The following is a 54,896-nucleotide window of genomic DNA, read 5'->3' as shown; positions in this document are numbered from 1 at the left end:
GACTTCGCCGACGTCGGCCTCAAGCGCCAGGTGCGTCGCTTCCCCTTCGTTCCCAGCAACCCCGTGTCGCTGGACGAGGACTGCTACGAGGCGTTCAACATCCAGGTGGAGGCGCTACGCAAGCGCATCGTCGCGACCGGTGCCAAGCGGCTGGTGATCGGCGTGTCGGGCGGGCTCGATTCTACCCACGCGCTGATCGTCGCGGCCAAGGCGTTCGACCGGCTCGACAAGCCGCGCTCCGACATCCTGGGCTTCACCATGCCGGGCTTCGCCACCAGCGAGGGCACCAAGGCCAATGCCTGGACGCTGATGAACGCGCTCGGCATCACCGGCGCGGAAATCGACATCCGCCCGGCCGCGCGGCAGATGCTCACCGACATGGACCACCCGTTCGGGCGCGGCGAGCCGGTCTATGACATCGCGTTCGAGAATGTGCAGGCGGGGCTTCGCACCGACTATCTGTTCCGCCTCGCCAATCAGCGCGAGGGCTTCGTGCTCGGCACCGGCGATCTGTCGGAACTGGCGCTCGGCTGGTGCACCTATGGCGTCGGCGACCAGATGAGCCACTATGCCGTCAACGCCGGCGTGCCGAAGACGCTGATCCAGTACCTCATCCGCTGGGCGATCCAGACCGACCAGTTCGACGCGCCCACCAACGAAGTGCTCGACGCCATCCTAGCAACGGAAATCTCGCCCGAGCTCGTACCCGCTGGCGACGACGGCCAATTGCAGAGCACCGAGAGCAAGGTCGGCCCCTACGAGTTGCACGACTTCTTCCTGCATCACATCGTCCGGCAGGGGCTGTCCCCTTCCAAGGTCGCGTTCCTCGCCTGGCACGCGTGGAAGGACAGCGAAGGCGGCGCCTGGCCGATCGACTTCCCGCAGGCCAAGCGCAACGCCTACGACCTGGAGACGATCGCCCGCTGGCTCGAATCCTTCCTGTGGCGCTTCTTCCAGACCAGCCAGTTCAAGCGCTCGGCGATCCCCAACGGCCCGAAGGTGTCCGGCGGCGGCGCGCTCAGCCCCCGCGGCGACTGGCGCGCGCCTTCCGATGGCGTGGCGAAGCCGTGGGTCGAGGAACTACGCGCGGCGCTGCCGTAAGGCCCCTCCAACTTGTGCTCCCGCGAAGGCGGGAGCCCAGGGTTCCGAACGCCACCGATCGTTGTTCTGCCTGGCCCTGGATCCCTGCCTCCGCAGGGATACGGTGGGAGTTGGGGAAGCGAGGTCCCCCTACCCCCGCCGCGCCTGTGCCTCCGCATTGCGGCCGTTGAGCGCCCAGCGCAGCATCACCCCCACGCCGCGCGCGCCTGCCCGCACCAGCGGTCCCTCGGCGGGGCGCTCGCGCAGCTGGAGCATCGCGCGTGCCCAGGGCGGCAGCAGGTCGATCGCCGCCCGCATGGTGAGGTCCCCGAACGGCCGCATCGCCAGGTTCGGCGCCGGCTGCGACAGAAGCGCCTGCAGCACCGTGTGCGTGCGCTCGTCGAAGCGCAGCTGCGGCCGCACGTCCATCAGATAGCTGTCGATCTCGCGCCGGCTGGTCGGCACATCCTCGGCCCCCAGCCGCCGCGCGACCTCGGCGTACTCGGCGAAATACCGGTCCTGCTCGGCGGCCGACAGCGGAGCCCGGTAGCGCAGGTATCCGGACAGGAACATCCGCACCTCCGCGACATGGATCCAGGTCAGCAGTTCGGGATCGTTGGCGTCATAGGGCGTTCCGTCCGGCAGCGTACCGTGCACCCGGTCGTGGATAGCCCGCACCCGACCGATCAGCCGCTCCGCCTCGCCGGTCGCGCCATAGGTGGTGCCGGCGATGAACTGCGCCGTCCGCTTCAGCCGTCCCAGCATGTCGCGCTGGAAGTTCGAATGGTCCCACACGCCGGCCAGCGCCAGCGGGTGGAGCATCTGCAACATCAGGGCGGCCGTTCCCCCAATCATCATCGAGGTGAAGTCGCCGTGCACGCGCCAGCACACGGAAGCAGGCCCGAACAGCCCGTCATCCCCAGGCGGGCGGCTGAGGTCGATCGCCCCGTCCCCCGCGCCTGTCAGCGCCCGCACCTGCTTCGCGATCGTCTGGCGTACCGTGTCCATGTCTTTCCCAACGCGCCAGCCGGTGCCGCGTGCCCGTCTAGATAGGGTGTCCCGGGCAGTTCCGCAGCCCGGACCGGTTGCGCCGTCCCGCGGTTTCGCTATCCCCGCTCCATCCCCCGTTTCCAATCGCGAGAACCCCCATGAAGACACGCGCCGCCGTCGCTTTCGAAGCGAAGAAGCCGCTGGAGATCGTCGAGCTCGATCTCGAAGGCCCCAAGCCCGGTGAGGTGCTGGTCGAGATCATGGCCACCGGCATCTGCCACACCGACGCCTACACGCTCGACGGCTTCGACTCCGAGGGCATCTTCCCGAGCGTCCTCGGCCACGAAGGCGCCGGCATCGTGCGCGAGGTCGGCGCCGGCGTCACCAGCGTGAAGCCGGGCGACCATATCATCCCGCTCTACACGCCCGAATGCCGCCAGTGTAAGTCGTGCCTGTCGGGCAAGACCAACCTGTGCACCGCGATCCGCGCTACCCAGGGCAAGGGGCTGATGCCGGACGGCACCACGCGCTTTTCGTACAAAGGCCAGCCGATCTTCCATTACATGGGCTGCTCGACCTTTTCGAACTTCACCGTGCTGCCGGAGATCGCGGTCGCGAAGATCCGCGAGGACGCGCCCTTCCAGACCAGCTGCTACATCGGCTGCGGCGTGACCACCGGCGTCGGCGCGGTGGTCAACACCGCCAAGGTGCAGGTCGGCGACAACATCGTCGTGTTCGGCCTGGGCGGCATCGGCCTTAACGTGCTGCAGGGCGCCAAGCTCGCGGGCGCCAACAAGATCATCGGCGTCGATATCAACCCGGACCGCGAAGGCTGGGGCCGCCAGTTCGGCATGACCGACTTCATCAACGGCCGCGGTAAGTCGCGCGAGGAAGTGATCGCCGAGATCCTGGCGCTCACCGATGGCGGCGCCGACTATACCTTCGACTGCACCGGCAATACCGAGGTGATGCGCACCGCGCTGGAGGCGTGCCACCGCGGCTGGGGCACCTCGATCATCATCGGCGTGGCCGAGGCCGGCAAGGAAATCAGCACCCGTCCCTTCCAGCTGGTGACCGGCCGCAACTGGCGCGGCACCGCGTTCGGCGGCGCCAAGGGTCGCACCGACGTGCCCAAGATCGTCGATTGGTACATGGACGGCAAGATCGCGATCGACCCGATGATCACCCATGTGCTGACGCTGGAGGAGATCAACAAGGGCTTCGACCTGATGCATGCCGGCGAGAGCATCCGCAGCGTGGTGGTGTACTGATGTTCAGCCACGTCATGGTCGGCGCCGACGACATTGCTGCGTCCAAGGCGTTCTACGACGCCGCCCTCGGCGCCCTCGGCATCCCGGCCGGCGTGGTCGATGAATGGGGGCGCGTCGTCTATATGCATGGCGGCGGCCGCTTCCTGGTGACGCGGCCGATCAATGGCGAGCCTGCCAGTCCGGCCAACGGCAGCACGATCGGCTTTGCCGCCGCGTCGCCGGAGGCCGCGGACGCGTGGCACGCGGCCGGCCTGGCAAACGGCGGCACCGCGATCGAGAACCCGCCCGGCATCCGCCACGGGACCGCGGGCCGGACTCTCTACCTCGCCTATCTGCGCGACCCGGCCGGCAACAAGCTCTGCGCGTCGCACCGCATCGCGTGATCGAGAGGCGCACCATGGCTCTCGAAACCGTCTCCACCAGCACCTCGCACGGCGGCATCCAGGGCGTGTATCGCCACGTCTCCACCGCGACGGGCACGCCGATGACCTTCTCCGTGTTCGTGCCCGCGCACGACCCCGGCGAGCGGCTGCCGGTGCTCTGGTATCTGTCCGGCCTTACCTGCACCCACGCCAATGTGACGGAAAAGGGCGAGTTCCGCGCTGCCTGCGCCGAGCACCGCGTGATCTTCATCGCGCCGGACACCTCGCCGCGCGGCGAAGGCGTACCGGATGCGGAGGGCTATGACTTCGGCCAGGGCGCGGGCTTCTACCTCGACGCGACGCAGGCGCCCTGGTCGACGCACTTCCACATGCGCACCTACATCGAGGACGAGCTGCCCGCGTTGATCGCGGCCGAGTTCCCGATGGCGGACATGGCGCGCCAGTCGATCACCGGCCATTCGATGGGCGGCCACGGCGCGCTCACCATCGCCCTGCGCAATCCGGACCGCTTCCGCAGCGTCTCCGCCTTTGCGCCGATCGCGTCGGCGATGAATTCCTCCTGGGGTGAAAAGGCGCTCACCGGCTATCTCGGCAGCAACCTGGCCGCATGGCGCGCCCATGATGCGTGCGCGCTGATCGCCGACGGCGCGCGCCTGCCCGAGCTGCTGGTCGACCAGGGCGATGCCGACGGGTTCCTGGACCAGCTCAAGCCGGAGCTGCTGCGCGACGCGTGCGCCGCGGCCGGCATCCCGCTCACCCTGCGCATGCAGCCGGGCTACGACCACAGCTATTATTTCATCTCCACCTTCATGCCTGACCATGTCGCCTGGCACGCGAAGCGCCTGCACGGCTGATCGCCTCTCCCTCCCCCCGTGCTCCTGCGCAGGCAGGAGCACGAAGACGCCCGGCATCGCACCAAGCCGCTTTACTCGGCGGCTCCGCATCGCAACAATGCGGGCAGCGCCCCTCGTCCTTCGGGCGCCGCACCCAAGGAACTGCCGATGCGCCTGCGCCCTGCCCTGCTCGCCGCCCCGATGTTGTTCGCCGCCCTCACCGCGCAGGTGGCGCCGCCCGCCCCCAAGGACGTGGACACGCGGACGCAAGCCAGCACCGGCGACATTCCCGCCAACTTCACCATGCCCACCACCGCCTATAACTATGACCGGCGCGAGATCATGGTGCCGATGCGCGACGGGACGAAGCTGCACACCGTTATCATCGTGCCAAAGGGCGCGACCAACGCACCGATCCTGCTCACCCGCACGCCCTACAACGCCTCCGGCCGCGCCTCGCGCAGCGACAGCCCCAACATGCTGTCCGCACTGCCGCAGGGCGACGAGGTGTTCGTGAACGACGGCTATATCCGCGTCTTTCAGGACATCCGCGGCAAGTTCGGCTCGGAGGGCGACTATGTCGTCACCCGCCCGGTGATCGGCCCGCTCAACCGCACCAAGGTCGACCACGTCACCGACGCCTATGACACCATCGACTGGCTGGTGAACAAGGCGAACCTGCCCGAATCCAACGGCCGCGTCGGCATGCTCGGATCGTCCTATGAGGGCTTCACGGTGGTGATGGCGCTGCTCGGCCCGCACCCCGCGTTGAAGGTCGCAGCACCGCAGAGCCCGATGATCGACGGCTGGATGGGCGACGACTGGTTCCACTATGGCGCCTTCCGCCAGGCGAACATCGGCTGGATCGGATCGCAGAGCGGTTTCAAGGGCGCGGGCCAGCAGCCGCCCTCGACCGGCCTCGACGATTACGAGACCTTCCGCCGCATCGGCTCGGCCGGCGCCTGGGCCAAGCAGTCGGGCTTTGACCAGTTGCCTTTCTGGCGCCGCATGTCGGAGCACCCGGCCTATGACGCGGAGTGGCAGGGCCAGGCGCTCGACAAGATGGTCGCCGCCAACCCCTCCAACGTGCCGACGCTGTGGATCCAGGGCCTGTGGGACCAGGAGGACATGTACGGCGCGATCATGAGCTGGGAGGCGCTCAAGGCCGTGGGCAAGGCCGGCAACAACCACCTCGTCATGGGGCCGTGGCGGCACAGCCAGGTCAATTACGACGGTTCCTCGCTCGGCCCGCTCAAGTGGGACGGCGACACCGCGCTCCAGTTCCGCCGCGACGTGCTGCTGCCCTTCTTCAACCGCCATCTGCGCGACAACGCGCCTGCGTACGAAGCGCCGCCGGTGCTGATCTACAACACCGGTGCGAACCACTGGGACCGGCTCGCCACCTGGCCGCTCGCCTGTGAAAAGGACTGCGCGCGTCCGCTGACTCCCCTGTACCTCCAGGGCAATTATAGCCTGTCGTTCGGCAAGCCCGCGGGCGGGTCCGACAGCTATGTCTCCGATCCCGCCAAGCCCGTGCCCTATCTCGCACGGCCGGTGTCGTTCGCGGACTCCGCGCGCTGGAAAGAGTGGCTGGTGAGCGACCAGCGCTCGGTCGACGGCCGCCCGGACGTGCTGACCTATCAGACCGAGGTGCTGACCGCGCCGACGCGCGTTTCGGGCGCGCCGATCGCGGACCTGTTCGCCCGCACCACCGGCACCGACGGCGACTTCGTGGTGAAGCTGATCGACGTCTATCCGGACGAGGTCGCCTCCGATCCGAAGATGGGTGGCTACCAGCTGCCGATCGCGCTCGACATCTTCCGCGGCCGCTACCGCGACAGCTTCGAAAAGCCGACGCCGATCCCGGCCAACAAGGTCCAGCGCTATCGCTTCCGCCTGCCGACCGTGAACCACGTGTTCCAGCCGGGCCACCGGATCATGGTGCAGATCCAGTCGACGCTGTTCCCGCTCTACGACCGCAACCCGCAGAAGTATGTTCCCAACATCTTCTTCGCGAAGCCGGCGGACTATCAGAAGGCGACGGTGACGATCGAGCATACTACCGGCTCGCCCACCGCCGTGTGGCTGCCGGTGGTGCCGGTCGACCAGCCGCAGGTACAGGCGGCGCGCTGATCGGCCAGGGCGGCGCCGCGGTGCCGCCCCACCCGTTCCTTACGTTTTGTGTCTGCCGGATCGAAGCGCCCGCGCGGGCGTTGCGGTCGTGCACAAGTATAGGGTCGGGGGCGCGCCGCGTGCGGCGCCGTGAAAAGGGTAGCATGCGGCGCGCACGGCGGGGCAAGATCTTTGGCGCGACGGCAGCAACCCTGCTGATCGCGGGCTGCAATCGCCACCAGTCCGCCCTGGCGCCGTTCGGGGCCGAAGCCGAGCAGGTCCGCCACCTCACGCTGGTGCTGGTGATCGGGGCGCTCGTCATCCTGGTTGCCCTCGCCGGCCTGTGGCTGGCCGCGGTGCGCGCACCCGAAGGGCGCCTCAGCCACAAGGGCGGCATGCGCCTGGTGCTGGTGCTCGGCGCGCTGGTGCCGACACTCGTCCTGTTCGCTCTGCTGCTCTACGCCCTGCCGATGATGCGGCCGCGGCCGGTTGCCCCTGCCGACCTCCGCATCACCGTCACCGGGGAGCAGTTCTGGTGGCGGGTCGCCTACCAGCCTTCAGGGACTCCACCGGTGACCGCCGCCAACGAGGTGCGCATCCCGGTCGGCCGCACGGTCGCCTTCCAGCTGAAGGCGTCCGACGTGATCCACAGCTTCTGGATCCCCGGCCTCGCCGGCAAGATGGACATGATCCCCGGCCGCACTAACGAACTGGTGGTACGCGCCGATGCGCCGGGCCGCTACCGCGGCGCCTGTACCGAATTCTGCGGCCTCTCCCACGCCCGCATGGCGTTCGACGTCGTCGCGATGGAGCCGGCAGCCTTCGATCGCTGGCTCGCCCTCCAGCGCAGGCCCGCCACTCCTCCTGCGGACACACGCGGCCAGGCGCTGTTCGCCGACAATGGCTGCGCAGGCTGCCACGCCATCCGCGGTACCGGTGCCCTCGGCACGATCGGTCCCGATCTCACCCACTTCGGCAGCCGCCTGCGCGTCGCGGCCGGCACGCTGCCGATGGAGACCGAGGCGATCGCCCGCTTCATCCGCAAGCCCGACGAGGCAAAACCCGGCGCGCGCATGCCCGCCTTTCCCCACCTGCCGCCCGACGACGCCCGGCAGATCGCCACCTATCTGCAGGGCCTGCAATGACCGCCGACGCACAGAACGATCCCGCGGTCCGCCGCGCCCAGGAGGAACGGCTGCGCGCCGTCTGGGAGGCGCCCAAGGGCTGGTTCTTCCGCTGGACCGACTGCAACAACAATCGCGTCGGCAACTGGTACGTGCTCACCGCCTTCGCCTTCATGCTGTTCGCGGGCGTGCTGGCGCTCATCATGCGCACGCAGCTGGCGGCGCCCGAGAACGACCTGGTCTCCGCCTCGACCTTCAACCAGCTGTTCACGCTGCACGGGTCGATGATGATGTTCCTGTTCGCCGTGCCGATGTTCGAGGCGGTCTCGATCATCCTCTTGCCCAGCCTGCTCGGCGCACGCGACCTGCCGTTCCCACGGCTTTCGGCATTCGGCTATTGGAGCTTCCTGATCGGCGGCGTGTTCGTCAGCGGCTCGATCTTCTTCAACGCGGCACCCGACGGCGGCTGGTTCATGTACCCGCCGCTCACCACCCGCAAGGACCTGTCCGGCCTCGGCGCCGACATCTGGATGCTGGGCCTCTCGTTCATCGAGGTGTCGTCCGTCGCCGCCGCCGTCGAGCTGATCGTCGGCGTGCTGAAATGCCGCCCGCCCGGCATGCGGCTCAACCTGATGCCGCTCTACGCCTGGTACATCCTGGTCGTGGCGGTGATGATCCTGTTCGCCTTCCCGCCGCTCATCGCGGGCGACGTGCTGTTCGAGATGGAGCGGCTGCTCGACTGGCCGTTCTTCGATGCGGCCCGCGGCGGCGATCCGCTGCTCTGGCAGCACCTGTTCTGGATCTTCGGCCATCCGGAGGTCTACATCATCTTCCTGCCGTCGATTGCGCTGTTCGCGATGCTGGTGCCGACCTTCGCGCGCCGGCACCTGCTCGGCTATCCGTGGATCGTGCTGGCAGCGGTGGGCACCGCGTTCCTGAGCTTCGGCCTGTGGGTGCACCACATGTTCGCGACCGGGCTGCCCAAGATCAGCCTCGCCTTCTTCTCCGCCGCCTCGCAGGCCGTGGTGATCCCGACCGGCGTCCAGATCTTCTGCTTCCTGGCAACGCTGTGGGCCGGCCGCGTCGTGTGGTCGACGCCCCTGCTCTACGCCACCGGCAGCCTCGCCATCTTCGTGATCGGCGGCCTGACGGGTGTCATGGTCGCCGTGGTGCCGTTCGACTGGCAGGCGCACGACACCTATTTCGTGGTCGCCCACCTCCACTACGTGCTGATCGGGGGCACGCTGCTGCCGCTGTTCGCCGGGCTCTACTATTACTGGCCGCTGGTGACCGGAAAGAAGCTGTCGGACCGGCTCGGGCGCACCGCCTTCTGGATCATGTTCGTCGGCGCCAACCTCACCTTCTTCCCGATGCATTTCTCCGGCCTGATGGGCATGCCGCGCCGCGTGTTCACCTATCCCGCCGAGCTCGGTATCGGCGGCCTCAACCTCGCCTCCACCGCGGGCGCCTATCTGTTCGCCGCGGGGGTGGGCCTGGTGGTGATCGACCTTGCCCTCTCCCCCACCCGGCCCAAGGCACGCCGCAATCCGTGGGACGCCGGCACGCTCGAATGGCTGACGCTGCCCGACAGCGAGAACTGGGGTGTGCGCTCGATCCCGCTGATCGAAAGCCGCTACCCCATCTGGGACCAGCCGGGCTTCGTCCAGAAGGTCGACGAAGGCCGCTACTTCCTACCCGATGCGGAGGAAGGCCGGCGGGAGACGATCGTCACCACCGTTCTCGACGCGCGCCCGCTCCAGGTCGTCCGCCTCGGCACCCCCAGCGTCAAGCCGATGCTCACGGCAGTGGCGCTCGGTGGCGTGTTCATCCTCACCACCTACCATCTCTACTGGCTGGCGCTCCTCTCCGGCCTCGCGGCCCTGGCGCTGGTGCTCGCCTGGCTGTGGACCGGCACCGCGGAGATCCCGGAGAAGCCGTGCAAGCCCATCGGCCACGGTCTCGAGCTGCCGCTCTACATCTCCGGGCCCTCCTCCTCCGGCTGGTGGGCCATGTTCATCACCATGATGGCCGATGCGACTGCCTTCTCGGGGCTGGTGTTCGGCTACTACTTCTACTGGACCGTGCATCCGGAGTTCCCGCCGTCCGGCGCCGGCCTCGACGGCCCCGGCATCGCCTGGCCGATGGTGGCGCTGGGGCTGACGCTCGCCAGCTGGGCCGCGACCGTCGCCGCGCGCGAGGTCCATGCCCGCGGCCGGGTCGTCCTCGCCCGATGGTTGCTGGTCACCGCACCGCTCGCCTCGCTCGGCGGGCTGGCCGCAGGGCTAGCCGGTCCTTGGGTTACCGGCCTCGATCCGACGCTCCACGTCTACCCGGCGATCGTCTGGACGCTGACCATCTGGACCACGGCCCACAACGGCATCGGCGCGATCATGCAGGTCTACACGCTGGCGCGCAGCCTCGCGGGCAGGATGACGCCCACCCATAATGCGGACCTGCGCAACATCACCGTCTTCCAGCACTTTCTCGCGCTCACCGCGATCGTCACCTATCTGACGATCGGCTGGTTCCCGGAGGTCGCATGAAGCGGGGTCTGCGCGATCGCGTCCGGGCGCTGCGGGTCACGCTGTGGACGCTGATCATCCCGCCGACCCTGTGGGCGGCGCACTTCCTTTTCTCCTATCTCTGGGCGGCGGTGCGCTGCGCCAAGCTCGGCAGCTTCGCCGACTCGCCCGCCGCCTTTGCGATCGGCACCATCCTCGCGCTGGTGCTGATCGCACTGGCCGGCATCCTCGCCCACATCCAGTCCCGGATCCCCGGAGACCCGCCGCCGCATGAATCGGGGACCGACGTCGATCGCATCCGCTTCCTTGCCAAGGCGACCCTGCTGCTTTCCGGCCTGAGCTTTGCCGGCGTGGTGTTCACCGCCATGCCCGTGCTCTTTCTTCAGGATTGCCGGTGAAGCGCGGCAGCCTCCTCGCCGGTGTCGCGCTGCTGGCGCTCGGCTGGCTGGTGTCGGCGCTCGGGCTCGGCATGGTCGGGCACATGGCCGGACACATGATCGCCGTCGCGATCGCCGCGCCCCTGCTTGCCTGGGGCATGGTCGACACGCGCTATGATCTCGCCCTTCGCGCGCCGCGGCTGGTCCATCCGCTCGCCATGTCGCTGATCGAGCTGGCCGTCGTATGGGGCTGGCACCTGCCGGCGATGCGGGCGCTCGCGGACACGCAGCTGGCGTGGCTGGCGATCGAGCAGCTGAGCTTCCTCGCCGCCGGCGTCCTGCTATGGGCCGCGGTGCTCGGCGCCGGCGGCGATCGGCGCGTCGGCGGCATCGGGGCGCTGCTGCTCACCTCGATGCACATGACGCTGCTGGGCGCATTGATCGGCCTGGCGCCCCGCCCGCTCTACCCGATGATGGCGATGCATGGCGGCTTTGCCGGTCTCGGCCCGGTCGAGGACCAGCAGCTCGGCGGCGTCGTGATGCTGGTGATTGGCGGCGCCAGCTATCTGCTGGGCGCGCTGGCGATGCTCGGCGGACTGATTCGGCAGGAGGCACGGGCATGACCCTTCGCATCACCTGGCGCCGTGCGCTCGCGGCGCTCGTCGCCCTGGCGGCGGCCGGCCTGCTCTTCGCCTGGTCCGGCGCGTTCAACGTCGCCGCCTCCAGCGGCCATTGGGCGATCACCGACTGGTTCCTGCACTGGACCATGCGCAACTCGGTGCGCACCCACGCCGCGTTCGCCGCCGAAGAGGAGCCCCGGGACGACCTCGGCCTCGTCAGCGCCGCAGGGCACTTCAAAAACAGCTGCGCCGTCTGCCACGGGGCACCCGGCGTGCCGCCGTCGCCGGTGATGCGAGCGGCCACCCCCCATGCGCCCGACCTCTCGATCAACGCGCGCGAGTGGGACGATCGCCAGCTGTTCTGGATCATTCAGCACGGCGTGAAGTTCACGGGCATGCCGGCCTGGGCCGCCAAGGAGCGCCCGGACGAGATCCGCCGCATGGTCGCCTTCGTCCGCCGCCTGCCGCGGATGACGCCGGCACAATACCGGTCGCTGACGGACGAAGCGCCCGCCGCGCCGCTGGCCGGCGTCTCCGATGCGACGCTCCGCACCTGCACCGGCTGCCACGGCGCCGACGGGCGCGGGCGCGGCGCCGACGACGTTCCGGTCCTCGGCGGCCAGCAGCCCGGCTATCTGCTCGCGGCCCTGCGGGGCTATGCGAGCGGAGACCGCCAGAGTGCGGTGATGCGGGAGGTCGCAGTGATGCTCTCCGACGCGGAGATGCAGACGCTGGCACGCCACTTCGCCGCCATGCCGGGGCTGCGTCCCCTATCCGCCGGCGAAGGCACCGCCGCGGCGGCCCGCCTGGTTGCCCACGGGCTCCCTGAAGAGGAGCTTCCGGCCTGCCGTTCCTGTCACAAGCCAGGAGGACGCGCGCCGGTGATCGAGGGCCAGAAGGCGGGATATATCGCCGACCGCCTGCGCCACTGGCAGGGAGAGGAAGTCGAGGTCGACGCCCGCCAATCGCAGGCGACGATGCCGGTGATCGCGCGCCGCATCCCCAAGGAGATGATCGAGCCGCTCGCCGCGTATCTCGAGCACGGCGTGGCGCGGCAGACGGACTGACGCCCAGGCCTCCACAGTGCTCCTGCGAAAGCAGGAGCCCAGGGTTCCGCACGCCGACGCTTGTTGTTCTGCTTGGCCCTGGATTCCTGCCTGCGCAGGAATACGGATTCAGAAAAACAGACGGCGCGGCCCACCGGCCGCGCCGCCCAGCCGTTACGCCGCCTCGGCGAGATCCGCCGGGTTCAGGCGGATGAGATAGTCGAACGCCGACAGCGCCGCCTTCGACCCCTCGCCCATCGCGATCACGATCTGCTTGTAGGGCACCGTGGTCGCATCGCCCGCCGCGAAGATGCCTGCCTGCGTGGTTTCGCCGCGATGGTCGATCTCGATCTCGCCGCGCGGGGTCAGCCCCACCGCACCCTTCAGCCACTCGGTGTTCGGCACCAGACCGATCTGCACGAAGATGCCTTCCAGCGCGATCTCGTGGGTCGTGCCGTGGTTGCGGTCCTTGTACGTCAGGCCGACGACCTTCTCGCCGTCACCCTTCACTTCGGTCGTCAGGGCCGAGGTGATGATCTTCACGTTCGGCAGGCTGGCGAGCTTGCGCTGCAGCACCGCGTCGGCGCGAAGGTCCGAGTCATATTCGATCAGGGTCACGTGCGCGACGATGCCGGCGAGGTCGATCGCCGCCTCGACGCCGGAGTTGCCGCCGCCGATCACCGCCACGCGCTTGCCCTTGAACAGCGGGCCGTCGCAGTGCGGGCAATAGGCCACGCCCTTGTTCTTGTACGCGTCCTCGCCGGGCACGTTCATCTGGCGCCAGCGGGCACCGGTCGACAGGATCACGGTACGCGCCTTCAGCGACGCGCCATTCTCCAGCCGCACCTCGTGCAGGCCGCCCGGCTGGGCTGCCGGGATCAGCTTGTCGGCACGCTGCAGGTTCATGACGTCGACGTCATATTCCTTGACGTGCTGCTCCAGGTGCGCGGCGAGCTTCGGCCCCTCGGTATGCGGCACCGAGATGAAGTTCTCGATCGCCATGGTGTCGAGCACCTGGCCACCGAAGCGCTCGGCCAGCACGCCGGTGCGGATGCCCTTGCGCGCGGCGTAGATGGCCGCCGCCGCACCGGCCGGGCCACCGCCCACCACCAGAACGTCGAACGCATCCTTCGCCTTGATCTTCTCGGCCGCGCGCGCGGAGGCGCCGCTGTCGATCTTGGCGACGATCTGCTCCAGCTCCATGCGGCCCTGGCCGAACACTTCGCCGTTCAGGTAGACGGTTGGCACCGCCATCACCTTGCGCGCCTCGACCTCTTCCTTGAACAGCGATCCGTCGATCGAGACGTTGCTGATGCGCGGGTTGAGCACGCTCATCAGGTTCAGCGCCTGCACCACGTCCGGGCAGTTCTGGCACGACAGCGAGAAATAGGTTTCGAAGGCGAAGTCGCCGTCCAGGTTCTGGACCTGCTCGATCAGGTCCTGCGCGGCCTTGGACGGGTGGCCGCCGACCTGGAGCAGCGCCAGCACTAGCGAGGTGAACTCATGGCCCATCGGAATGCCGGCGAAGCGGACGCCGATGTCGGTGCCGGTGCGGCGGATCTGGAAGCTGGGCTTGCGCGCATCGTCACCGTCGACGACGGCGATCTTGTCGGAAAGGGCAGCGATTTCGTTCAGCAGCTCACCCAGCTCGCGCGACTTTGCGTCGGTGCCGAGCGAAGCGACGAGCTCGATCGGCTCGCGAATGTTGACCAGATAGGCCTTGAGCTGCTGCGTCAGATTGGCGTCGAGCATGGGGAAACTCCGGAAACTTGATACAAAACGGCCCGGGGCGAACGGATTCACCCCGGGCCGCCTGGTTACCCAAGGGGGCTGGGTGATTTAGATCTTGCCGACCAGGTCGAGCGACGGGGCGAGCGTGGTTTCACCCTCTTCCCACTTCGCCGGGCAGACTTCGCCCGGGTGCGCTGCGACATACTGCGCGGCCTTGATCTTGCGCAGAAGCTCGACAGCGTTGCGGCCGACGCCTTCCGAGGTGATCTCGACGAACTGGATCACACCCTCCGGATCGACCACGAAGGTCGCACGGTCGGCCAGGCCTGCACCGTCGCGCATCACGCCGAAGTTGTTGGTGATCACGCCGGCCGGGTCACCCAGCATGGTGAAGTCGATCTTGCCGATCGCCGGCGAGGTGTCGTGCCATGCCTTGTGGCTGAAGTGCGTGTCGGTCGAGACGCTGTAGATCTCGACGCCCAGCTTCTGGAACTCGGCATAGTTGTCGGCCAGGTCTTCCAGCTCGGTCGGGCACACAAAGGTGAAGTCGGCCGGATAGAAGAAGAACACCGCCCACTTGCCCGCTACGTCGCGGTCGCTGACCTCCAGGAACTTGCCCTGCTTGTAGGCCTGCGTCGTGAACGGCTTCAGCGAGCTACCAATGATTCCCATTCCAAAAACTCCATGCTGCGGATGCGAATGAAATAGGGAGCCACGGCGCACGAGGGAAGTGATGAAATCCTATGGAGTTGATCGATTTCGTCGATGACGCATGATCGGGTTACAGGGGAGTGCTCTCTCCCCCCGCGCTCACTGCTCCGCGTGATCCGCAGCGCCCGCACCAGCCATGCCATGGCCCTGCCGCGCCTCGCGCTGTGCGCGGTGCAGATAGCCCGGCGCGAACAGCGACGCTTCCTGAAGCGCGGCGAAGTTGGGGATGCGCAGCACGCGGCCCGACAGGCTGATCAGCCCCGATGCACGCAACTGCTGGAGCGTCCGGTTGATGTGGACCGAGGTCAATCCGGTCGCATCGGCGAGATCGGTCTGCGTCAGCGGCAGATCATAGCATTCGCCGTTCGACAGGCCGACGTCGCGCAGCCGCAGCGCCAGCTCGCACAACAGGCTGCCCAGGCGTTCCATGGCATTGCGCTGGCCCAACTTGGTGGTCCATTCGCGCTGCACCGAAAGATGGACTAGCATCTGCCACCACAGGGCCTTGCCGATGCGGGGATGGTCGCGCGTCAGGCGTTGGATCGCCTCGCCCGGGATCTCCACATAGCGGACGTCGGTCAGCGCGCCGATGGAGTGATCCATCCGCCTCAGCACCAGGTTGTTGAGATCGCAACTGTCACCCGGAAGCAGGAAGCCCACGATCTGTCGGCGCCCGTCCTCCAGCGTCTTGAACTGGCACGCCCAGCCCGAGACGATCAGGAACACCGCCCGCGGCACTGCCCCCTCGGCGATGATGTCCCGGCGGGCGTGTGCCAGTCGGATCGGCAGCGCGAGCATCTGCTGGAGTGCCGCTTCGTCTTCGGGCGTCAGGCGTGCATAGTTGCCGAGGCGGCGGATCAACATCATTCCACCGCTTTGATGTCCGTCGTGCACCCATGCTCCCCTTGCTACGGGGAAGCGGCTTACCGGCGGTCCGTGAAGCGGTAACTCATCTATGTTATTCGTCTTGGGAGTTGCGGAACCGCACGGCTCCGCTGCCACGCCCGCCGACCTGCGCCCCTGCTTGCGGGTGCTTCAGCCAGGCCTGCGGGGCTATCGGGCCTGATCCCCCAGAAGCCAGGCGAAGGCATGGCGGAGGTGCCGGGCGCCATGCCCCGCGAACACCGCGCCATGGGCAACGACCACCCGCTCCGGATCGAGGTCGATGAGCCCGCGTATCTTTGTCGCCGCCTCCTCCCCGTTCCAGCGGATCAGCACGCGCAGATAGCGTGCGGTGGTCCCGTCGGTCGCACCCGCTGCCGCCATCGCCGCGCGGGTGAAGGGCGGCAGCTTCTCCGGCTGGAGGTTCTCGATCAGGTCGACCAGCAACAGCGTGCGGCTGGCCTTGTGGAAGAAGTAGGCCTCGCGAAAACCCGCTGCGCCGGGAACGATCCCCTGCTCCAGCTCGGCGGACCACGGCTCCTCCGCCGCGTCCTGCAGGTCGCGGTCGATGCGCACCCCCGAACTGCGGACCTGGCGCCGATCCCGAAGCCCCGGCACGCCCCAGGTGGTCGCGTCCGGATAGGCATCCTGCCACGGCTTGAGGAACGTCCAGTGCGCGATGTTCGGCGCGACCAAGTGCCGGATCGGCCCGATCGCCTCCAGCGCCTTGGCGAGCGCCGGCGTGTAGCGGATCGGCGAGTGGAGCCAAAGCTCGCCGTTCCGCAGCCGCACCACCGTCATGCGCACCGGCAGGGTGATGCCCATCGGCGCGATCGGCGCGCCGTCGACGATCCAGATGTCCTCGGCGAGCGGCTTGGGCGTGTCGAGCGGCGGATAGGCGACTTCGCGATCCCCATGCTCGTGCGCCGAGAGGCGGCGATAGGCGAACCCGACGGCGGCAGCACCCAAAGCGACGCCCGCCCCGATCTTCCAGGCGCGTCCGGATCGGTGGGGCGCAGCGGCCCCGCTCGCATCGGCGGCGGCATGGGTAGTGCGTTCAGCGTTCATCTGCCTGTCTCCCGGCTCGTCGGCGGTTCAGCGCGACGGCGCCCGGGAAGTTCCGCCGCCGGCCGCAATGCAGCCAGCGGATGGTTCAGGCGGCGGCGGCCTCTTCCCCGACCCCTTCGATCAGCACCAGCACGTCATCGATCAGCTTGGCCATGGCGAGCCGCGCCCGGTCTGCTTCCCCCGCGACGATCGCTTCATAGACTGCGGCATGGTCCGCGATGCTGGCGGAACGGCCCGCGATCCGGTTGGTGAAGCGGATCGACGTCCGCAGCGCCGTCGCCACCACGTCGCGGAACTGGATGTAGAAGGGATTCTCGGAAGCCCGCAGCACCGCCACGTGGAAGGCGATGTCGGCGTCCAGCGTCTCGTCGCGTCCCTGTTCGGCAGCGCGCATCCGGTCGAGCCCCGCGAGAATCGCGGCATGCTGTTCCGGCCCCGCGCGCCGGGCCGCCAGCGCCGCCGCTGCCGGCTCGACCGCGACGCGCAGTTCGTTGAAGTGGCGCAGGAGGTTGATCGAGAGCTTGCGCTCCAGCAGCCAGCGCAGCACGTCCGTGTCGAACAGGTTCCAGGATTCCTGCGGCAGCACGAACGTGCCCTGCTTGGGGCGGGCGCCCAGCAGCCCCTTGGCCGCCAGCATCTTCACCGCCTCACGTGTCACCGAGCGGCTGACGCCATGCTCCCTGACGATATCCGCTTCATTCGGAAACGGCCGGTCGTTGTAGTAGCCGACGACGATCGCCCGTCCCAGCACCTCCTGAAGACCATAGGTAAGATTACGCCCTAACTCCTGCTGCACGTCGGCACACCCCTCCGGTGTTTGCAGGCGTTTTCCGCCTGCTTGCTTGTTGCGTACGCCTGCCCCTCGAACCCTTCAAGCCAATTATCGTACAATTGGCTTGCAGTGCCTCCCTCAGGCGCTACACATGTGGGGATGCCATTCGGAGAAGGTGGCCGCAAGATGAGGAGAGAGCGATGCGCCATGCGTGGATGTTGCTTGCGGCGGTGGCCGTGGCAGGCTTGACGGCCCATACAGCCCAGGCGGGCGAGGCCAAGCGCTCGACCTTCGGCCGCACCAGCGACGGCAAGCCGGTCCCGGCGGTCACACTCACCAACAGCCATGGCGTCTCGGCGACGGTGATCGCCTGGGGCGCCAGCCTCCAGTCGCTCAAGATGCCCGACCGCGACGGCCGCATCGAGGACGTCACGCTCGGCTATCCGGACATGGCCGGCTATCTCAAGCAACCCGAGTTCTTCGGTGCCACGGTCGGCCGCGTCGCCAATCGCATCGCGCAGGGCCGCTTCACGCTCGATGGAAAGACCTATCAGACGCCCGTCAACGACGGCCCCAATGCACTGCACGGCGGCACGCGCGGGTTCGACAAGGTCGTGTGGGACGTGGTCTCGGTGAAGTCGGGCAGCACGCCTTCGGTCACGCTGCGCTACGTCAGCCGCGACGGCGACCAAGGCTATCCCGGCACCCTCACCATCGACGCGACCTATTCGCTCGACGAGAACAACGCCCTCACCATCGACTATCGCGCCACCACGGATCGGCCGACCGTCGTGAACCTCTCCAACCACGCCTATTGGAACCTCTCGGGCGAGGGTTCGAGCGCGGGGGCGATGAACCACATCCTGGAGATCCCTGCCCAGCGCTTCACGCCGGTGGACGAGACGCTGATCCCGACCGGCGAGCTGCGCCCGGTCGCAGGCACCGTGTTCGACTTCCGCACGCCGCACCAGATCGGCGAGCGGGTGCGCGACGCCCGCGACATCCAGATGGTCTACGGCCGCGGCTACGATCATAATTGGGTGATCGGCGATCGCGTCACCCCGGACCAGCACCTGATGGCGCGCGTCCACGATCCCCTGTCGGGTCGCGGGTTCGAGCTCTGGTCCAACCAGCCCGGCCTGCAATTCTATTCCGGCAACTTCATCAACGGCACCGTCACGGGCAAGGCGCAGCGCATCTACCGCGGCGGCGACGCGCTCGTGCTGGAGCCGCAGCTGTTCCCGGACACGGTGAACCAGCCCGCCTTCGGGTCTGCGCGGCTCGATCCCGGCCAGACCTATCGCAACACCATGACCTATCGCTTCTCCACGGGGCAGGTCACCCCTCCCCAGCAGCGCTAATCCCAGGAGCCCCGAACATGACTCGTTTCCTGCTGCTCGCCGGCGCCGCCTTTGCCACGATCACCACCTCGCTTCCGGCCGACGCACGCGACCTGTGGACCCCGACCCAGGCCAAGAGCTGGTACGGCAAGCAGCCGTGGATGGTGGGCGCCAACTACACCAACCGCGGCGCGATCAACCAGTTCGAGATGTGGCAGCCGGAGACCTTCAACCCGCAGCAGATCGACGAGGAACTCGGCTGGGCCCAGGACATGGGCATGAACGTCATGCGCGTCTACCTCCACAACATGCTGTGGGAAAATGACGCGGCGGGCCTCAAGCAGCGGATGGACCAGTTCCTCCAAATCGCCGACAAGCACAAGATCCGCGTCCTGTTCGTGCTGTTCGACAGCTGCTGGGATCCGAACCCGGTGGCAGGGCCGCAGCGCCCGCCGATCCCCGGGGTCCACAACTCCGGCTGGATGCAGGCGCCGGGCGCCGCGCGGCTCGCGGACGCCAGCCAGTACGACAAGCTAGAAGGCTATGTGAAGGACGTCGTCGGCACCTTCGCCAACGACAAGCGCGTGCTCGGCTGGGACGTGTGGAACGAGCCCAACAACGAAGGCGGCGGCGGCGGCTCCTACAAGCCTACCCCGAACAAGACCGCGCTGGTCGCGGGGCTGCTGGGCCGCGTGTTCGACTGGGCGCGCAGCGTCGATCCGGTCCAGCCGCTCACCAGCGGCGTGTGGATCGGCGAGCATTGGGACAAGGCGGAGACGCTGGACGCGGTCGAGCGCATTCAGCTCAGCCAGTCGGACATCAACAGCTTCCACGACTATAACTGGCCGGAACAGTGGGAAACCCGCGCCAAGCAGGTGTTGAGCTATGGCCGCCCCGTCTTCTGCACCGAATATATGGCGCGCGGGAACGGATCGACCTTCGACGGGTCGCTGCCGCTCGGCAAGAAGTACAACATCGCGATGTTCAACTGGGGCTTCGTGGACGGCAAGACCCAGACCCGCATGCCGTGGGACAGCTGGAAAAAGCCCTACACCTATGAGGAACCGACGATATGGTTCCACGAGGTGCTGCGCGCGGACGGCACCCCGTATCGCAAGGCCGAGGTCGACCTGATCAAGCGCCTCACTACCGAAGCGAACGGCACCCGCCGCCGCTGATTCTGAAGGGCCGGGTCCGCACAAGCGGCCCGGCCCTTTCTCTATTCCGCTCTGCCTAGCCTCCATACCTGCACCGCATCGGGACTCCTCGCCCGATCGACCGCACAACATGGTTTACACGGGCTTTGTCTTGTCTGACCCTCTCGCCATTGCCCCTCGTGTGGGAGAGCCCCATGCGCCGACTGCCGTGCCTCGCCGCCACCCTTTCGCTGCTTGCGCTCGCAGGCTGTGACCGAGCCGATCCAGGTGCCGACAACGTCGCTGCGCTGGATGCGGAACTGACTGGGGACGACCAGGAGGCAGCCAAACTCGGCAACCGCATCCTGGTGGATCCCAAGCGTCTCGCTGGCGCGAACGAGCGACGCGCGAACCCGACGACACCGCCCCGCCCCGGCACTGCCGCGAACCCCGCCGACGCCACGGCCCGCTTGCTCGCGGCGCCGCCGGCCAAGCGGGCCGGCGCCTGCCCGGAATGCGACGCCGCGCGCCGCGCGGTCACCCTCGCCAGCACGCCGCAGAGCGCAGGGACGGCACCGGTCGACTGCACGCGCAACCTGACCTACGCCACCGACTGGGCAAAGCGACTGCCGGCCGACTTGCCGCTCCACCCGCAGGCAAAGCTTACCGAAGCCGCCGGTAGCCAGGTTCCCGGCTGCCAGTTCCGCGTGGTGAGCTTCACCGTCGATGCGCCGCTCGGGCAGCTCGTCGACTGGTACTACACCCGCGCGACCCGCGCCGGCTATGCGAGCGGCCACCAGCTCGACGGCAACGAGCATGTGCTTGCCGGCAGCCGCGGGCGCGACGGCGGCGTCTATGTGCTGTTCCTCGCTCCCGATGGCCCCCGCACCAACATCGACATGGTGCTGAACAAGGGCGTTTGAAGCGTTCCCAGCACCACGCGCCTGTTCAGCCGCGCGCCGATGCGCTAGGCGCAGCCGATCATGGGCAATCTTTTAATCGTCATGCTCGGCGGCGCAGTCGGCGCCGGGCTGCGCCATCTGTTCGGGCGCGCCGCGCTCGTCCTCTTCGGCCCCGACTGGCCCTGGGGGACGCTCGGCGTCAACCTGCTCGGCGGTTTCGCCATGGGCCTGCTGGTCGCGGTGCTCGCGCGCGGCGCACTGGGCGGTGAGGCCGGACGGCTTCTGCTCGGCGTCGGCGTGCTCGGCGGCTTCACCACCTTTTCGGCCTTTTCGCTCGATGCGGCGCTGATGATCGAGCGCGGCGAGCTCGCCTCGGCGCTCGCCTATGTCGCGGCTTCGGTCGCCGGCGCGATTCTCGCGCTGTTCGCCGGCCTCTCGCTTGGAAGGATCGCCGCATGAGCGACACGCCCAACGCCGTCCGCCAGTTCACCGTCGGTGCCGACGACGACGGCGTCCGCCTCGATCGCTGGTTCAAGCGGCACCTGCCGGACGTGAGCTTCAACACCGTGTCGCGCTGGGCGCGCACCGGCCAGCTGCGCGTCGATGGCGCCCGCGCGACGCCGGGCGACCGCGTGACCGAAGGCCAGCAGATCCGCGTCCCCCCGCCCGAGCCGGAGAAGGCCCCGCGGCCGAAGGCACAGCGCCCGCCGCTCGCGCCCGAGCAGGTCGAGCTCGCCCAGTCGATGGTCATCCACCGCGACGCCCAGGCGATCGTGCTCAACAAGCCGCCCGGCCTCGCGACGCAAGGCGGCACCAAGACTCACGACCATGTCGACGGCCTGCTCGACGCGCTCCAGTTCGACGCGGAAGGCCGGCCCAAGCTCGTCCACCGCCTCGACAAGGACACGTCGGGCGCGCTGCTGCTTGCCCGCACGTCGCGTGCCGCCGCCTTCTTCTCGAAGCATTTCTCCGGCCGCTCGGCGCGCAAGACCTATTGGGCGCTGGTGATCGGCGTGCCCGACATCGACGACGGCATGATCGACCTGCCGCTTGCCAAGCAGCCCGGCAGCGGCGGCGAGAAGATGCACGTGGACGAGGAAGCGGGCCAGCCCGCCCGCTCGCGCTACCGCGTGATCGAGCGCGTCGGCAATCGCGCCGCCTGGGTGGAGCTGCAGCCCTATACCGGCCGTACCCACCAGTTGCGCGTCCACATGAGCGCGATCGGCCACCCGATCGTCGGCGACGGCAAGTACGGCGGCGCAGCGGCGTTCCTGACCGGGGGCGTCAGCCGCAAGATGCACCTCCACGCCCGCCGCATCCGCATCGATCATCCCGATGGCGGCAAGATCGACGTGACGGCCGAACTGCCGCAGCACTTCGCCGAGAGCATCGAGCTGCTGGGCTTCGACATGGCGCTCGGCAATGCGCTGGCGGAGGACACGCCCCCGCCCCCCAGCCGCGCGGTGGAGAAGGCCAAGGCTAAGGCGCATGCCAAGACCGTGCGCAAGGAACGCCGCGGCGAACGGCGCAGCCGGGGACGCGGATGACCCGACTCGCGGTATTCGACTGCGACGGCACGCTGGTCGACAGCCAGGCCAACATCTGCCGCGCGATGGAGCTGGCGTTCGACTCCGCCCAGCTGCCGCTGCCGGACCGCGCCGCGATCCGCCGCATCGTCGGCCTGAGCCTGGTCGAAGCCGTCGCCCGGCTCGCCCCAGACGTGGAACCGGCGCTGCACGCGTCCGTCGCGGAGGACTATAAGCGCCATTTCCGCGCGATGCGGACCGGCGGCGGCCTCGCCGACGAGCCGCTGTTCGACGGCGTCCGTGTGGCGATCGAACGGCTCCTCGCAGACGGCTGGCTGCTGGGCGTCGCCACCGGAAAGTCCGATCGCGGGCTCGCACTGATCCTCGAGCATCATGGCTTTTCCGACCATTTCGTCACGCTCCAGACGGCCGACCGCCACCCGTCCAAGCCGCATCCTTCCATGCTGGAGCTGGCGATGACGGAGGCGGGTGCCGATCCGGAGAACACCGTGATGATCGGCGACACCAGCTTCGACATCGCCATGGCCGCCGCCGCCGGGGTGCACCCGATCGGCGTCGCCTGGGGCTATCACACGGTCGCCGAGCTCACCGCCGCCGGCGCGCGCCACGTCCTCGACCATGCCTCGGCACTTCCGGCGCTGGCCGACACGCTGTGCCCCCTGCCCGTCGCGATGCGCGCATGAGCGCCGATCCCGCCCGCAATCGCTGGCTGGTGCTCGTGCTGGTCCGCATCCTTGCCTCGGCGGGCGCGGTCCTGGGGCTCATGCTGCTGACGCGCGCGACCGAATGGCCGCCCAAGCTGCTCGGTGTCGCGATCGTGCTGTGCGCGCTGTACGTGATGGCGGTGGTGCCGCGCGCCCTGGCACACCGCTGGAGGACCCAGCCCAAGCCATGAAGCGCTTCTGGAAAACCGTCACGGTCGAGCCCACCGACGCCGGCCTCGGCATCGCCCTCGACGGCCGCCCCGTCCGCACTCCCGGTCGCGTGCCGCTGGCGCTCCCGACGCCCGCGCTTGCCCGGGCGGTGGCGGACGAGTGGAGCGCAGTCGAGGATCGGCTCGATCCCCGCGCCATGCCCCTCACCGGCCTCGCCAACGCCGCGATCGACCGGATCGCCCCCGATCCCGCCGCCTTTGCGGCCGGCTTAGCGGCGTATGGCGAGAGCGACGTGCTCTGCTACCGCGCCGAGGATCCCGAGCCGCTGGTCGCGCGCCAGCAAGCCGCCTGGGACCCCGTGCTCGCCTGGGCCCGCAAGCGCTACGACGTGACCTTCGCGATCACCGCCGGCGTGATGCACGTCGCCCAGCCCCCCGCCACCATCGCGCGACTTGGCGAGGCCACGGCCGCCCGCGACGCCTTCGCGCTCGCCGGCCTCTCGCCGATCGTCACCATCACCGGCTCGCTGGTGCTGGCACTGGCGCTTGCCGAACGCGCCTTCGATGCCGAGACGGTGTGGAACGCTGCCCATGTGGACGAGGACTGGCAGGTCGAACGCTGGGGCGAGGATCCGCTCGCGACCGAAGCGCGCCTGATCCGCCGCCGCGACTATGACGCCGCCGTTCAGTTCCTGGACGCGCTTCGGTAGGACCACCGCCCCGCCGTATCCCCGCGCAGGCGGGGATCCGGGGTGCATCAGAACAACGGTCGGCAGCTCCCGGAACCCTGAGCTCCCGCATGCGCGGGAGCACGGAAGGCCCCTCAATCCTCCTGGATCAGGCTCCGGTGGCGCGTGTCCCGCATGCGCAGGTACACGATCAGCGACACCCCGATCATCGCCGTCACATACCAGTAGAAGCCGCGCTCCCACCCGGCATCCTTGAAGCTCAGCGCGACATATTCCGCCGTCCCGCCGAACAGCGTGTTGGCGAGCGCATAGGGCAGCGCCACGCCCAGCGCGCGGATGTGCGAGGGAAACAGCTCCGCCTTCACCACCGCGTTGATCGAGGTGTAGCCGGTGACGATGATCAGCGCCGCCATCACCAGCAGCCCCGCAGTGAACACGTCCTTGGTCTGCTCCAGCGCGCTGAAAATCGGGTAGGTGAACAACACACCCGCCACGCCGAACGCGACCATCAGCGGCTTGCGCCCGATCCGGTCCGAAAGCGCGCCGGCGATCGGCTGCAGGCACATGAACACGAACAATGTGACGCCGTTGATCTGGCTCGCCGCCTCCTTCGAGAAGCCGGACGTGTTCACCAGGAACTTCTGCATGTAGATCGAATAGGCGTAGAAGGCGAGCGTACCGCCGGCGGTCAGCAGCATCACCAGCGCCGTCTCACGCGGGTGATGGCGCACCAGCTGGAGGAAGCCGGACTTGGGCGCGCCGGTCGCCTTGGCGTTCTTGTAGCTCTCCGTCTCGGCCAGGCCCCGGCGCAGGCGGAACACCACCAGCGCCAGCATCGCCCCGATCACGAACGGGATGCGCCATCCCCATTGCTCCAGGTCGCGCGTATCCATCACCGCCTGGAGGACCAGCAGCACCAGGATCGCGAGCAGCTGGCCCGAGATCAGCGTGACATATTGGAAGCTGGAGAAGAACCCGCGCCGGTCCTGCCCGGCCATTTCCGAGAGATAGGTGGCGCTCGCGCCATATTCGCCGCCCACCGACAGGCCCTGCATCAGCCGGGCCAGCACCAGCAGCGCCGGCGCCGCGATCCCGATCGTCTCATATCCGGGCGTGCAGGCGATGATGAGGGAGCCCAGGCACATCAGCGTGACCGACAGTGTCAGCCCCGCCTTGCGCCCCTGCCGGTCGGCATAGATGCCCATCACCCAGGCGCCGATCGGCCGCATCACGAAGCCGACCGCGAACACCGCCGCCGCGCTCAGCAGCTGCGCCGTCTGGTCCTCGCTCGGGAAGAAGTGCGGCGCGAAATAGAGGGTGAAGGCCGAATAGACGTACCAGTCGAACCACTCGACCATGTTGCCGGTCGATCCGCCGATGATCGACTTGAGGCGCGATCCGACACCGGAGCCGGCGGAGGCCGGCGCAGGCGAGCTTGCGGAGGACATAGGCTGTGGCTTCCGTGGTCTGATGGCAGGCATCGTCCGCGAGGACGCCACCAGAACGCCGGCACCGAAGCGGACGTTCCGCTCAGGCCATCAGCTTGCGGATGAACCCGATCACGCCCGTCTGGCGGGAACGCTTCAGGCGCTCGGCCGCCAGGATCGTCTGCACCTTGCGGAAGCAGGCCTCGACGTCGTCGTTGACCAGGACATAGTCATAGCCGTCCCAGTGGCTCACCTCGGCCGCGGCGCGTGCCATGCGGGCGTCGATGATCTCGATCGCGTCGGTGTTGCGGTTGAGCAGGCGCTGGCGCAGCTCGGCCATCGACGGGGGCAGGATGAACACGCGCACCACGTCGCCGCCGGCAATCTGGAACAGCTGCTGTGCGCCCTGCCAGTCGATGTCGAACAGCACGTCCTTGCCGGCCGCAAGCATCGCCTCGACCGGCGCGCGTGGCGTGCCATAGCGCTGGCCGAACACATGCGCCCATTCCAGGAACTCATGCTCGGTCGCCATGCGCCGGAATTCTTCCAGGTCGACGAAGTGATAGTCCTTGCCCTCGACCTCGCCCGGCCGCGGCGCGCGGGTTGTGGCCGACACCGACATCGACAATCCCGGCTCGTCGGCGAGCAGCTTGCGCGCGATGGTGGACTTTCCCGCCCCGGAGGGCGAGGAGAGGACAAACAACACGCCACGGCGCTTGAAGCCGTGCGGATCGGACTCTGGCGGCAGTTCCATGCGCGCTAGTGGCGCGAGGAGGAGCGATACGTCAAGGCATGGCGACCACCTTCCCTACCCGTACTCCGTCCCATTCTGCCCGCTGGTGGTGGGCGACGCTGGCCATCGTTTCGCTCGCAGCGCTGGTGCTGCTGGCGATGGGTCGCACCCCGATCTGCACCTGCGGTACGGTGAAGCTCTGGCACGGCACCGTCCAATCGGCGGAAAACAGCCAGCACCTTGCCGACTGGTACAGCCTCAGCCACGTCGTGCACGGGCTGATCTTCTATGGTCTCGGCTGGCTGGTCCTGCGCCGCCAGCCGTGGCAGCTGCGCCTGGCGTTCGCGACCCTTGTCGAGGCGGCGTGGGAAATATTGGAGAACTCACCGATCATCATCGATCGCTATCGCGCGGTGACGATCGCGCTCGGCTATGAAGGCGACAGCGTCGTCAATTCGGTCGCCGACATCGGCTGGATGGTGGTGGGATTCGCCGTTGCGCGTCGGCTGCCGCCCTGGGCGACCATTGCTCTGGGGATCGCGCTGGAGCTCGTCGCCCTCGCCGCGATCCGCGACAACCTGACGCTCAACGTCTGGATGCTGCTCACGCCCAACGACGCGGTCCGCAGCTGGCAGGCGGGGGCCTGAACCCCCGCCGCGGCCTCTTAGTAGCCCCGACGCGCCTTGCGCCGGTCGTACGCCTTTTTCGCGGCGTAGCCGCCGCCGAGCACCAGCCCGAGCGGCCCCATCCGCCGCAGCGCGCCGCCGACCATATAGCCGAACGCCGCGCCCTTGACGCCGCCGCTGCCGTCGCGCCGGTCGAGTCCGCGGCCCACCAGCGCCCCTACGATCCGGCCGATCATGCCGTCTTCTCCCGCTGGAACAGTTGTTCGCGAAGCTGCTCGGCGCCACGCAGCACCGCCCAGCCGACCGCGTAGGTGACCACCACCGGCACCACCAGCTTCAGCACATTCGCCGTCACCGCACCGATGATCGCGCCGTCCGCGGCACCATCGTCGCCGCTCATGCTGTCGATCGCGCCGCCGATCAGCGCGCCTACCGTTGTCGTACCCATGCAAACCTCGCTTTCGTGTCGGGAGGTAAGCGCGGGAACGGCGCGAGGGTTCCGGAGGCGGCCTACTGCTCGCCCCCCTCCCCGTTCGTCTCGAGCAGGGATCGAGCTTGTCGAGAGCCCGTATCGAGAGAGCCGCGCGCGCTGCCCTCTCGATATGCCGTCTCGACAAGCTCGACGGCTACTCGAGGCAAATGGGGTTGAGAAAAAGCAGGTCCTGCCCGGCCCTTACCGCCCGACCATCGTCTCCGGCTTCACATACTGGTCGAACGTCGCCTCATCGACCAATCCCAGCGCCAGCCCGCTTTCCTTGAGCGTCAGCCCCTTCTCGTGCGCGTTCTTGGCGATCTTGGCCGCGTTGTCGTACCCGATCACCGGTGCCAGCGCGGTCACCAGCATCAGCGAGCGGCCGACTAGGTCGGCGATCTGCTGCTCGTTCGCCACCGTCCCGTCGACGCAGCGCTCGGCGAAGCTCGTCATGCCGGTGGCGAGCAGGTGGATCGAACGCAGCACGTTCGCGCCGATCAGCGGCATGAACACGTTCAGCTCGAAATGCCCCTGCATGCCGCCGACGGTCACCGCCTGGTGATTGCCGATCACCTGCGCCGCCACCATCGTCAGCGACTCGGCCTGGGTCGGGTTCACCTTGCCCGGCATGATCGAGCTGCCCGGCTCGTTGGCCGGCAGCGACAGTTCGCCCAGGCCCGAGCGCGGGCCAGAGCCCAGGAAGCGGATATCGTTGGCGATCTTGTTGAGCGCCACCGCCAGCGTGTTGAGCGCTCCGGAGAAGAACACCAGCCCGTCCTTGGCAGCCAGTTGCTCGAACTTGTTGGGCGCGCTTTCGAACTCCCAGCCGGCGATATCGCTGATCGCCGCGGTCATGTCCTCGGCCCAGCCCTCCGGCGCGTTCAATCCGGTGCCCACGGCAGTACCGCCGATCGCGAGCTTGCGGATGTTGCCGTTCAGCGCGCCCTCGATCCGCGCCTTGCAGCTCACCAGCTGCGCCGCATAGCCCGAAAACTCCTGGCCCAGGGTCAGCGGGGTCGCGTCCTGGGTGTGGGTGCGGCCAATCTTGACGATATGATCCCACGCCTCAGCCTTGGCGGTAAGCGACGCGGTCAGCTGGTCGAGCGCGGGCAGCAGCGCGTCGCGCGTCGCAATCGCGGTGGCAACGTGCAGCGCGGTCGGGAAGCTGTCGTTGGACGACTGGCTCATGTTGACGTGATCGTTCGGGTGGACCGGCGACTTGCCGCCGCGGGCGCCGCTCAGCACCTCATTGGCGCGACCGGCGATCACCTCGTTGACGTTCATGTTGGTCTGGGTGCCGCTGCCGGTCTGCCAGATCACCAGCGGGAACTGGTCGTCGAGCTTGCCCGCGACGATCTCCTGCGCCGCCGCCTCGATCGCGTCGACGATCTTCGCGTCCAGGCCGTGCTTGCGGTTCACCCGCGCCGCCGCCTGCTTCACGATCGCCTGGGCATGGACGATGCCGATCGGCATGCGCTCGGTCGATCCGAACGGGAAGTTCTCGATCGATCGCTGGGTCTGGGCGCCCCAATAGGCGGTTGCGGGGACCTCGATCGCGCCGATCGAGTCGGTTTCGGTGCGCGTGCTGTCGGTGCTCATGGCCCGACAACGCTGGGAGCGGCCGGCTTGTTGCACCGGCCGCGCACCGACGGCTTACTTCTTGCGCTTGAAGTCCACGGCGACGACGTTCGACCCGTCCTCGACCGGCTTCGCCTGCGGGCCGTCGTTCTCGGCCGGGTCGTGCGGCTCGGGTCCGCCGTCCGGGCCTTCCGCCGCCTGGAAGCGCAGCTCGAAATTGACCGCCGGGTCGTGGAAGCCGGTGATCGCCGAGAAGGGGATGATCAGCGTCGACGGGATCTGGTTGAAGCTCAGCCCCACCGAGAAGCGCGACGCATCCACCGTCAGGTCCCAGAAGCGGTGCTGGATGACGATCGTCATCTCGTCCGGGAAGCGCTCGACCAACCGCTTGGGGATGTCGACCCCGGCTGCCTGCGTCTTGAAGGTGATGTAGAAATGATGGTCGCCCGGCAGGCCGCCGTTGGAGGCGACTTGCCCCAGCACGCGGCCGACGACGGCGCGCAGGGCATCCTGCACGATCTCGTCATAGGGGATCAGGCTGTCGGGCACTTGAGCGTTCATGCGCCTTGGGTAGCGGGGTTTCGGGTGCGGTCAAGATTCGTTGCGTTGCTTGCGCGACGGGCGGCGCTATGGGGACGATCATGCGCACTGGCACCATCACCCGCTCGACCAGCGAAACCTCGATCGAGGTGACCGTCAACCTGGACGGCACCGGCGTCTATGACGTCCGGACCGGGGTCGGCTTCTTCGACCACATGCTCGAGCAGCTCTCGCGGCATTCGCTGATCGACCTGACCGTCCGCACGAAGGGCGATCTGCACATCGATGCGCACCATACCGTCGAGGACACCGGCATCGCCATCGGCCAGGCGTTCGCCCAGGCACTCGGCGACAAGCGCGGCATCCGCCGCTACGGCGAGGCGCTGTCGCCGATGGACGAGACGCTGACCCGAGTCGCGCTCGACATCTCCGGCCGCCCCTGGCTGGTGTGGAAGTCGCGCTTCACCCAGGCGCAGCTTGGCACCATGGACACCGAGATGTTCGAGCATTTCTGCCACAGCTTCGCGCAGGCGGCCGGCATCACGCTCCACGTCGAGACGCTCTACGGCACCAACAACCACCACATCGCCGAAAGCATCTTCAAGGGGCTGGCGCGTGCGCTTCGCACCGCGACCGAGATCGACCCGCGCAAGGCCGACGCCGTGCCGTCGACCAAGGGTGTCCTGTGAGCGTCGCCCGCCCGAACCAGCCGCTGAGCCTCGCGCTACTCACCTATCAGAAGCCGATCGCCGAGATCGACGCGCTGCGTCCGCGCCACCTGGAATGGATCAGCGCGCGCATCGAAGCGGGCGAGGTCCTGCTCGCCGGCCGCCGCGCATCGGCCACCGGCGGCGTGATGCTGTACCGCGGCGAGGCAGAGGCCATCGAGGCAATCGCCCGCACCGATCCCTACATCATCGAGGGCGCGGCCACGCTTGAGGTGGTGGGCTTCACCGCCGCCATCGCCAGCGCCGAGATCGGCGCGCTGCTCGCATGACGCTGGCGCTGATCGACTATGGCGCAGGCAACCTCCACTCGGTCGCCAATGCGCTGAAGGCGGCCGGCGTCGCCGACATGGCGATCACCGCCGATGCCGAAGTCGTGCGCCGCGCCGACCGCATCGTCCTACCAGGGGTCGGCGCCTTCCGCGCCTGCATCGACGGTCTCGCCGCCGTGCCGGGCATGATCGAGGCGATGGAGGAGCGTGCGCTGCGCGGCGGCGTGCCGTTCCTGGGCGTGTGCGTCGGCATGCAGCTGATGGCGAGCGAGGGCGAGGAGTTCGGCACCCACGCCGGCCTCGGCTGGCTCCCCGGCACCGTCCGCAAGCTGGAGGCTTCGCCGCAAGCGCGCGTGCCGCACATGGGCTGGAACGACGTGGTGCCGCTGGACGAGCACCCGATCGTGCTGCCGGGCGAGGCCTATTTCCTGCACAGCTATGCCTTCGAGGGCGACGACGTCGTCGCCACCACCACCCACGGGCAGCCGGTGACCGCGGCGATCGGCCGCGACAATCTGCTCGGCGTCCAGTTCCACCCCGAAAAGAGCCAGCGCTATGGCATCGCGCTGCTGGAGAGATTCCTCGCATGGCAACCGTGACCGACCGGCTGATCGTCTTCCCCGCGATCGATCTCAAGCGCGGCCAGGTCGTCCGGCTGGCCGAAGGCGACATGGACCGCGCCACCGTCTACGGCGACGATCCCGCCGCGCAGGCCCGCGCCTTTGCCGAAGCGGGCGCCGACCATCTCCACGTCGTCGACCTCGACGGCGCCTTTGCGGGCGACTCGGTCAACGGCGATGCCGTCGCGAGCGTCGTGCGCGCCTTTCCCGGCCGCGTGCAGCTGGGCGGCGGCATCCGCACCCGCGCGGCGATCGACGGCTGGCTGGAGCTGGGTGTCGCCCGGGTCGTGATCGGCACCGCCGCGCTGGAGAACCCGGACCTGGTCCGCGACGCCGCCCGCGCGCTGCCCGGCCGCATTGTCGTGGCAGTGGATGCGCGGGACGGATTGGTCGCCACGCGCGGATGGGCCGACGTGTCGACCGTCACCGTTGCCGACCTCGCCCGCCGCTTCGAGGACGCCGGCGTCGCCGCGCTGCTGTTCACCGACGTCGGCCGCGACGGGCTGCTCAAGGGCTGCAACGTCGCCGCCACTGCCGCCCTCGCGGCCGAGGCCGGCATCCCCGTGATCGCCAGCGGCGGCGTTGCCGGCATCGACGACATCCATGCATTGCGCGGCAAGCCCGGCATCGAGGGCGTCATCACCGGCCGCGCGCTCTACGACGGTCGCCTCGACCTCGCCGAGGCGCTGCGGGTCGCCGCATGAGCGTCCGCGTCCGCATCATCCCCTGCCTCGACGTCCACGCCGGGCGGGTGGTGAAGGGCGTCAACTTCGTCGACCTGCGCGACGCGGGCGACCCGGTCGAGCAGGCACGCGCCTATGACCTCGCCGGCGCCGACGAACTCTGCTTCCTCGACATCGGCGCCAGCCACGAAGGGCGCGACACGATCGTCGACGTGGTCCGCCGCACCGCCGAGGTGTGCTTCATGCCGCTGACGGTCGGCGGCGGCGTTCGCTCGGCCGCCGACGCCCGCGCGCTGCTGCTCGCCGGCGCGGACAAGGTCGCGGTCAATTCCGCCGCCGTCGCCCGGCCGGAAGTGGTGGCCGAGATCGCCGACCGGTTCGGCAGCCAGTGCGTCACCGCCTCGATCGACGCGCGCCAGGTCGAGCCCGGCCGCTGGGAAGTGTTCACCCACGGCGGCCGCCGCGCCACCGGCATCGACGCGCTGGAGCACGCCGCCCGCTTGGCCGGCTTAGGCGCGGGCGAGCTGCTCGTGACCTCGATGGACCGCGACGGCACCCGCGACGGCTACGACCTCGCGCTCACTCGCGCGATCGCGGACGCGAGCGACGTGCCGGTGGTGGCGTCCGGCGGCGTCGGTAAGCTGGACGACCTGGTGGCCGGCGTGGTCGAGGGTCACGCCAGCGCCGTGCTTGCCGCCTCGATCTTCCACTTCGGCGAAGCCAGCATCGCCGACGCGCGGGCGGCCCTGGCCGCCGCCGGCGTTGCCGTGCGCGGTGTGCACTGAGGCGCAGGCGAGACTAGCGCCGCGAGCGGCGGGTCGCATCACCGCGCTCGCCGCCCGGAAGGAGCACGCAAGAGTTTCCTCAAGCGACACCCGTACCCCGGCGAAGGCCGGGGCCCAGTTGCGAGGACTTCCGAGTGTCGCGTCCCTTCCGACCGACACCCAACTGGACCCCGGCCTTCGCCGGGGTACGGGAAAGAAGTCGGAGGCCCTTCAGCTCCGCCCCACCCTCCTCTAGAACGCGACCATGCGCTTCGCCCCGCTCCTCCTCATGCCCCTGCCTGCCCTCGCCGCCCACACCGGCGCCGCGGCAGAGCGCACCGGCTTCGCTCCGTCCGACGTGGCGCTGTTCCTGGTCGCCGCCGCCGGCCTCTGGATTGCCCGCCGCGCTCTGCGCGCGCGTCGCAGGCCGCCGCGGGATTGACTTGGGCGCGGCGCACGGGAAAGCGGGCGCGATGGCAGACACCGACCCGCTCGACCAGCTCCAGGCCGTGATCCGCACCCGTCTGGGCGGCGATCCCGCGACCTCCTATGTCGCCAAGCTCCACAGCCGCGGCCGCGCCAAGATCGCCCAGAAGGTCGGCGAGGAAGCGGTGGAGACGGTGATCGCGGCGATCGCCGACGATCGCGAGGGACTGGTGTCCGAGTCCGCCGACCTCCTCTTCCACCTGCTGGTGCTGCTCGCCGACGCCGGCCTGTCGCTCGACGACGTGCGCGCCGAACTCCACCGGCGCGAAGGCCTGTCGGGGATCGCCGAAAAGGCCGCCCGCCCCCGCTGACGCGCAAAGGACCGCTCCCATGCCGATCGACGCCACGCTTCCCTACGACGACAGCAACATCTTCGCGCGGATCCTGCGCGGCGAGATCCCGGCCAAGCGCGTCTATGAGGACGATTTCGCCCTCGCCTTCCACGACATTTCCCCGCAGGCGCCTACTCATGTGCTGGTGATCCCCAAGGGCGCCTACGTCTCCTGGGACGATTTCAGCGCCCGCGCACCCGATGCCGAGATCGCGGGCTTCGTCCGCGCGGTCGGCCATGTCGCGCGCGAGCACGGGCTGGTCGCACCCGGCTACCGCCTGCTCGCCAATGTCGGCGGCCATGGCGGACAGGAAGTGCCGCACCTGCACGTCCATCTGTTCGGCGGCCAGCCGCTGGGGCCGATGCTGGCGCGCTGAGCGAGGCACCGCGCCGCCGCAGGGATTCGCTTTGCGCGCGCTTGATTTAGCTTTACGCTCCACACTTTCGCGGCTGCGAAACGAACCGGTTCAGGGGAAAACCGCATGATCTTCGGGCGCGTCAAACCACTCGACGCCATTCTAGCGACTGCCGAGAAAAAGTCGCTCCATCGCTCGCTCGGCGCGCTGCAGCTCACCCTGCTCGGCGTCGGCGCCATCATCGGCACGGGTATCTTCGTGCTCACCGCAGAGGCCGCGCAAAAGGCCGGCCCGGGCATGATGATCTCCTTCGTCATCGCAGGCGCCGTCTGTGCCGTTGCCGCACTCTGCTATTCCGAACTCGCCTCGATGGTGCCGGTCTCCGGCTCCGCCTACACCTACACCTATGCCGTGATGGGCGAATTGCTCGCCTGGATGGTCGGCTGGGCGCTGATCCTCGAATATGCGGTGGCGGCCTCGGCCGTGTCGGTCGGCTGGTCCGGCTATTTCGTCGGCCAGCTGGGGGGCTGGTTCGGCATCACCCTACCGCAAGAGATCATCGCCGGCCCCTACGCCGGCGGCATCATCAACCTGCCCGCGGTCGTGATCGCGCTGCTGATCACCGGCCTCCTGGTCGTCGGCACCAGCGAGAGCGCAAAGGTCAATGCGGTGCTGGTCGCGATCAAGGTGACGGCGCTCACCGCCTTCATCATCCTCTCGCTGCCCGTCATGCAGATGGAGAATTTCGAACCCTTCATGCCGCAGGGCTGGGGCGATGGCTCGGGCGCAGGCGTGATCGGCGCCGCCGCCTCGATCTTCTTCGCCTATGTGGGCTTCGACGCGGTTTCCACCGCGGCCGAGGAGACCAAGAACCCGCAGCGCAACGTGCCGATCGGCCTGATCGGCAGCCTTGCGATCTGCACCGTCTTCTACATGCTGGTGGCCGCCGGCGCGATCGGCTCGCCGATCGGCTCGCAGCCCGTGACCGCCGCCGACGGCAGCTGGCTCGCCCCGGGCTCGACCGAGCTCGCCCAGCGTTGCGCCGCGATCAGCGCGGCTGCTGCCGAGCCGCTGTCCTGCTCCAAGGAAGCGCTCGCCCACGTCCTGCGCCAGATCGGCTACCTCAACGTCGGTAACCTGATCGGCCTCGCCGCCTTTCTGGCGCTGCCGTCGGTGATCCTGGTCATGATCTATGGCCAGACGCGCATGTTCTTCGTGATGGCGCGCGACGGCCTGCTGCCGGAGAAGCTGTCGACCATCCATCCGAAGTGGAAGACGCCGCACGTCATCACCATCATCACCGGCCTGGGCGTCACCTTCGCAGCCGCCTTCCTGCCGGTCGGCAAGCTCGCCGACATCGCCAATGCCGGCACGCTGTTCGCCTTCTTCATGGTGGCGATCGCGGTGATGCGCCTGCGCAAGACCGAGCCGACCCGCCGTCGCCCGTTCCGCGCACCGCTGCTCTTCGTGGTGGCGCCGCTCACCATGATCGGCTGCGTGGTGCTCTACTGGTTCCTGCCGCCGGATGCGAAGCTGGTGCTGCCGGGCTGGGGCGCGATCGGCCTGGTGCTCTACTTCGCCTATGGCTTCCGCAAGAGCCACCTGGGCCGTGGACTCGTCGATGTGCCCGAGCACACCGCCTATGAGGAGGTCGACCCTCCCGTCCCCGGCACCCGCTGAGGCCACCAACAAGAAGGGCCGGAGGATCGCTCCTCCGGCCCTTTTCTTTTGCGTGCGCGGTCGTGCCCGCTGCGGCCTCAGCCGAGCTTGTCGGCGATCAGCTTCTTGAGGTCGACGTTCGGGCGCGCGCCATAGTGGGAGATGATCTCCGCCGCGCAGATCGCGCCCATGCGGAGCGAGTCCGTGACGCTGCGGCCCTGTGCCTGGCCATGGAGGAAGCCCGCGGCGAACAGGTCGCCCGCACCGGTCGTGTCGACCACCGCCGCGACCGGCTCGGCCGGGACCGCGACCCGCTCGCCGTCTACGATCGCGATCGCGCCGCGCTCGCTGCGCGTCACCACCAGGGTCGGCACCTGCGGCGCGACCTTGGCGACGGCATTCTCGAAGTCGTCGCCCTGGGCAAGCGCCAGCAGTTCGTTCTCGTTCGCGAACAGGATGTCGATCATGCCCTCGGCCAGCAGCGTGCGGAAATCGTCGCCGTGGCGCGAGATGCAGAACACGTCCGACAGGGTGAAGGCGACCTTGCGGCCGGCCCCACGCGCAACCTCGATCGCGGCGCGCATCGCCTGGCGCGGTTCCTCCGGATCCCAGAGATAACCCTCCAGGTACAGGATCGCCGCGTCCGCGATCATCTGACGGTCGAGCGCCGCCTCCGGCAGGAACTGCGAGGCACCCAGGAAGGTGTTCATCGTGCGCTGGCCGTCCGGCGTCACGAAGATCAGGCAGCGTGCCGTGGTCGGGTCGCCCGCCCGCGCGGCGGTGTCGAAGCGGATGCCGACCGCCTGCACGTCATGCGCGAAGACCTTGCCGAGCTGGTCGTCGGCAACCTGGCCGATGAAGCCGCACTTGCCGCCCAGCGCCGCGATACCGGCGACGGTGTTGGCTGCGGAACCGCCCGAAACCTCGCGGCCCGGCCCCATCTTGGCATAGAGCGCGTCGGCCTCGGCCGGCGAGAACACCAGCTGCATCGAGCCCTTGTTCATGCCTTCTGCTTCCAGGAAGGAATCTTCGGCCTGGGCGAGAATGTCGACGATCGCGTTGCCGATCGCGACAACGTCGTAGGTGGGTTCGGTCAAGTGAGTCTCCAATGCGGGATCCGCAAACGCCCTCGCGGTAAAGAGCGGCGTGCGTGCGTGCAACCGCGTTGACGCCGGGGCACGCGCCCCTCATTCCGGCGCCATGATCCGCGCCCTTCTCCTCTCTGTCGCCCAGCTCGGCGACCGGCGCATCCTGGCGGTGCTGGCGAAGTCGCTCGCCGTGACGCTGCTGCTGTTCCTGATCGTGGCGGCGCTGTTCGCGTTCGGCGCCCGCGCGCTGGTGCGCGACGGCCTCGACTGGGGAGCCGGCGTCGGCGATCTCGCGGCCGCGGCGGCGGCGATCGCGACCATCGGCCTCGGCTGGCTGCTGTTCCGCGCCGTCGCCATCGCCGTGACCGGCATCTTTGCGGACGACGTGGTCGCGGCCGTCGAGGCGCGCCACTATCCCGCCGCCCTCGCCAGCGCCCGGCCGGTGCCGTTCGCGCGCGGTGCCGCGATGGGGATCGGCTCGGCCGGCCGGGTGATCGGCGTCAACCTCCTGCTCGCGCCGCTCTACCTCCTGCTGCTGGCGACCGGCGTGGGCACGGCCGTCGCCTTCTTCCTGGTCAACAGCTGGCTGCTCGGCCGCGACCTGGGGGACATGGTGGCGGCACGGCACCTCCCTGCGCCGTCGATGCCGCAATGGCGGCGCACCACGGCTGGCGGACGCCTGCTGCTGGGGTTCGCCGGCACCGGGCTGCTCCTGATTCCGTTCGTCAACTTCGTCGCGCCGGTGCTCGGCGCGGCCATGGCGACCCACTGGTTCCACGAAAGGCGAGGCAAATGAAGCGTTGGGCAGGATTGGCAATGCTGGGCATGGGGCTTGGGGGCTGCGCAACGGGGCCCAGCGTCGGCCCCGGCAACCTCCCCCCGCCCCCGCCGAGCGCCAGCTACAGCGCCGTGGGACTGGAGCGGATCCTGGGCCAGCCTGCCAACGCGCTCACCAAGCTGTTCGGAAAGCCCGATGCCGAGCTGACGGAGGGCGCCGGCCGCAAGATGCAGTTCGGCTCCGACATCTGCGTGCTCGACGCCTATCTCTACGCCCCAAAGGGCGGCGGCACGCCCGTCGTCACCTATGTCGACGCCCGCCAGCGCAACGGCGCACCGATCGACCGCGCCAGCTGCGTCGCAGCCCTCGTCCGCCGCGAAGGCGGGCGGTAGGGCCCCTGCCACGACGCCCACCTCGTATCCCCGCGCAGGCGGGACCTCTGCGAAACTTTAACAGTGCTCCTGCGAAGGCAGGAGCCCAGGGTTCCAAGCACCGCAAGCCGCTGGTCTGCTTGGCCCTGGATTCCTGCCTGCGCAGGAATACGGGCCTGCCAAGTACGAACCGTCCCTCAGGCGCCCCACTCCGCCCGAACCTCCGCGTCCGCTTCCCCCGACAGCCGCGCACCACGCTCGCCGGCAAAGCGCTCCGCATCCAGCCGCCCCAGCGCCCAGACCGCAGCCCCCCGCACCACCGGCGCCGGATCGTCCAGCAGCCGCGTGACCGGCGCCGCCAATCCCGGGTCGCCGCTGTTCCCCGCCGCCACCAGCACGTTGCGCACCATCCGGTCGCGCCCGATCCGCTTGATCGGCGATCCCGCGAACACCTGCCGGAAGCTCGGATCGTCGAGCGCCAACAGTTCCGCGAGCCGCGGCGCCGCCAGCTCCGCGCGCGGCACGAACGCCTTGTTGGCCGCCGCCGTCGCCGCGAACTTGTTCCACGGGCACACCGCCAGGCAATCGTCGCAGCCATAGATGCGGTTGCCGATGCCGGGCCGCAGTGCCGCCGGGATCGGCCCCGCATGCTCGATCGTCAGGTAACTCACGCACCGCCGTGCATCGAGCTGGTACGGTGCGGGAAAGGCGTCGGTCGGGCACGCCCGCTGGCAGGCGTCACACGATCCGCAGCTTCCCCCCGGACGTGCGTCGGGTGCCAGCTCCAGCGTGGTATAGATCGCCCCCAGGAACAGCCAGCTGCCATGCTCCCGGCTCAGGAGGTTGGTGTGCTTGCCCTGCCAGCCGAGCCCCGCCGCCTCGGCGAGCGGCTTCTCCATCACAGGCGCGGTATCGACGAACACCTTGAGGTCGCATCCCGCTTCGTTCGCGAGCCAGCGGCCGAGCGCCTTCAGCGCCTTTTTCACCACGTCGTGATAGTCGGCGCCCTGCGCATAGACCGAGATCCGCCCGCGATCTCCCACCTCCGCCAGCGCCAGCGGGTCCCGCGCCGGCGCATAGCTCATGCCGAGCGCGATCACCGATCGCACCTCCGGCCACAGCCCCTGGGGCGATCCGCGGTGGTGGGCGCGCTCCTCCATCCAGATCATGCTGCCGTGCCGGCCCGCCTCCAGCCACTCCCGCAGCCGGGCGGCCGTCTGCGGCGTGGCATCCGCGCGCGCAAAGCCGCAGGCCGCGAAACCGAGCTCCGCCGCCTTCTCTTGGATGCGCGATTCCAGGGACTTGTGCTGGTCCACGCCGCCCCGCTACCACGATGACGCGGCGCGCAGCACCCCTTGCGTGCGCCACGCGTTACGTCAGTGTGCAACAAGGGCAGCGCGTGGGGGGGGAACGACCTCGCCCGGCCGTACGGAGGTTGGATGGAGTCGAACGCTGCTGCCACGGGCCTGGCGCTGACTGCGAGTGGATTGGTCAAGCGCTTCGGCGGACGCCGCGTCGTCGACGGCATCGATCTTCAGGTCCCGACCGGCGCCGTCTATGGCGTGCTCGGCCCCAACGGTGCTGGCAAGACGACGACGCTGCGCATGCTGCTCGGCATCATCGAGCCCGACGCGGGCCACCGCAGCCTGCTTGGGCACGACGCGCCGCGCGATGCCTCCGACCGGGTCGGCTATCTGCCCGAGGAGCGGGGGCTGTATCCGGGCATGAAGGCGCGCGAGGCGATCGCCTTCATGGGGGCGCTGCGCGGCCTCGACTGGGCGACGGGGCGCAAGCGTGCGGGCGTGATGATGGAGCGCGCAGGCCTGGGCGATTCGATCGACACCAAGATCCGCAAGCTCTCCAAGGGCATGGCCCAGTTCGTGCAGCTGCTCGGCTCCGTCGTGCACGAGCCCGAGTTCCTGGTCCTCGACGAACCCTTTTCCGGCCTCGACCCGGTCAACCAGGAGCGGCTCGAGGGGCTCGTCATGGCCGAGCGCGACCGCGGCGCCACCATCCTCTTTTCCACCCACGTCATGGCGCATGCCGAGCGGCTGTGCGACCGCCTGGCGATCATCGCCGGCGGCAAGCGCCGGTTCGAAGGCACCGTGGCGGAGGCCCGCGGCACCCTGCCGATGCGCGCCCATTATGTGCCCCATCGGCCCGGCGACGGCATCGCCGCGCTGCTGCCGTCCGATGCCCAGCGCGATCGCCAGGGCGACGGCTGGACCTTCTCGGTCCCCGACGAGGGCGTGGAGCAGACGCTCAGCCGCCTCATCGCCGGCGGCTTCGGCATCGCCGGCCTCTCGATCGAACGCCCCGGGCTCCACGACGCGTTCGTGCGCATCGTCGGCAAGGCTGCGGCCGAAGGAACTCCCGCATGAGCAATCTTGGCCGCATGCTGCGCCAGACGCTGACGGTCGCCCGCCGCGACTTCATCGCGACCGTGCTGACCCCCACCTTCCTGATCTTCCTGCTCGCCCCCATGCTGTTCGCCAGCTTCGGCGCGCTCGGCAGCCTCGGCGCACGCGCGGTCGGCGAGAGCGGCGAGGATCGCGAGCGGCTCTATGCCATCGCCGCCCCGGCCGACGGCGCCCGCTTCCTGGCCGCCGATCGCCTCGCCCGCGGTTTCCTCTCGCAGGAGACGCTGCCGCCCGTGCTGGAGGTGGTGACCCCGGATGCCGACCCTGCGGCGCAGGCGCGCAAGCTCCTCGCCCAGCAGGACCGCGACGTGCCGGCGGTGCTCTATGGCGCGCCGGAGCAACCGCATATCGTCCACGGCAATGCCGTCTCGCGCGGTTCCAAATATCTCGCCATGCTGTCCGAACAGGTCGCACGCGACGGCCGCGCAGGCCTCACCGGCCCGATCAGCCAGCCGCGTTTCGAGCAGGTGGCGCGCGAGACCAGCACCATCGGCGGCAAGAACACCGCGGCCGGCTTTGCGGTGATCGCGCTGTTCGCCGTCACGCTGATCCTCGCCAGCCAGGCGGTCGGCACCATGGCGGAGGAACGCTCCAACAAGGTGATCGAGGTGCTCGCCGCCGCCGTGCCGCTGGAGGCGGTGTTCCTCGGCAAGCTGATCGGCATGTTCGGGGTCGCGGTGTTATTCGTGCTGTTCTGGGGCACGCTGATCGGCAATGTCGGCGCCCTCCTGCCGAGCAGCGAGGCGGCGACGCTTGCGGGCCTTGCGCCGGCGGTCGGGCTGCCGACGTTCGCGCTGCTGTTCGCCGTCTATTTCGCCGCCGCCTTTCTGCTGCTCGGCGCGGTGTTCCTCGGTATCGGCGCGCAAGCGTCCACCCCGCGCGAAATCCAGATGCTGTCGCTGCCGCTGACGCTGTTCCAGATGGGCATGTTCGCGCTGTCGCTCACCGCCGCCGGCAAGCCGCACAGCTGGATCGCCACCTTTGCAGAAGTCTTCCCCTTCAGCTCCCCCTTCGCCATGGCCGCGCGCGCGGCGAACCGCCCGGAGCTCTGGCCCCATCTGCTCGCGATCGGCTGGCAGGTCCTCTGGGTGGCGCTGACGATCACCATCGGCGCACGGCTGTTCCGCCGCGGCGTGCTGCAATCCGCCGGTCCCAAGTTCCGCTGGGCCACGCTCCTCCGCCGTTAAGTGGATTGGGGCGGCTGGAAACCGGGTACGCGCCGCCCCATCTTCCCGGCTGATGACACAGCCCCTCCTCGATCGCCGCCGCCTGCTCGGTCTGGTCGGCCTCGGCGGCACCGCGCTCGCGGTCGGCGTTTCCGCTGAGGCAGCGCCGCCTGCGCCCTTCAAGCTCAGCGACGCTCAGTGGCGCGCCCGCCTCACCCCCGCGCAATACCATGTGCTGCGCGAGGAAGGCACCGAGCGCGCCTACACGAGCCCGCTCAACAAGGAGAAGCGCCCCGGCGTCTTCGCCTGCGCCGGCTGCGGCCAGCCGCTCTTCACCTCCGCCACCAAGTTCGAGAGCGGCACCGGCTGGCCCAGCTTCTGGGCGCCGATACGGGGCGCGGTGATGACGCGGTCGGACCGGTCGCTTTGGATGGCACGCACCGAGGTGCGCTGCGCCCGCTGCGCCGGTCACCTCGGCCATGTGTTCGACGACGGCCCCAAGCCGACGGGCAAGCGCTACTGCATGAACGGCGTCGCCATGGTGTTCCGCCCGAAGGCGTGACGCCGCCGCGCTAGGCTGGAATCAGAAGCGGCCCGTTTCCAGCGAAGGAAACGGGCCGCTTCTGTTTGGGGGTAGGCAGGCGATCAATCGACCAGTGCAGTGATGCCCTTGCCGATGTTGTTGCCGCCGCTGGCGATCTCGACGGTGCCGAGCGTTTCGGTCTGCGGCGCCCGGCCCGAATAGATGAAGCCGTTGGTCACGTAGGACGAGGTGCCGAGACCGCCGACCGGGCCGAACCACACCCGCACTTCGCTCCAGTCGCCGGCGGGCGAAACATCCACGGCGCGCACGTCGCGCTCGATGCCGCCGCGGCGCGACCAGTTGGCGTGGGTCAGCAGGACCTCGCGGTCGCTCACCACCTTGGAGACCATCGCGACATGCCCCATCCGCATGCGGCGGCTGGCTTCGAACGACAGGACCGCGCCCTCCTTGGGGGTGTTGCCGCGCTCGTACTTGCCGGCGGCCTGGTTCCACCAGGTGTTGGCATTGCCGTGGATGTCGATGCCGGAAATCTCGCGGGCATAGGGGGCGCACTGCCAGAAGCGTGCCTGTGCCGGAACCGTGGTCAGCAGGCAAAACGATACCGCCAGCGCGCAACGCGCTGCAAAAGCCCGGAAATTCATGGACCCCCCAAAGGTCGTTGAAGCTCGTGTCAGCGTGTGAAGCAGGATTTTTTCACGGGCGAAAGATCATGCGGCTCGTCGACGGAACCTTTTCCGACGAAGCGTGTTTAGGCGTCGGTGGTTGCCCGGCGGAAGGTCCGTCGCGGCCCCGACTGTCCTGCGGGATGGCTGATTTCGCGGCCTTTTTCTGCGTGCCCGCCGCACTGGCATCGTCGGCGCAGGTCCTTTCGGCGCGGCGAATCGCCGTCGTTCCCCCTGCGCCGATTCCGTCTAGAAGAGGCCGATGCGATCCTGGTTCTTCGCCGCGCTGCTGCTCGCCGGCTGCAACAACAGCCCCCTTCCCGAGGAGGACCTCCGCCCCGCAGACGAGGAGACGACCGCTCCGCTCTCACCTGGCACCACGCCCGTCCGGATCGGCGAACAGGGGCCGAGCTTCGCCGCCTGCGGCATCGGCGGCGACGTGATCGCGCCCTCCATCCCGGTCCGCGCAGCGCCGTTCGAGGAGGCATCGGTGACCGACGCACTGGAGAAGGGCCGGCCGCTGTTCGTCTGCACCCGCTCGATCGACCAGCGCTGGCTGGGCGTAGTCGTGCCGCCGGCCGCGACACCCCAGGAAGGGTGCGGCGTCACCCGTCCTGTCGGCGGCCGCCGCCCCTATGAAGGCGCCTGCCTCTCCGGCTGGGTTCCTGCCGCCGCAGTTCGCGCCCGCGCCCGCTGAGCCCCCTCCCCTCGGTTCGTCGCAACCTTTGTTGCGCTGCAACAGATTTCATGGTCCGTTCGTTGGCACGCGCCGGATCGGTTCAGCATGCTGTTAACCGCCGCCCGGCAGAATGACGGGTGATGGAGCACGTTCGGGAGCGAGATCGATGGGCGCAAGGATGAAGCCGGCCGAAGGCGCGATGACCCTGGCCGAAATGAAAGAGTTCGCAGGCTTCAGCGCCGCGACCCAGCGCTACATCCGCCGCTCGCTCGATATCGGCCTTGACCGTCAGGACGCGATGGAGCGCTGGTCGCGCGACGTGGTCGAGGCGGCCAGCATACGCGCCCAGGCCCGGCTCTACGATCGCCTGCCCGAAATCCGCGCGCTGGTGCCCGACGACAGCGGCCTGGAAGCCGTCGAACCCTTCATGGCCCCGCTCCTGGTCGTAACCGCGTTCGATCTCGGCCAGGGCCGTCTCACCTCCTTCTCCGCCTATCGCTTCCTCTATGAGCGCCTGCTGGGTGCAGAGGCGCGGCCGTGGCTCCCGTCCGCCTTCTGCGCGTCGGCCGCCCTTCCCCATCTCCACCCCGAGCTGCGCCGCAAGCTGCTCCAGTCGATCAGCGAAGCCGCCGCCACCGCCTCCGGCTGGTCGCTGCGCCAGCCAGCCTTCTTTCCGGCCTGGGTGGAAAAGGTCGATCAGCGCTCGCTGCCGAACTGAGCGACCGGCTCACAGCACGGGAGGGTCGGAGACCCTGAGGCCCAACCATCCCGCCAGCCGCTCCAGTTCGCCGCCCAACGCCTTCGGCGTGGCGGCCGGTGCGTTCGGCTCGATGCTCGCCTGCTGCACGATCAGCGTCCCGCTTCTGCGGTCCGCCTTCAGGTCGACGCGCGCGACCAGCGCACCGTCGAGCAGGAAAGGCAGAACATAATAGCCATGCTCGCGCTTGTGCGCCGGCGTGTAGATTTCGAGGCGGTATCGAAAGTCGAACAGGCGCTCGGTCCGGTCGCGGTTCCACACGAGCGGATCGAACGGAGACAGCAGCGCCGGACCGTTCGCCCGGCGGCCGGCCCTGGCGTCGCGATCGAGATAGGCCTGCTGGCGCCAGCCGCGCACCCGCACCGGTACGATCGTCCCCTCCTCGACGAGTTCGGCGATCGGCTGCGGGGCGTCCGCAGCGGGGATCCGGTAGTACTCGCGCAGATCCCCTGCGGTCGCGATACCGAGCGCCCGTGCCGATCGCGCCAGCAGTTCGCGTCGGGCCTCCGCTCCGGTCGGCGTGGGCTGGTCGAGGATCGCACGCGGCAGCACGCGCTCCGGCAGATCGTAGACGCGCTCGAAATTGCCGCGCCGATGGGTTGCCGCGACCAGGCCCGCCCAGAACAGCCATTCAAGGACGTGCTTGCCCTCGCTCCACACCCACATGCCCTTGGCCCGCGCCTTGCCGGCCAGGTCGGAGGCCGCGAGCGGCCCTTCGCTGCCGATGCGGGCGAGCAGCGCCTCGGCCTCGGCCCGCCGCGGGCCGGCGAACGGCTCCAGCTGGCGCCAGATGCCCCTGCCGGCACGCGCCCGCGCCATCCGCCAGCGCAGCAGCGGGTGGCAGTCGATCGGCAGCAGCGATGCCTCGTGTCCCCAATATTCGAAGAAGCGCTTGGGGCGCTCCGCCATGATCCCGTCGATCAGCGCCCGATCATAGGCGCCCAGCCGCGAGAACAGGGGCAGATAGTGCGCGCGGGCCAGGACGTTGACGCTGTCGATCTGAAGCAAGCCGAGCTTCGCGATCGTCCGGCGCACCTGTGCCGCGCCGACGTCGCCGTCCCGTTCGCGCGCGTTGAACCCCTGCGCGGTGAGCGCGATCCGCCGCGCTTCTGCGACCGAGAGCTCCACCGTCAGAACCGTCCTCCCGCCTTCGTCATGGGGCTAGGCTTCACCGGCACGCCCGCCACCCCATCGCCCCCCGCCGCGCCTGGTCCAGGTGGAGATGATCGCGATGCGCGGCGTTATAGTCGGGTGACAGCACGGTCGAGAACAGGCCGCAGGCGCCATCCCGCACCTCGCGCAGAAAGGCGGCGCGCTCCCCCTCGCCCTTCCAGTCACCGATCACCGTAATCCGCTTGCCGTTCGCGAGCACGAAGCCGGCGACGTCCAGCGCATTGGCCGCGGCATGCTCGCTCCAGTCCCCGCTCGATCGGCCGTACATGCGCCGGCAGTTGTAGCTTCCGAAATGCTCGATGCGCACGACCGAGCTGTCGAAATGGCGACGCGCGGCCGGCTGCACCACCTGCCACTCCCACATCGCAAGCGCGGCCGCGACCGGGCAGGACGTGCCGACGTCGCGAGGCGCAAAGCGGATCGCGCGCGCGCCTCCCGCGGTCAGTCGAACGCCATCGGCATAGCCGCACTGGCCCGACACCAGTGGCGCGAGCGGCAGATAGTGCACGCCCGCCTGCTCCAGCAGCTGTCGGCACTTGGGGAAATCGTCCGCAAGCCCGGCCAGCTTGCGCCCGGTGAACATCCCCACCGGCTCGCTCAGGTCGAGCGGCCGCCACGGCAGGTCCTGCGGACGGTTGCGGACGAGCGCGTAAAGCGCAAAGCCGACCGCGAGCAGCACCAGCCCCCAGAGGATCGCCCGCGTCGCCTGCCGCACGCGGTTCATCGGCGCTGCGCTTTGGCCAGCGGCTCGGCGGTGACCGGATAGCCGAGATCGTCGGGGATGCAGAGCTGGTCGACGCCGTCGCGCCGCTCGATCCAGGGCGTGATGGTGCGCACCGGATAGGCCGCCGCATGCGCCGCCGCCGCCGCGAAGCTCCCCAGCGTCGCCAGCCGCTCGAGCACCCGCCGCGTCGGGAAGATCAGGTGCGCACGGCCTGCCTCCGCATCCGTCAGGACCTGCGCAGCGCTCGCCCAGAAGGCGCGCGCCGTCTCGGTCCCGTCTTCCACGGGTGTCGGCGCATCCTCGGGCGCCGCTGCCAGGAAGAAGTGCGTGTCGAACAGCCGCGCGACCAGCCGCTCCGGCTGCCAGCGCGCAAAGGGCACCAGCCGCTCCGGCGCGATGCGATGGCGCCCCAGCACCGCCGACAGCGGCTCGCCCGCATGCAGCCGCGCACGCATCGCCTGGAGGTCGCCCGCGCTCGGCTGTGGCTCCAGCCCCACCGCCAGCCCGACCTCCTCGATCGTCTCGCGGATCGCCGCCGCCTTCGCCGCCAGCGCCGGCTCGCCAAGCTCGCTCGCCAGCGCCACGTCGCCGGGGTCGATACGGCCACCGGGGAAGACCAGCGCACCGCCCGCGAACGCCATCTGCGCGGCCCGCTCCACCATCAGCAGCTCGGGCGCGCCCGGTGCGTCGCGCATCACGATCAGCGTCGCGGCGGGGATCGGCTGTGGCAGGTCGGGAGGCATGATGGGCAGCGTCTTCCTGAGGGCGCCGGCGCGGCCGCTCCGCCTATCCACGGGAGCGGTGGGCGAGGCAAGCGCCTCCGGGATGGAAGCATTCCGCACGCCCTCACGGAGGGCCCGCGCAGGGACCGGACCATAACGGTGCGGCCATCTTGCCTGTTCCGGCCAGCCTGCGACCACCTGCCGCCATGGATGCGATGTTCGAGCGGGTGGAGGAATTGGCAGAGCGGGTGCGGCACACCGTCACCCCGCTCGCCGACCTGTCGGGTGGCTACGCGCTGCTGGACTTTCCGGATTATTCCAACGTGGGGGACAGCCTGATCTGGCTGGGCGAACTCGCCTTCTTCGATCGCGCGGCCGCGCAGCCGCCGGGTTATGTGAGCACCATCCACGGCTTCGATCTCGACGCGCTGCTCCGCCGCGTTCCGGAAGGGCCCGTGTTCCTGAGCGGCGGCGGCAACTTCGGGGACCTTTGGCCGCGCTTCCAGCAGTTCCGCCGGATGCTTCTGGCGGCCCTGCCCGGCCGGCCCATCGTCCAGCTGCCTCAGACGATCCACTTCGCCGACCCCGAACAGGTACGCCTCACGCGGGAGGCGATTGCCGCCCACGGCAACTTCACCCTCCTGGTACGCGATCGCGCCAGCCTTGCCTTTGCGGAAGCGGAACTCGGCTGCCCTGCCGAGCTCTGCCCGGACATGGCCTTTTGCCTGGGCAGCCTCTCGCGCCCGGCGCTTCCGGTCCACGACATCGTCTACCTGCTGCGTACCGACCAGGAGCGCAGCGCCGGGCGCGGCGTGCCGGAACTGCCGCGCGACACGCTGCTCGTCGACTGGATCCACGGCACGCGCGCACCCAGCCGCTGGGATCGTGCCGTCGCGCGGCTCGGCCGTACCGCACGGATGCTTGCCGGTGGGGAGCCCGACTATCGCCGCTTCCGCGCCCGCGCGCGCTCGGAGCTGGAGCGCGGCCGCACGCTGCTCGGCTCGGGCGACGCGGTCGTCACCGATCGGCTGCACGGGCATATCCTCAGCGTGCTGATGGGCATCCCTCACGCGGTCCTCGACAACAGCTATGGCAAGGTTCGCGGCTTCGCCGAGCTATGGACCGGCGACCTTCCCGGCGTTGCCGTCTGCGAGACGCTGGACGACGCCACCGCCCACGCGCTCGCGACCCTGCGGGAGATCGCCTGACGGCGGGCGGCTCCCCACCGCCCGCCCCACCCGCGCCTACGCCGGGCGGCGCCGCCGCCCTCTCGACGCGCCGGGTGCCGGCAGGCTGCCGTTTCCGCCACCGCCATGCGCCCGCACCGGCACAGGTCCCAGATAGCTCGGCGGCACCGGCACGGTGCTCAGCACCAGCTTCTGGAGCACGACGTTGTCGTCGATCCGCCAGACCCGCACGACATGCCGCCCCGGAGCGATCGTCCCCAGGTCCGCGGACAGCCGGACCGCATTGTCGCGCACCGCCTGCGCCCAGCGCTCCTTGCCCGGCGTATCCTCGGGACCGCCAGTCGCCTCCAGCTGCGCCTGCAGCACCTGCACCGCCCCGCCGTCGAGCGACACGCCGATGCGCACGCCACTCCCCCCGCTCGTGTCGAGCGTGGGCGCAAGATAGAGCGTCACCTGCGCCGGCCCGCCCTTCTCCACCGTCACGTCATATTCCAGGCTGATGCCATCGCCGGGCGTGGTCGCCGGCAGGCCCTGGGGAAGCGCGATCACGGCACCGGCCGTGCGGCCCAGATTCGGGATCACCGTCCAGCGCAACCCCTTGCCGTCCCGCGCGCGGCTGAACGCCGGCGCCTCGATCCCGATCACACCTTCCGGCGCGCCGCCCGGTGCCACGAACCGCGGCTGCGGGCGGCGCCGGTCGTTGGGTGTATCGGCAGCGACCCGCGTGATGCTCGGCATGGTCTGCTGCGTGGGGTCGTTCCAGATCACATAGCTCATGTGGATCTGGGCCATCATGCCGTCCCACTTGCCGCCGTTGATGCTGTGATAGCGCTGGGTGAGAGCACCGTCGCGGCGGAAGGTCGCCTCGACCTGATCGGCGAAGTAATTGGCGCGCGCGTCGTTCTTGGACGCCAGCAGCTTGTTCCACGCCGCGGCGTAATAGAGGCGATAGAGGTTCGCCATCGCCGCGATCGGGAATTCGACGATCTGGTAATAGGCGTCCAGCTGCTCCGCGCCCAGTCGCGATCGCGTGTCGAGCATGCGCGCTTCCAGCGCATCCCACTCCGCGACGATCGTGCCGAACTCGCCGCCGTCCAGCCCTTGCGGGGTGATGCCTCCCAGCGGGAAGCTGTCCGGATCGATCAGCTCGGGCTTCCGACGCGCGGCATATTTGCTGTAGCGGGTGAGCAGGTCGCCGATCGCCGGCCCATGCGTGGCCCCGAACGTCGCCGTCGCCCAGTCCTCGGGATAGGCAGCGAGCGCCGCGGGCGTCATCGCCTCCGGGTCCCACGCCATGTCCAGGAAGAAGCTCAGCGGATATTCCATCGGCTTGATGTCGCCGACGTTGACGATCCACATCGTCCGCACGTCGCGCCGATAGGCGAGGTCCATCTGCTGCCAGACCTTTTCGATCTGGCTGGTGTTGATCCACTTGTAGTTCCGCGGACCGCCCACATAGTCATAATGGTAATAGATGCCGTAGCCGCCGCGCCGCGGCGCTGCGCCCGCATCGGGGAGCCGGCGGATCTGCCCCCAATTGTCGTCGGAGAACAGCAGGGTGACGTCGTCCGGCACCTTCATGCCGTGGTCGTAATAGTCCTGCACTTCCTTGTAGAGCGCCCACACCTGCGGCGTCTCACTGGCGGGCTTGCCCGTCACCTCGGCGATGATCACACGCTGGTCCGTCACGACCCGCTCCAGCAGCGGGATGGCCGTCCCCTCGCCCATCGCCTCGTCGCCGTCGCCGCGCATGCCGACCGTCACGACCGATTCATAGCCGCGGCCGCCTCCCTTCGACATCATCCGCTCGATGCCGCCCCGCCAGAAGCGACGCAGGTTCTCGGTATTCTTGGTATAGTCCCAGGCGCCGCCGGTGACGCCTTCTTCCTTGTTGCGGTGCCATTCGTCATGGGCGCGCAGCATCGGCTCGTGGTGGGAATTGCCCATCACCACGCCCATCGCATCGGCCAGCACCATGTTCTGGGGATCATCCGCCGCAAACGCCCGCGGCGCCCACATGGCGGGCCACAGGTAATTGCCCTTCATGCGCAGCAGCAGCTCGAACACGTGCGCGTACATCTTCGAATTGACGCCGCCGAACTTCTTGGCCGCCCAGCCGCTGAGTGCCGGTGCCTCGTCGTTGATGAAGAAGCCGCGATAGCGCACCTTGGGCTGGTCGCGCCGCGAGCCTGCCGGGATCGAAACCTCGCGCCGCCGCTGCACCGGCACGTCGGCGAACCAGTGCCAGGGCGACACGCCGATCCGCTCGCACAGGTCATAGGTCCCGAACGCCGCCCCGCGCCGGTCGGAACCAACGACGACCAGCGCGCGCGGCACACCCGGCAGCGGATCGTCGACCACGATCTGGCGAAACGCCTCCCACTCGCCGCGCAGGTCCGCCGCGTTGATCTTGCCCGCGGCCGCGAGCGCGTCCAGCATCGGGCTCTGGCCGAGCACCCCGATCAGCACCGCCGGGCCGCGCAGGCCGGCCGTCTCGCCTTCGATCAGTCGCGCGCGGTTGCCGCTCACCCGTTCCAGGTCGGCGGCGAGGCTCCGGGCGGCGTGGCCGACGGCGGAGTCCGCCTGGGCATCGATCACCACGGCGGCCGGCACCCCGCCCGCGATCAGCGGAAACGCGCCCCTGCCCGCGGGGGCGCTCTGCGCCTCGGCCTGCTCCGCTCCGGGCAGCGAGCCCAATGCCAAGGCCCCGACGCAGGCGGCGCCCCCCATCAGGCTTCGCCGAGTCACCATCATCCCTGCACGCACCACAGCATCTTCTCCCTCAAGCCACGGCACGACCTTCTCACCGGCGTCGTATCCGCATTTGGTATCGCTATCATGCCCCTTGTTCGAAGAGAAGCCGCTCGCGCTCCCCCCTTGTTGCCCGCTGCGACTTGGGCCGGAGCGAAGCTTCGGCTAAGGCTCGACCATGGATTTCGACCAGCTCCTCATCCGCTTCTTCGGCTCGGCCGACATCCCCGCCCTCTCCCCGGGTCAGATCGCCGACGGCGCCGATCGGCTGCGGCTCGAGTTCGGGCTGGAAAAAGACAGCGGCCGCCGCTTCGCTTTGTGGTGCCTGATGTACATGCTGGGAATCGCGCCCGACCTCGACGCCTTCGAGGATGAGGCGGACCGCGAAGCCGCGCGCGACTTCATGGACGCGGTCGACCAGGAAGCCGAAGAGGACTAAGATTCCGCGTCTGGCGAAAGGCCGACTTCCGTCCGCCGCACAAAGGCCTGCTGACAGCCAGCCCCAGTCCCGTCGACGCCTGTTCTTGGCGTCGAAGCGTCGCCATCTCGTTTTCGGCAGATGGCGCGCGGCTTCGCCGTGGAAGTTCATGCCGCTGGTATTACAGCGCTGCGCTCCGTCTGCCGCAAAGTCGGACCACAGCTTCAGAACCAGCCCCCTTTGGTCTAGCCGCGGTTCTCGTTTCGCCGGAAATCTTGCTCGGTACCTGTAGGACCGCTTCGGCTTCTTGCGCCCGCAAGGGCCCATGGTTCTCGCCCTCCCGTCATCCACCTCCGCCCCGGCCCGAGGAGTCCTCCCGTTTTTCAAGCACCAGGCCTGTAAAAGAACTACCTAGTACAATAATACCAATCGTCACGACCGGTATTGTCTAGATGAAACCTTTGTGACAGCATCGTAACACTGGTGCTCGGGGGCACGATTCACAGCCGGCAGGACGCGGTGCGCGAAACGCGTGCCGGGGAACTGATCGCACGTGCAGCATGCACGTGCGGCCGACGACCAGGACTGAAACGGGGGAAGACAATGCTGTTCAAGGGATTGCTGGCCACAAGTTGCTGCGTGGCCGCGCTGGTTTCCATGCCTGCTTCCGCGCAGGTCCTTGCCGACACCACCGACGCCGCGACGCAGGACGCGCCGGTTTCGATCGGCGACCCGGTCGCCTCCGCCAAGCTGGCCGCGGACAGTGCCCGCGACGACACTGCCAGCAGTGACGAGAGCGGCAACGTGATCGTCACCGGCACGCGCATCCAGCGCCCGAACAACCGTTCGGCGGCACCGATCGTCACCACCACTGCGGCAGAAATTGCGGCCCAGGGTGCGACCACGATCGAGGAAGTGCTCAACCGCCTGCCGCAGGTGCAGGTGAACTCCGAGCAGAACTTCAGCGACTCCGAAGGGCGCCAGCGCATCAAGCTGCGCAGCCTCGGCTATGAGCGCACCCTGACCCTGATCGACGGCATGCGTGTCGGCCTCGCCAACACGATCGACGTCGGCATCATCCCGACCGCGCTGGTCGAGCGCATCGACGTGCTCACCGGCGGCGCCTCGTCGGTCTACGGCTCGGACGCGGTGTCGGGCGTCGTCAACTTCATCCTCAAGAAGAACTTCGAAGGCGTCCGGCTCGACGCGAACTACAGCTTCTTCAACCACCACAACCGCGCAAATGCCGTGACGGACGCGGCCGAGCGCGCCGGCTTCAACGGCGTGACCGGCATGACCAACGATGGCGGCCGCGCCGAGATCAACCTTTCGGCCGGCGCCAACCTGTTCGACAACCGCGTCAACATCACCGGCTTCGTCGATTATCGCCAGTCGGAACTGGTACGGCTGCGCGACCGCTCGTTCAGTCAGTGCGAAGTGGTGATGCCGACCAATGACGCGCAGCTCTCCTGCTCGCGCGCCAGCTTCACCCCCGCCGGCACCATCATCCCGCAGGCGGGTCCGAACGCCGGCCAGATCCTGGTCAACAACCCGAACGGCAACGGCACCTTCATCCCGATCAACAGCGGTCCGGCCGGCAGCTCGGCCAACCCCTATGACGACTGGGCCTTCCAGCGTCCGTTTGACCGCATCAATGCCGGCGGCTTCCTCACGGCGCAGATCACCGACCACGTCGAGCTCTACAGCACCGTGCTCTACTATCGGGACAAGTCGTACAACACGCAGCTCAACCGCACCTTCAACTTCGGTGCCTATGGCACCGATCCGTTCCGGGTGAACTGTGACAATCCCTTCCTGTCGGGCTCGCAGGCACAGGTGCTGTGCGGCGAGAACGCTGGCGTCGCGGGCCAGTACGCGCCGATCGACGTGCGCTATCGCTTCGACGGGCTGCCGCTGGTGGAGCAGGAGTTCACCAACGAAGGCTATCGCATCGTCGCCGGCTTGCGCGGTCGCGTGTTCGACGACGTCTGGTCCTATGACGTGGCCGGCATGATCTCGCGCGCGAAGCTCAAGACGATCGACGTGCCGTTCGCGCAATATGCGAACATCAACCGCTCGCTCGACGTCGTGAACGTGAACGGCACGCCGACCTGCCGCTCGGTGGTGGACGGCACGGACCCGAACTGCGTCCCCTTCAACGCGTTCGCGCCGTTCAACACCGACATGGCGACCAACGAGTATCTCTTCGGCGGCGCGACCGGCGGCATCCTGACGCGCGTCCCGCGCCTGCTGCAGTTCGTCGGCACCGTCACCGGCGACCTCGGCAAGTACGGCGTCACCTCGCCGTTTGCCGAACAGGGTATCGCGATCGCGATCGGCGCCGAATACCGCGAGGAGATGGAACGCACGACCGTCAACGAGATCTTCCAGCAGAACAACGGCTACGGCGAGAACCAGCGCGTCACCCAGAACATCCTGGAGGGCAACGTCGAAATCCAGGCGCCGCTGGTCGAGCACCAGTCCTGGACCGAGCTGCTCCAGCTCAACGCCGGCTATCGCCAGTCGAAGTACAACCGCCTCGACGGCAGCTTCGGCACGTGGAAGGTCGAAGGCATCTGGTCGCCGATCAGCGACATCACGCTGCGCGCGTCCTACAACAAGTCGCAGGCAGCACCGGGCGTCGGCGCGGCAGCGGGTGCGGCCAACGTCTTCTGGAACCAGGGCTTCTACGCCGATCCGTGCGCGCCGCGCGTCAATCCGGCGAACCCGAACGGCCCGCGCCTGGCTCCCTCCGCGACGATCGAGCAGTGCCGCAACACCGGCCTGGCCGACAATCTCTACGGCAGCGCGACGCTGATCTGCCCGGACGATCGCTGCACCGTGCGGGAGGGTGGCTTCAACCTCACCCCGGAGACCGCCTACACCACGACCTTCGGCGTGGTGCTGCGCCCGCGCTTCCTGCCGGGCCTCACGGTGTCGATCGATCGCTGGCTGATCGACCTCAAGGATCAGCTCGACTTCCTGCAGCCGCAGAACCTGCTCGCCGAGTGCCTCACCACCGGCAACGACTATTTCTGCCGCGGCGTCGTGCGCAATCCGGACGGCACGCTGTCGAGCTCGCCGGCCACCAGCCCGTCGACCGGCTGGGTCGCGCGCGGTGCGGCGAACGGCTACCGGTCGCAGTCGCATGGCTGGGATTTCCAGGGGCAGTATGACCTGAGCCTGGGGAATGCCGGGCGGCTGGACCTGAGCTTCAACGGCACGCTGATGACGCTCGTCGGCTCGCAGTCGTCGCCGACCGTCGAACCGCGCGATTGCACCGGCTATTGGGGCAACCTGTGCGGTGAGAGCATGCCGAAGTGGGCGCACCAGTTCCGCACCACCTGGACCTCGCCGGATCGCACCGCCAGCGTCTCGCTGAACTGGCGTCATCGCGGCGCCATGCCGCTCGACGTCTATGCGCCCGCCGATACCGGCATTCCGGAGCAGCCGGCGAGCGCGCGTCGCGACCAGTATCCGGGCATCGATGCCTACAACTGGTTCGACCTGGCGTTCAGCTTCGACATCAGCAAGCAGATGACGCTCCGCCTCGCGGCCAACAACATCTTCGACAAGGATCCGCCGATCGTCCCCGACAGCCGCTCGCGGATCGGCCTGCTGCGCGGCAACACGATCATGGGCTACGACCTGCTCGGTCGCCAGCTCGTCGCCGGTGTGTCCGTGCGGATGTAACCCAGACGACGGCCGCCCCCCGGAAGATGGCTTCCGGGGGGCGCTCGCCCAAGACTGCGCACCCCGCCGCACGGCGCCCCCTCTCGCCTCGATCGCACGGCAGCAGCGCTCCGCCCGGAACCCGCAGCGCCAGTCCGCCAGTCGCAAAAAGCGCTCGACCTGAGCCGGTCCGACGCATGACCGCTAGCGGCTCTCACTACGAGAAACCCAATGCCAGCTGCTGAAAGAGGAACAGCGTGGGATGAGTCCGTCTTCCGACGGCAAGTGTCCCAGGCAGACCCCATACACCGCTCACACCAAGACGCTTCCGCCTCAGTCGCCGCCGTTATCCTGCTGGAAGACCCTCTAGGAGGGTGGTGCCGCTTACAGGATGCGTGCCGGGTTTGAGATCGACTGATGCGCGGGGTTGTTCTGAATCCCATGGAACGTCGAGTGTCGCTTCAACGGCTGCGTCCGAGGACGATGCCGGTGAGCCTGCTGT

At 68.8% G+C, this 54,896-nt stretch carries 57 protein-coding genes (1 of these 57 running past the window's edge); 38 read left to right on the top strand and 19 right to left on the bottom strand.

The window, feature by feature from the left end:
* Positions 1–1,101: the 3' portion of an NAD(+) synthase gene (locus VPH46_RS07380; RefSeq protein ID WP_416610121.1), read on the top strand. Its footprint begins 951 nt before the window's first position; only the last 1,101 of its 2,052 coding nucleotides appear in the window; its start codon lies off the left edge, out of view; it ends in the stop codon at positions 1,099–1,101.
* A 129-nt stretch (positions 1,102–1,230) separates the two neighbouring features.
* On the opposite strand, the gene VPH46_RS07375 is transcribed toward VPH46_RS07380, so the two are convergent.
* Positions 1,231–2,088, bottom strand: coding sequence for an oxygenase MpaB family protein (locus tag VPH46_RS07375; protein ID WP_416610119.1), 858 nt, complete (start codon positions 2,086–2,088; stop codon positions 1,231–1,233).
* 140 nt (positions 2,089–2,228) lie between these two features.
* Between VPH46_RS07375 and VPH46_RS07370 the strand changes: the two genes are divergently transcribed.
* The 9 genes from VPH46_RS07370 to VPH46_RS07330 all read left to right on the top strand — a co-directional run bounded on the left by VPH46_RS07370 (position 2,229) and on the right by VPH46_RS07330 (position 12,379).
* The gene (locus VPH46_RS07370; protein WP_416610117.1) at positions 2,229–3,341 is read left to right on the top strand and encodes an S-(hydroxymethyl)glutathione dehydrogenase/class III alcohol dehydrogenase; all 1,113 of its coding nucleotides are present in this window, start codon (positions 2,229–2,231) and stop codon (positions 3,339–3,341) included.
* Positions 3,341–3,724: a VOC family protein gene (locus tag VPH46_RS07365; RefSeq protein WP_125959828.1), complete on the top strand. Its 384-nt coding sequence runs from the start codon at positions 3,341–3,343 to the stop codon at positions 3,722–3,724. Before VPH46_RS07370 ends, VPH46_RS07365 begins: the two co-directional genes overlap by 1 nt.
* A 14-nt stretch (positions 3,725–3,738) precedes the next feature.
* Positions 3,739–4,578, top strand: a complete 840-nt coding sequence (fghA, locus tag VPH46_RS07360) for an S-formylglutathione hydrolase (protein ID WP_416610115.1) — start codon at positions 3,739–3,741, stop codon at positions 4,576–4,578.
* 147 nt (positions 4,579–4,725) lie between these two features.
* Positions 4,726–6,690, top strand: coding sequence for a CocE/NonD family hydrolase (locus VPH46_RS07355; protein WP_416610113.1), 1,965 nt, complete (start codon positions 4,726–4,728; stop codon positions 6,688–6,690).
* 143 nt (positions 6,691–6,833) lie between these two features.
* On the top strand, positions 6,834–7,814 hold the full coding sequence (coxB, locus tag VPH46_RS07350) for a cytochrome c oxidase subunit II (RefSeq protein ID WP_416610111.1): 981 nt from the start codon (positions 6,834–6,836) through the stop codon (positions 7,812–7,814).
* A complete protein-coding gene (gene ctaD, locus VPH46_RS07345; RefSeq protein ID WP_416610109.1) occupies positions 7,811–10,336 on the top strand; it encodes a cytochrome c oxidase subunit I in 2,526 nt (841 codons plus the stop codon). Before coxB ends, ctaD begins: the two co-directional genes overlap by 4 nt.
* Positions 10,333–10,713 (top strand): hypothetical protein, encoded by a 381-nt coding sequence (locus tag VPH46_RS07340; RefSeq protein WP_416610107.1) that lies wholly within the window; start codon positions 10,333–10,335, stop codon positions 10,711–10,713. Before ctaD ends, VPH46_RS07340 begins: the two co-directional genes overlap by 4 nt.
* On the top strand, positions 10,710–11,315 hold the full coding sequence (locus VPH46_RS07335) for a cytochrome c oxidase assembly protein (protein WP_416610105.1): 606 nt from the start codon (positions 10,710–10,712) through the stop codon (positions 11,313–11,315). The genes VPH46_RS07340 and VPH46_RS07335 overlap by 4 nt, the downstream gene beginning before the upstream one ends.
* Positions 11,312–12,379 (top strand): c-type cytochrome, encoded by a 1,068-nt coding sequence (locus tag VPH46_RS07330; protein WP_416610102.1) that lies wholly within the window; start codon positions 11,312–11,314, stop codon positions 12,377–12,379. The genes VPH46_RS07335 and VPH46_RS07330 overlap by 4 nt, the downstream gene beginning before the upstream one ends.
* A gap of 153 nt (positions 12,380–12,532) precedes the next feature.
* Here VPH46_RS07330 and ahpF read toward each other — a convergent pair whose 3' ends face one another.
* From ahpF to VPH46_RS07305, 5 genes are all read right to left on the bottom strand, one after another.
* Positions 12,533–14,110 (bottom strand): alkyl hydroperoxide reductase subunit F, encoded by a 1,578-nt coding sequence (ahpF, locus tag VPH46_RS07325; protein WP_416610100.1) that lies wholly within the window; start codon positions 14,108–14,110, stop codon positions 12,533–12,535.
* Between the two features lie 87 nt (positions 14,111–14,197).
* Positions 14,198–14,761, bottom strand: coding sequence for an alkyl hydroperoxide reductase subunit C (ahpC, locus tag VPH46_RS07320; protein ID WP_125959837.1), 564 nt, complete (start codon positions 14,759–14,761; stop codon positions 14,198–14,200).
* 138 nt (positions 14,762–14,899) lie between these two features.
* On the bottom strand, positions 14,900–15,667 hold the full coding sequence (locus tag VPH46_RS07315) for a Crp/Fnr family transcriptional regulator (RefSeq protein ID WP_416610098.1): 768 nt from the start codon (positions 15,665–15,667) through the stop codon (positions 14,900–14,902).
* A 186-nt stretch (positions 15,668–15,853) separates the two neighbouring features.
* A complete protein-coding gene (locus tag VPH46_RS07310) occupies positions 15,854–16,750 on the bottom strand; it encodes a DUF4336 domain-containing protein (protein ID WP_416610096.1) in 897 nt (298 codons plus the stop codon).
* Between the two features lie 85 nt (positions 16,751–16,835).
* Positions 16,836–17,546 (bottom strand): FadR/GntR family transcriptional regulator, encoded by a 711-nt coding sequence (locus VPH46_RS07305; protein ID WP_416610094.1) that lies wholly within the window; start codon positions 17,544–17,546, stop codon positions 16,836–16,838.
* 176 nt (positions 17,547–17,722) lie between these two features.
* Here VPH46_RS07305 and VPH46_RS07300 point away from each other — a divergent pair, with 176 nt between their 5' ends.
* The 8 genes from VPH46_RS07300 (at position 17,723) to VPH46_RS07265 (ending at position 24,031) form a co-directional block, all read left to right on the top strand.
* A complete protein-coding gene (locus tag VPH46_RS07300; RefSeq protein ID WP_416610092.1) occupies positions 17,723–18,883 on the top strand; it encodes an aldose epimerase family protein in 1,161 nt (386 codons plus the stop codon).
* Positions 18,884–18,900: 17 nt separating this feature from the next.
* Positions 18,901–20,040: a cellulase family glycosylhydrolase gene (locus VPH46_RS07295; protein ID WP_416610090.1), complete on the top strand. Its 1,140-nt coding sequence runs from the start codon at positions 18,901–18,903 to the stop codon at positions 20,038–20,040.
* A gap of 173 nt (positions 20,041–20,213) precedes the next feature.
* The gene (locus VPH46_RS07290) at positions 20,214–20,921 is read left to right on the top strand and encodes a hypothetical protein (protein ID WP_416610088.1); all 708 of its coding nucleotides are present in this window, start codon (positions 20,214–20,216) and stop codon (positions 20,919–20,921) included.
* A 60-nt stretch (positions 20,922–20,981) separates the two neighbouring features.
* Positions 20,982–21,359, top strand: a complete 378-nt coding sequence (gene crcB, locus VPH46_RS07285; protein ID WP_416610086.1) for a fluoride efflux transporter CrcB — start codon at positions 20,982–20,984, stop codon at positions 21,357–21,359.
* Positions 21,356–22,447, top strand: a complete 1,092-nt coding sequence (locus tag VPH46_RS07280; protein WP_416610085.1) for an RluA family pseudouridine synthase — start codon at positions 21,356–21,358, stop codon at positions 22,445–22,447. Before crcB ends, VPH46_RS07280 begins: the two co-directional genes overlap by 4 nt.
* Positions 22,444–23,130 carry an HAD-IA family hydrolase gene (locus tag VPH46_RS07275; protein WP_416610083.1) on the top strand — a complete coding sequence of 229 codons (687 nt, stop codon included), beginning with the start codon at positions 22,444–22,446 and terminating at the stop codon, positions 23,128–23,130. Before VPH46_RS07280 ends, VPH46_RS07275 begins: the two co-directional genes overlap by 4 nt.
* The gene (locus tag VPH46_RS07270; protein ID WP_416610081.1) at positions 23,127–23,342 is read left to right on the top strand and encodes a hypothetical protein; all 216 of its coding nucleotides are present in this window, start codon (positions 23,127–23,129) and stop codon (positions 23,340–23,342) included. The genes VPH46_RS07275 and VPH46_RS07270 overlap by 4 nt, the downstream gene beginning before the upstream one ends.
* The gene (locus tag VPH46_RS07265; RefSeq protein ID WP_416610079.1) at positions 23,339–24,031 is read left to right on the top strand and encodes an ATP12 family chaperone protein; all 693 of its coding nucleotides are present in this window, start codon (positions 23,339–23,341) and stop codon (positions 24,029–24,031) included. Before VPH46_RS07270 ends, VPH46_RS07265 begins: the two co-directional genes overlap by 4 nt.
* Before the next feature lie 113 nt (positions 24,032–24,144).
* Here the strand turns inward: VPH46_RS07265 and VPH46_RS07260 are convergent, their stop codons facing one another.
* Both VPH46_RS07260 and gmk read right to left on the bottom strand, forming a co-directional pair.
* Positions 24,145–25,458, bottom strand: a complete 1,314-nt coding sequence (locus VPH46_RS07260; protein WP_132884283.1) for an MFS transporter — start codon at positions 25,456–25,458, stop codon at positions 24,145–24,147.
* Between the two features lie 82 nt (positions 25,459–25,540).
* Entirely contained in the window at positions 25,541–26,191 is a 651-nt protein-coding gene (gene gmk, locus VPH46_RS07255; RefSeq protein ID WP_416610076.1) for a guanylate kinase, read from the bottom strand.
* Positions 26,192–26,229: 38 nt separating this feature from the next.
* On the opposite strand from gmk, the gene VPH46_RS07250 reads away from it, so the two are divergent.
* Entirely contained in the window at positions 26,230–26,817 is a 588-nt protein-coding gene (locus tag VPH46_RS07250; RefSeq protein WP_416610074.1) for a DUF2585 domain-containing protein, read from the top strand.
* 17 nt (positions 26,818–26,834) lie between these two features.
* Here the strand turns inward: VPH46_RS07250 and VPH46_RS07245 are convergent, their stop codons facing one another.
* From VPH46_RS07245 to VPH46_RS07230, 4 genes are all read right to left on the bottom strand, one after another.
* Complete coding sequence (locus VPH46_RS07245; RefSeq protein ID WP_416610073.1) at positions 26,835–27,032, bottom strand: hypothetical protein; 198 nt, start codon at positions 27,030–27,032, stop codon at positions 26,835–26,837.
* Complete coding sequence (locus tag VPH46_RS07240) at positions 27,029–27,244, bottom strand: hypothetical protein (protein WP_125959852.1); 216 nt, start codon at positions 27,242–27,244, stop codon at positions 27,029–27,031. The genes VPH46_RS07245 and VPH46_RS07240 overlap by 4 nt, the downstream gene beginning before the upstream one ends.
* 225 nt (positions 27,245–27,469) lie before the next feature.
* Positions 27,470–28,867 carry a class II fumarate hydratase gene (gene fumC, locus VPH46_RS07235; protein ID WP_416610071.1) on the bottom strand — a complete coding sequence of 466 codons (1,398 nt, stop codon included), beginning with the start codon at positions 28,865–28,867 and terminating at the stop codon, positions 27,470–27,472.
* A gap of 54 nt (positions 28,868–28,921) precedes the next feature.
* Positions 28,922–29,407, bottom strand: coding sequence for an SspB family protein (locus VPH46_RS07230; RefSeq protein ID WP_125959854.1), 486 nt, complete (start codon positions 29,405–29,407; stop codon positions 28,922–28,924).
* 80 nt (positions 29,408–29,487) lie between these two features.
* Here VPH46_RS07230 and hisB point away from each other — a divergent pair, with 80 nt between their 5' ends.
* The 9 genes from hisB to VPH46_RS07185 all read left to right on the top strand — a co-directional run bounded on the left by hisB (position 29,488) and on the right by VPH46_RS07185 (position 35,303).
* A complete protein-coding gene (gene hisB / locus VPH46_RS07225) occupies positions 29,488–30,075 on the top strand; it encodes an imidazoleglycerol-phosphate dehydratase HisB (protein WP_416610068.1) in 588 nt (195 codons plus the stop codon).
* Positions 30,072–30,383 carry a YciI family protein gene (locus VPH46_RS07220; RefSeq protein ID WP_416610066.1) on the top strand — a complete coding sequence of 104 codons (312 nt, stop codon included), beginning with the start codon at positions 30,072–30,074 and terminating at the stop codon, positions 30,381–30,383. Before hisB ends, VPH46_RS07220 begins: the two co-directional genes overlap by 4 nt.
* The gene (hisH, locus tag VPH46_RS07215) at positions 30,380–30,982 is read left to right on the top strand and encodes an imidazole glycerol phosphate synthase subunit HisH (protein WP_416610064.1); all 603 of its coding nucleotides are present in this window, start codon (positions 30,380–30,382) and stop codon (positions 30,980–30,982) included. Before VPH46_RS07220 ends, hisH begins: the two co-directional genes overlap by 4 nt.
* The gene (gene hisA, locus VPH46_RS07210; protein WP_416610062.1) at positions 30,970–31,707 is read left to right on the top strand and encodes a 1-(5-phosphoribosyl)-5-[(5-phosphoribosylamino)methylideneamino]imidazole-4-carboxamide isomerase; all 738 of its coding nucleotides are present in this window, start codon (positions 30,970–30,972) and stop codon (positions 31,705–31,707) included. Before hisH ends, hisA begins: the two co-directional genes overlap by 13 nt.
* A complete protein-coding gene (hisF, locus tag VPH46_RS07205) occupies positions 31,704–32,471 on the top strand; it encodes an imidazole glycerol phosphate synthase subunit HisF (protein WP_239434561.1) in 768 nt (255 codons plus the stop codon). Before hisA ends, hisF begins: the two co-directional genes overlap by 4 nt.
* A 268-nt stretch (positions 32,472–32,739) precedes the next feature.
* Positions 32,740–32,892: a hypothetical protein gene (locus tag VPH46_RS07200; protein ID WP_416610060.1), complete on the top strand. Its 153-nt coding sequence runs from the start codon at positions 32,740–32,742 to the stop codon at positions 32,890–32,892.
* Positions 32,893–32,923: 31 nt separating this feature from the next.
* Complete coding sequence (locus VPH46_RS07195) at positions 32,924–33,247, top strand: phosphoribosyl-ATP diphosphatase (RefSeq protein ID WP_129340266.1); 324 nt, start codon at positions 32,924–32,926, stop codon at positions 33,245–33,247.
* Positions 33,248–33,266: 19 nt separating this feature from the next.
* Positions 33,267–33,644: a histidine triad nucleotide-binding protein gene (locus VPH46_RS07190; protein ID WP_239434563.1), complete on the top strand. Its 378-nt coding sequence runs from the start codon at positions 33,267–33,269 to the stop codon at positions 33,642–33,644.
* Positions 33,645–33,749: 105 nt separating this feature from the next.
* Entirely contained in the window at positions 33,750–35,303 is a 1,554-nt protein-coding gene (locus VPH46_RS07185) for an amino acid permease (RefSeq protein ID WP_416610057.1), read from the top strand.
* 77 nt (positions 35,304–35,380) lie between these two features.
* On the opposite strand, the gene VPH46_RS07180 is transcribed toward VPH46_RS07185, so the two are convergent.
* Entirely contained in the window at positions 35,381–36,379 is a 999-nt protein-coding gene (locus VPH46_RS07180) for an adenosine kinase (protein WP_125959863.1), read from the bottom strand.
* Positions 36,380–36,482: 103 nt separating this feature from the next.
* Here VPH46_RS07180 and VPH46_RS07175 point away from each other — a divergent pair, with 103 nt between their 5' ends.
* Positions 36,483–37,166 (top strand): EI24 domain-containing protein, encoded by a 684-nt coding sequence (locus VPH46_RS07175; protein ID WP_416610055.1) that lies wholly within the window; start codon positions 36,483–36,485, stop codon positions 37,164–37,166.
* Positions 37,163–37,540 (top strand): hypothetical protein, encoded by a 378-nt coding sequence (locus tag VPH46_RS07170; RefSeq protein WP_239434567.1) that lies wholly within the window; start codon positions 37,163–37,165, stop codon positions 37,538–37,540. The genes VPH46_RS07175 and VPH46_RS07170 overlap by 4 nt, the downstream gene beginning before the upstream one ends.
* A 176-nt stretch (positions 37,541–37,716) precedes the next feature.
* Here the strand turns inward: VPH46_RS07170 and queG are convergent, their stop codons facing one another.
* Positions 37,717–38,835: a tRNA epoxyqueuosine(34) reductase QueG gene (gene queG, locus VPH46_RS07165; RefSeq protein WP_416610053.1), complete on the bottom strand. Its 1,119-nt coding sequence runs from the start codon at positions 38,833–38,835 to the stop codon at positions 37,717–37,719.
* Between the two features lie 123 nt (positions 38,836–38,958).
* Between queG and VPH46_RS07160 the strand changes: the two genes are divergently transcribed.
* From VPH46_RS07160 to msrB, 3 genes are read left to right on the top strand one after another with little or no spacing between them, the layout of a single operon-like run.
* On the top strand, positions 38,959–39,900 hold the full coding sequence (locus VPH46_RS07160) for an ABC transporter ATP-binding protein (RefSeq protein ID WP_416610051.1): 942 nt from the start codon (positions 38,959–38,961) through the stop codon (positions 39,898–39,900).
* Positions 39,897–41,126 (top strand): ABC transporter permease, encoded by a 1,230-nt coding sequence (locus VPH46_RS07155; protein ID WP_416610049.1) that lies wholly within the window; start codon positions 39,897–39,899, stop codon positions 41,124–41,126. Before VPH46_RS07160 ends, VPH46_RS07155 begins: the two co-directional genes overlap by 4 nt.
* A gap of 52 nt (positions 41,127–41,178) precedes the next feature.
* On the top strand, positions 41,179–41,667 hold the full coding sequence (gene msrB / locus VPH46_RS07150; RefSeq protein WP_416610047.1) for a peptide-methionine (R)-S-oxide reductase MsrB: 489 nt from the start codon (positions 41,179–41,181) through the stop codon (positions 41,665–41,667).
* 83 nt (positions 41,668–41,750) lie between these two features.
* Here the strand turns inward: msrB and VPH46_RS07145 are convergent, their stop codons facing one another.
* Positions 41,751–42,290 (bottom strand): CHAP domain-containing protein, encoded by a 540-nt coding sequence (locus tag VPH46_RS07145; RefSeq protein WP_239434572.1) that lies wholly within the window; start codon positions 42,288–42,290, stop codon positions 41,751–41,753.
* Positions 42,291–42,573: 283 nt separating this feature from the next.
* Here VPH46_RS07145 and VPH46_RS07140 point away from each other — a divergent pair, with 283 nt between their 5' ends.
* Positions 42,574–43,008: a hypothetical protein gene (locus VPH46_RS07140; protein WP_416610045.1), complete on the top strand. Its 435-nt coding sequence runs from the start codon at positions 42,574–42,576 to the stop codon at positions 43,006–43,008.
* Positions 43,009–43,156: 148 nt separating this feature from the next.
* On the top strand, positions 43,157–43,708 hold the full coding sequence (locus VPH46_RS07135; RefSeq protein WP_132884305.1) for a hypothetical protein: 552 nt from the start codon (positions 43,157–43,159) through the stop codon (positions 43,706–43,708).
* 9 nt (positions 43,709–43,717) lie between these two features.
* Here VPH46_RS07135 and VPH46_RS07130 read toward each other — a convergent pair whose 3' ends face one another.
* The 3 genes from VPH46_RS07130 to VPH46_RS07120 are packed head-to-tail and all read right to left on the bottom strand — an operon-like array spanning position 43,718 to position 46,387.
* Positions 43,718–44,875: a winged helix-turn-helix domain-containing protein gene (locus VPH46_RS07130; protein ID WP_416610043.1), complete on the bottom strand. Its 1,158-nt coding sequence runs from the start codon at positions 44,873–44,875 to the stop codon at positions 43,718–43,720.
* A gap of 40 nt (positions 44,876–44,915) precedes the next feature.
* Positions 44,916–45,644, bottom strand: coding sequence for an extensin family protein (locus VPH46_RS07125; RefSeq protein WP_416610041.1), 729 nt, complete (start codon positions 45,642–45,644; stop codon positions 44,916–44,918).
* The gene (locus VPH46_RS07120; protein WP_416610039.1) at positions 45,641–46,387 is read right to left on the bottom strand and encodes an NUDIX hydrolase; all 747 of its coding nucleotides are present in this window, start codon (positions 46,385–46,387) and stop codon (positions 45,641–45,643) included. Before VPH46_RS07120 ends, VPH46_RS07125 begins: the two co-directional genes overlap by 4 nt.
* 185 nt (positions 46,388–46,572) lie before the next feature.
* On the opposite strand from VPH46_RS07120, the gene VPH46_RS07115 reads away from it, so the two are divergent.
* Entirely contained in the window at positions 46,573–47,574 is a 1,002-nt protein-coding gene (locus tag VPH46_RS07115; RefSeq protein WP_416610037.1) for a polysaccharide pyruvyl transferase family protein, read from the top strand.
* A 36-nt stretch (positions 47,575–47,610) separates the two neighbouring features.
* Here the strand turns inward: VPH46_RS07115 and VPH46_RS07110 are convergent, their stop codons facing one another.
* Positions 47,611–50,304 carry a glycosyl hydrolase 115 family protein gene (locus VPH46_RS07110; protein ID WP_416610035.1) on the bottom strand — a complete coding sequence of 898 codons (2,694 nt, stop codon included), beginning with the start codon at positions 50,302–50,304 and terminating at the stop codon, positions 47,611–47,613.
* A gap of 178 nt (positions 50,305–50,482) precedes the next feature.
* Between VPH46_RS07110 and VPH46_RS07105 the strand changes: the two genes are divergently transcribed.
* Complete coding sequence (locus tag VPH46_RS07105) at positions 50,483–50,743, top strand: hypothetical protein (RefSeq protein WP_416610033.1); 261 nt, start codon at positions 50,483–50,485, stop codon at positions 50,741–50,743.
* Positions 50,744–51,379: 636 nt separating this feature from the next.
* Entirely contained in the window at positions 51,380–54,415 is a 3,036-nt protein-coding gene (locus tag VPH46_RS07100) for a TonB-dependent receptor domain-containing protein (RefSeq protein WP_416610031.1), read from the top strand.
* Positions 54,416–54,896: the final 481 nt, after the last annotated feature.

Source organism: Sphingomonas sp. MJ1 (PH-R8), from assembly GCF_048058635.1.
In the GTDB taxonomy this organism is placed as follows: Bacteria; Pseudomonadota; Alphaproteobacteria; order Sphingomonadales; family Sphingomonadaceae; genus Sphingomonas.
The sequence above is the reverse complement of the archived record's forward strand: the minus strand, read 5'-3'. Positions and strand labels throughout refer to the sequence as shown.

Coding starts and splice junctions, on each gene's coding strand:
- gmk (WP_416610076.1), bottom strand. CDS start 26,191: ATGGAACTGCCGCCAGAGTCCGATCCGCACGGCTTCAAGCGCCGTGGC.
- VPH46_RS07115 (WP_416610037.1), top strand. CDS start 46,573: ATGGATGCGATGTTCGAGCGGGTGGAGGAATTGGCAGAGCGGGTGCGG.
- VPH46_RS07125 (WP_416610041.1), bottom strand. CDS start 45,644: ATGAACCGCGTGCGGCAGGCGACGCGGGCGATCCTCTGGGGGCTGGTG.
- VPH46_RS07105 (WP_416610033.1), top strand. CDS start 50,483: ATGGATTTCGACCAGCTCCTCATCCGCTTCTTCGGCTCGGCCGACATC.
- msrB (WP_416610047.1), top strand. CDS start 41,179: ATGACACAGCCCCTCCTCGATCGCCGCCGCCTGCTCGGTCTGGTCGGC.
- VPH46_RS07195 (WP_129340266.1), top strand. CDS start 32,924: ATGGCAGACACCGACCCGCTCGACCAGCTCCAGGCCGTGATCCGCACC.
- VPH46_RS07250 (WP_416610074.1), top strand. CDS start 26,230: ATGGCGACCACCTTCCCTACCCGTACTCCGTCCCATTCTGCCCGCTGG.
- VPH46_RS07240 (WP_125959852.1), bottom strand. CDS start 27,244: ATGGGTACGACAACGGTAGGCGCGCTGATCGGCGGCGCGATCGACAGC.
- ctaD (WP_416610109.1), top strand. CDS start 7,811: ATGACCGCCGACGCACAGAACGATCCCGCGGTCCGCCGCGCCCAGGAG.
- VPH46_RS07185 (WP_416610057.1), top strand. CDS start 33,750: ATGATCTTCGGGCGCGTCAAACCACTCGACGCCATTCTAGCGACTGCC.
- VPH46_RS07100 (WP_416610031.1), top strand. CDS start 51,380: ATGCCTGCTTCCGCGCAGGTCCTTGCCGACACCACCGACGCCGCGACG.
- fumC (WP_416610071.1), bottom strand. CDS start 28,867: ATGAGCACCGACAGCACGCGCACCGAAACCGACTCGATCGGCGCGATC.
- VPH46_RS07315 (WP_416610098.1), bottom strand. CDS start 15,667: ATGATGTTGATCCGCCGCCTCGGCAACTATGCACGCCTGACGCCCGAA.
- VPH46_RS07330 (WP_416610102.1), top strand. CDS start 11,312: ATGACCCTTCGCATCACCTGGCGCCGTGCGCTCGCGGCGCTCGTCGCC.
- ahpC (WP_125959837.1), bottom strand. CDS start 14,761: ATGGGAATCATTGGTAGCTCGCTGAAGCCGTTCACGACGCAGGCCTAC.
- hisB (WP_416610068.1), top strand. CDS start 29,488: ATGCGCACTGGCACCATCACCCGCTCGACCAGCGAAACCTCGATCGAG.
- VPH46_RS07270 (WP_416610081.1), top strand. CDS start 23,127: ATGAGCGCCGATCCCGCCCGCAATCGCTGGCTGGTGCTCGTGCTGGTC.
- VPH46_RS07295 (WP_416610090.1), top strand. CDS start 18,901: ATGACTCGTTTCCTGCTGCTCGCCGGCGCCGCCTTTGCCACGATCACC.
- VPH46_RS07140 (WP_416610045.1), top strand. CDS start 42,574: ATGCGATCCTGGTTCTTCGCCGCGCTGCTGCTCGCCGGCTGCAACAAC.
- fghA (WP_416610115.1), top strand. CDS start 3,739: ATGGCTCTCGAAACCGTCTCCACCAGCACCTCGCACGGCGGCATCCAG.
- hisF (WP_239434561.1), top strand. CDS start 31,704: ATGAGCGTCCGCGTCCGCATCATCCCCTGCCTCGACGTCCACGCCGGG.
- VPH46_RS07135 (WP_132884305.1), top strand. CDS start 43,157: ATGGGCGCAAGGATGAAGCCGGCCGAAGGCGCGATGACCCTGGCCGAA.
- VPH46_RS07120 (WP_416610039.1), bottom strand. CDS start 46,387: ATGCCTCCCGACCTGCCACAGCCGATCCCCGCCGCGACGCTGATCGTG.
- VPH46_RS07290 (WP_416610088.1), top strand. CDS start 20,214: ATGCGCCGACTGCCGTGCCTCGCCGCCACCCTTTCGCTGCTTGCGCTC.
- hisH (WP_416610064.1), top strand. CDS start 30,380: ATGACGCTGGCGCTGATCGACTATGGCGCAGGCAACCTCCACTCGGTC.
- VPH46_RS07160 (WP_416610051.1), top strand. CDS start 38,959: ATGGAGTCGAACGCTGCTGCCACGGGCCTGGCGCTGACTGCGAGTGGA.
- VPH46_RS07170 (WP_239434567.1), top strand. CDS start 37,163: ATGAAGCGTTGGGCAGGATTGGCAATGCTGGGCATGGGGCTTGGGGGC.
- VPH46_RS07145 (WP_239434572.1), bottom strand. CDS start 42,290: ATGAATTTCCGGGCTTTTGCAGCGCGTTGCGCGCTGGCGGTATCGTTT.
- VPH46_RS07280 (WP_416610085.1), top strand. CDS start 21,356: ATGAGCGACACGCCCAACGCCGTCCGCCAGTTCACCGTCGGTGCCGAC.
- VPH46_RS07265 (WP_416610079.1), top strand. CDS start 23,339: ATGAAGCGCTTCTGGAAAACCGTCACGGTCGAGCCCACCGACGCCGGC.
- VPH46_RS07110 (WP_416610035.1), bottom strand. CDS start 50,304: ATGGTGACTCGGCGAAGCCTGATGGGGGGCGCCGCCTGCGTCGGGGCC.
- VPH46_RS07175 (WP_416610055.1), top strand. CDS start 36,483: ATGATCCGCGCCCTTCTCCTCTCTGTCGCCCAGCTCGGCGACCGGCGC.
- VPH46_RS07355 (WP_416610113.1), top strand. CDS start 4,726: ATGCGCCTGCGCCCTGCCCTGCTCGCCGCCCCGATGTTGTTCGCCGCC.
- VPH46_RS07370 (WP_416610117.1), top strand. CDS start 2,229: ATGAAGACACGCGCCGCCGTCGCTTTCGAAGCGAAGAAGCCGCTGGAG.
- VPH46_RS07310 (WP_416610096.1), bottom strand. CDS start 16,750: ATGAACGCTGAACGCACTACCCATGCCGCCGCCGATGCGAGCGGGGCC.
- VPH46_RS07365 (WP_125959828.1), top strand. CDS start 3,341: ATGTTCAGCCACGTCATGGTCGGCGCCGACGACATTGCTGCGTCCAAG.
- VPH46_RS07230 (WP_125959854.1), bottom strand. CDS start 29,407: ATGAACGCTCAAGTGCCCGACAGCCTGATCCCCTATGACGAGATCGTG.
- VPH46_RS07260 (WP_132884283.1), bottom strand. CDS start 25,458: ATGTCCTCCGCAAGCTCGCCTGCGCCGGCCTCCGCCGGCTCCGGTGTC.
- VPH46_RS07190 (WP_239434563.1), top strand. CDS start 33,267: ATGCCGATCGACGCCACGCTTCCCTACGACGACAGCAACATCTTCGCG.
- VPH46_RS07340 (WP_416610107.1), top strand. CDS start 10,333: ATGAAGCGGGGTCTGCGCGATCGCGTCCGGGCGCTGCGGGTCACGCTG.
- VPH46_RS07155 (WP_416610049.1), top strand. CDS start 39,897: ATGAGCAATCTTGGCCGCATGCTGCGCCAGACGCTGACGGTCGCCCGC.
- hisA (WP_416610062.1), top strand. CDS start 30,970: ATGGCAACCGTGACCGACCGGCTGATCGTCTTCCCCGCGATCGATCTC.
- ahpF (WP_416610100.1), bottom strand. CDS start 14,110: ATGCTCGACGCCAATCTGACGCAGCAGCTCAAGGCCTATCTGGTCAAC.
- coxB (WP_416610111.1), top strand. CDS start 6,834: ATGCGGCGCGCACGGCGGGGCAAGATCTTTGGCGCGACGGCAGCAACC.
- crcB (WP_416610086.1), top strand. CDS start 20,982: ATGGGCAATCTTTTAATCGTCATGCTCGGCGGCGCAGTCGGCGCCGGG.
- VPH46_RS07375 (WP_416610119.1), bottom strand. CDS start 2,088: ATGGACACGGTACGCCAGACGATCGCGAAGCAGGTGCGGGCGCTGACA.
- VPH46_RS07245 (WP_416610073.1), bottom strand. CDS start 27,032: ATGATCGGCCGGATCGTAGGGGCGCTGGTGGGCCGCGGACTCGACCGG.
- VPH46_RS07200 (WP_416610060.1), top strand. CDS start 32,740: ATGCCCCTGCCTGCCCTCGCCGCCCACACCGGCGCCGCGGCAGAGCGC.
- VPH46_RS07275 (WP_416610083.1), top strand. CDS start 22,444: ATGACCCGACTCGCGGTATTCGACTGCGACGGCACGCTGGTCGACAGC.
- VPH46_RS07300 (WP_416610092.1), top strand. CDS start 17,723: ATGCGCCATGCGTGGATGTTGCTTGCGGCGGTGGCCGTGGCAGGCTTG.